Origin of the sequence: Comamonas testosteroni TK102 (assembly GCF_000739375.1) — a bacterium.
GTDB classification, from domain to species: domain Bacteria; phylum Pseudomonadota; class Gammaproteobacteria; order Burkholderiales; family Burkholderiaceae_C; genus Comamonas; species Comamonas brasiliensis.
On the sequence record NZ_CP006704.1, the window covers coordinates 3,422,992 to 3,479,123 of the forward strand.

At 63.1% G+C, this 56,132-nt stretch carries 53 protein-coding genes and 1 tRNA gene (2 of these 54 only partly in view); 24 read left to right on the forward strand and 30 right to left on the reverse strand.

Going from position 1 to position 56,132, the window contains the following annotated elements:
- The 5 genes from O987_RS15435 to O987_RS15455 all read left to right on the forward strand — a co-directional run.
- Positions 1 to 521, forward strand: partial view of a transcriptional regulator, PaaX family protein gene (locus O987_RS15435; protein WP_235214157.1) — the 3' portion only. Its footprint begins 280 nt before the window's first position; the window shows 521 of its 801 coding nt (coding positions 281-801); the start codon falls outside the window, past its left edge; it ends in the stop codon at positions 519 to 521.
- Between the two features lie 105 nt (positions 522 to 626).
- Complete coding sequence (locus tag O987_RS15440; RefSeq protein WP_043373291.1) at positions 627 to 1,583, forward strand: class I SAM-dependent methyltransferase; 957 nt, start codon at positions 627 to 629, stop codon at positions 1,581 to 1,583.
- Positions 1,580 to 2,581 carry an alpha/beta hydrolase fold domain-containing protein gene (locus O987_RS15445; protein ID WP_043373294.1) on the forward strand — a complete coding sequence of 334 codons (1,002 nt, stop codon included), beginning with the start codon at positions 1,580 to 1,582 and terminating at the stop codon, positions 2,579 to 2,581. The genes O987_RS15440 and O987_RS15445 overlap by 4 nt, the downstream gene beginning before the upstream one ends.
- A gap of 177 nt (positions 2,582 to 2,758) precedes the next feature.
- On the forward strand, positions 2,759 to 3,199 hold the full coding sequence (locus tag O987_RS15450; protein ID WP_003054253.1) for a nucleoside deaminase: 441 nt from the start codon (positions 2,759 to 2,761) through the stop codon (positions 3,197 to 3,199).
- Positions 3,200 to 3,290: 91 nt separating this feature from the next.
- Positions 3,291 to 4,529: a cyanate transporter gene (locus O987_RS15455; protein ID WP_003054252.1), complete on the forward strand. Its 1,239-nt coding sequence runs from the start codon at positions 3,291 to 3,293 to the stop codon at positions 4,527 to 4,529.
- A 57-nt stretch (positions 4,530 to 4,586) separates the two neighbouring features.
- Here the strand turns inward: O987_RS15455 and O987_RS15460 are convergent, their stop codons facing one another.
- Complete coding sequence (locus O987_RS15460; protein WP_003054251.1) at positions 4,587 to 5,747, reverse strand: AAA family ATPase; 1,161 nt, start codon at positions 5,745 to 5,747, stop codon at positions 4,587 to 4,589.
- Positions 5,748 to 5,819: 72 nt separating this feature from the next.
- On the reverse strand, positions 5,820 to 6,656 hold the full coding sequence (locus O987_RS15465; protein ID WP_003054250.1) for an RNA ligase family protein: 837 nt from the start codon (positions 6,654 to 6,656) through the stop codon (positions 5,820 to 5,822).
- Positions 6,657 to 7,694: 1,038 nt separating this feature from the next.
- Between O987_RS15465 and O987_RS15470 the strand changes: the two genes are divergently transcribed.
- The 3 genes from O987_RS15470 (at position 7,695) to phnE (ending at position 11,059) form a co-directional block, all read left to right on the forward strand.
- Positions 7,695 to 8,576: a putative selenate ABC transporter substrate-binding protein gene (locus O987_RS15470; protein WP_003054247.1), complete on the forward strand. Its 882-nt coding sequence runs from the start codon at positions 7,695 to 7,697 to the stop codon at positions 8,574 to 8,576.
- 75 nt (positions 8,577 to 8,651) lie between these two features.
- Positions 8,652 to 9,494 carry a phosphonate ABC transporter ATP-binding protein gene (locus tag O987_RS15475; protein ID WP_043373297.1) on the forward strand — a complete coding sequence of 281 codons (843 nt, stop codon included), beginning with the start codon at positions 8,652 to 8,654 and terminating at the stop codon, positions 9,492 to 9,494.
- Positions 9,485 to 11,059: a phosphonate ABC transporter, permease protein PhnE gene (gene phnE / locus O987_RS15480; protein ID WP_019043648.1), complete on the forward strand. Its 1,575-nt coding sequence runs from the start codon at positions 9,485 to 9,487 to the stop codon at positions 11,057 to 11,059. The genes O987_RS15475 and phnE overlap by 10 nt, the downstream gene beginning before the upstream one ends.
- Before the next feature lie 194 nt (positions 11,060 to 11,253).
- On the opposite strand, the gene O987_RS15485 is transcribed toward phnE, so the two are convergent.
- From O987_RS15485 to O987_RS15510, 6 genes are all read right to left on the reverse strand, one after another.
- A complete protein-coding gene (locus tag O987_RS15485; RefSeq protein WP_003054244.1) occupies positions 11,254 to 11,709 on the reverse strand; it encodes an Lrp/AsnC family transcriptional regulator in 456 nt (151 codons plus the stop codon).
- 369 nt (positions 11,710 to 12,078) lie between these two features.
- Positions 12,079 to 13,458: a cytochrome c gene (locus tag O987_RS15490; protein ID WP_019042876.1), complete on the reverse strand. Its 1,380-nt coding sequence runs from the start codon at positions 13,456 to 13,458 to the stop codon at positions 12,079 to 12,081.
- Between the two features lie 12 nt (positions 13,459 to 13,470).
- Positions 13,471 to 15,240, reverse strand: a complete 1,770-nt coding sequence (locus O987_RS15495) for a GMC family oxidoreductase (protein WP_003054242.1) — start codon at positions 15,238 to 15,240, stop codon at positions 13,471 to 13,473.
- A gap of 3 nt (positions 15,241 to 15,243) precedes the next feature.
- Positions 15,244 to 15,942, reverse strand: coding sequence for a gluconate 2-dehydrogenase subunit 3 family protein (locus tag O987_RS15500; RefSeq protein ID WP_003054241.1), 699 nt, complete (start codon positions 15,940 to 15,942; stop codon positions 15,244 to 15,246).
- A 458-nt stretch (positions 15,943 to 16,400) separates the two neighbouring features.
- Entirely contained in the window at positions 16,401 to 17,870 is a 1,470-nt protein-coding gene (locus O987_RS15505; RefSeq protein ID WP_043373299.1) for a sensor histidine kinase, read from the reverse strand.
- Complete coding sequence (locus tag O987_RS15510; RefSeq protein WP_003054239.1) at positions 17,867 to 18,583, reverse strand: response regulator transcription factor; 717 nt, start codon at positions 18,581 to 18,583, stop codon at positions 17,867 to 17,869. The genes O987_RS15505 and O987_RS15510 overlap by 4 nt, the downstream gene beginning before the upstream one ends.
- 173 nt (positions 18,584 to 18,756) lie before the next feature.
- Between O987_RS15510 and msrB the strand changes: the two genes are divergently transcribed.
- From msrB to O987_RS15535, 5 genes are all read left to right on the forward strand, one after another.
- Positions 18,757 to 19,248, forward strand: a complete 492-nt coding sequence (gene msrB / locus O987_RS15515; protein WP_003054237.1) for a peptide-methionine (R)-S-oxide reductase MsrB — start codon at positions 18,757 to 18,759, stop codon at positions 19,246 to 19,248.
- A gap of 13 nt (positions 19,249 to 19,261) precedes the next feature.
- A complete protein-coding gene (locus O987_RS15520) occupies positions 19,262 to 21,088 on the forward strand; it encodes a cytochrome c biogenesis protein DipZ (protein WP_043373301.1) in 1,827 nt (608 codons plus the stop codon).
- Positions 21,085 to 21,864 (forward strand): peptide-methionine (S)-S-oxide reductase MsrA, encoded by a 780-nt coding sequence (gene msrA, locus O987_RS15525; protein ID WP_235214158.1) that lies wholly within the window; start codon positions 21,085 to 21,087, stop codon positions 21,862 to 21,864. Before O987_RS15520 ends, msrA begins: the two co-directional genes overlap by 4 nt.
- A gap of 95 nt (positions 21,865 to 21,959) precedes the next feature.
- Positions 21,960 to 22,454, forward strand: a complete 495-nt coding sequence (locus O987_RS15530; protein ID WP_003054232.1) for a nuclear transport factor 2 family protein — start codon at positions 21,960 to 21,962, stop codon at positions 22,452 to 22,454.
- Complete coding sequence (locus tag O987_RS15535) at positions 22,432 to 23,121, forward strand: glutathione S-transferase family protein (RefSeq protein WP_043373303.1); 690 nt, start codon at positions 22,432 to 22,434, stop codon at positions 23,119 to 23,121. Before O987_RS15530 ends, O987_RS15535 begins: the two co-directional genes overlap by 23 nt.
- Positions 23,122 to 23,203: 82 nt before the next feature.
- Here O987_RS15535 and O987_RS15540 read toward each other — a convergent pair whose 3' ends face one another.
- Positions 23,204 to 23,842 carry a TetR/AcrR family transcriptional regulator gene (locus O987_RS15540; protein ID WP_200879558.1) on the reverse strand — a complete coding sequence of 213 codons (639 nt, stop codon included), beginning with the start codon at positions 23,840 to 23,842 and terminating at the stop codon, positions 23,204 to 23,206.
- A 140-nt stretch (positions 23,843 to 23,982) separates the two neighbouring features.
- Between O987_RS15540 and O987_RS15545 the strand changes: the two genes are divergently transcribed.
- The 7 genes from O987_RS15545 to O987_RS15575 are packed head-to-tail and all read left to right on the forward strand — an operon-like array spanning position 23,983 to position 30,589.
- Entirely contained in the window at positions 23,983 to 25,320 is a 1,338-nt protein-coding gene (locus tag O987_RS15545; RefSeq protein ID WP_003054227.1) for an NAD(P)/FAD-dependent oxidoreductase, read from the forward strand.
- Entirely contained in the window at positions 25,317 to 26,069 is a 753-nt protein-coding gene (locus O987_RS15550; RefSeq protein WP_043373310.1) for a DUF1365 domain-containing protein, read from the forward strand. Before O987_RS15545 ends, O987_RS15550 begins: the two co-directional genes overlap by 4 nt.
- Positions 26,066 to 27,340 carry an SAM-dependent methyltransferase gene (locus O987_RS15555; RefSeq protein WP_043373312.1) on the forward strand — a complete coding sequence of 425 codons (1,275 nt, stop codon included), beginning with the start codon at positions 26,066 to 26,068 and terminating at the stop codon, positions 27,338 to 27,340. The genes O987_RS15550 and O987_RS15555 overlap by 4 nt, the downstream gene beginning before the upstream one ends.
- A complete protein-coding gene (locus O987_RS15560) occupies positions 27,337 to 27,927 on the forward strand; it encodes a hypothetical protein (RefSeq protein ID WP_043373314.1) in 591 nt (196 codons plus the stop codon). Before O987_RS15555 ends, O987_RS15560 begins: the two co-directional genes overlap by 4 nt.
- 18 nt (positions 27,928 to 27,945) lie before the next feature.
- Complete coding sequence (locus O987_RS15565; RefSeq protein ID WP_003054222.1) at positions 27,946 to 29,235, forward strand: MFS transporter; 1,290 nt, start codon at positions 27,946 to 27,948, stop codon at positions 29,233 to 29,235.
- Positions 29,232 to 29,792: a DUF3833 domain-containing protein gene (locus O987_RS15570; RefSeq protein WP_043373316.1), complete on the forward strand. Its 561-nt coding sequence runs from the start codon at positions 29,232 to 29,234 to the stop codon at positions 29,790 to 29,792. The genes O987_RS15565 and O987_RS15570 overlap by 4 nt, the downstream gene beginning before the upstream one ends.
- Before the next feature lie 5 nt (positions 29,793 to 29,797).
- Positions 29,798 to 30,589 carry an SDR family NAD(P)-dependent oxidoreductase gene (locus O987_RS15575; RefSeq protein ID WP_043376535.1) on the forward strand — a complete coding sequence of 264 codons (792 nt, stop codon included), beginning with the start codon at positions 29,798 to 29,800 and terminating at the stop codon, positions 30,587 to 30,589.
- A 204-nt stretch (positions 30,590 to 30,793) separates the two neighbouring features.
- Here the strand turns inward: O987_RS15575 and O987_RS15580 are convergent.
- The 10 genes from O987_RS15580 to uvrB all read right to left on the reverse strand — a co-directional run bounded on the left by O987_RS15580 (position 30,794) and on the right by uvrB (position 39,737).
- Positions 30,794 to 30,868: transfer RNA gene (locus O987_RS15580), tRNA-Val, on the reverse strand.
- Between the two features lie 16 nt (positions 30,869 to 30,884).
- Positions 30,885 to 31,616, reverse strand: a complete 732-nt coding sequence (gene dnaQ / locus O987_RS15585; RefSeq protein ID WP_003054219.1) for a DNA polymerase III subunit epsilon — start codon at positions 31,614 to 31,616, stop codon at positions 30,885 to 30,887.
- Positions 31,617 to 31,770: 154 nt separating this feature from the next.
- Positions 31,771 to 32,109 (reverse strand): ISC system 2Fe-2S type ferredoxin, encoded by a 339-nt coding sequence (gene fdx / locus O987_RS15590; protein ID WP_003054218.1) that lies wholly within the window; start codon positions 32,107 to 32,109, stop codon positions 31,771 to 31,773.
- Between the two features lie 15 nt (positions 32,110 to 32,124).
- Positions 32,125 to 33,984 (reverse strand): Fe-S protein assembly chaperone HscA, encoded by a 1,860-nt coding sequence (hscA, locus tag O987_RS15595; RefSeq protein WP_043373318.1) that lies wholly within the window; start codon positions 33,982 to 33,984, stop codon positions 32,125 to 32,127.
- Between the two features lie 94 nt (positions 33,985 to 34,078).
- The gene (hscB, locus tag O987_RS15600; RefSeq protein ID WP_043373320.1) at positions 34,079 to 34,597 is read right to left on the reverse strand and encodes a Fe-S protein assembly co-chaperone HscB; all 519 of its coding nucleotides are present in this window, start codon (positions 34,595 to 34,597) and stop codon (positions 34,079 to 34,081) included.
- Positions 34,598 to 34,750: 153 nt separating this feature from the next.
- Positions 34,751 to 35,074, reverse strand: coding sequence for an iron-sulfur cluster assembly protein IscA (gene iscA, locus O987_RS15605; RefSeq protein WP_003054214.1), 324 nt, complete (start codon positions 35,072 to 35,074; stop codon positions 34,751 to 34,753).
- Between the two features lie 4 nt (positions 35,075 to 35,078).
- Positions 35,079 to 35,474 carry a Fe-S cluster assembly scaffold IscU gene (gene iscU / locus O987_RS15610; RefSeq protein WP_003054213.1) on the reverse strand — a complete coding sequence of 132 codons (396 nt, stop codon included), beginning with the start codon at positions 35,472 to 35,474 and terminating at the stop codon, positions 35,079 to 35,081.
- Positions 35,475 to 35,508: 34 nt separating this feature from the next.
- On the reverse strand, positions 35,509 to 36,729 hold the full coding sequence (locus O987_RS15615) for an IscS subfamily cysteine desulfurase (protein WP_029158470.1): 1,221 nt from the start codon (positions 36,727 to 36,729) through the stop codon (positions 35,509 to 35,511).
- A 176-nt stretch (positions 36,730 to 36,905) separates the two neighbouring features.
- Positions 36,906 to 37,442, reverse strand: coding sequence for a Fe-S cluster assembly transcriptional regulator IscR (gene iscR, locus O987_RS15620; protein ID WP_003054211.1), 537 nt, complete (start codon positions 37,440 to 37,442; stop codon positions 36,906 to 36,908).
- A 228-nt stretch (positions 37,443 to 37,670) separates the two neighbouring features.
- The gene (gene uvrB, locus O987_RS15625) at positions 37,671 to 39,737 is read right to left on the reverse strand and encodes an excinuclease ABC subunit UvrB (protein WP_043376538.1); all 2,067 of its coding nucleotides are present in this window, start codon (positions 39,735 to 39,737) and stop codon (positions 37,671 to 37,673) included.
- Positions 39,738 to 39,911: 174 nt separating this feature from the next.
- Here uvrB and O987_RS15630 point away from each other — a divergent pair, with 174 nt between their 5' ends.
- Complete coding sequence (locus tag O987_RS15630) at positions 39,912 to 41,108, forward strand: amino acid aminotransferase (RefSeq protein ID WP_003054209.1); 1,197 nt, start codon at positions 39,912 to 39,914, stop codon at positions 41,106 to 41,108.
- A gap of 201 nt (positions 41,109 to 41,309) precedes the next feature.
- On the opposite strand, the gene ygiD is transcribed toward O987_RS15630, so the two are convergent.
- Positions 41,310 to 42,236: a 4,5-DOPA dioxygenase extradiol gene (ygiD, locus tag O987_RS15635; protein WP_080731537.1), complete on the reverse strand. Its 927-nt coding sequence runs from the start codon at positions 42,234 to 42,236 to the stop codon at positions 41,310 to 41,312.
- A gap of 273 nt (positions 42,237 to 42,509) precedes the next feature.
- Here ygiD and O987_RS15640 point away from each other — a divergent pair, with 273 nt between their 5' ends.
- Positions 42,510 to 43,400, forward strand: coding sequence for a CoA transferase (locus O987_RS15640; protein ID WP_043373323.1), 891 nt, complete (start codon positions 42,510 to 42,512; stop codon positions 43,398 to 43,400).
- A gap of 36 nt (positions 43,401 to 43,436) precedes the next feature.
- On the opposite strand, the gene O987_RS15645 is transcribed toward O987_RS15640, so the two are convergent.
- From O987_RS15645 to O987_RS15655, 3 genes are all read right to left on the reverse strand, one after another.
- The gene (locus O987_RS15645) at positions 43,437 to 44,459 is read right to left on the reverse strand and encodes an aldo/keto reductase (RefSeq protein ID WP_043373326.1); all 1,023 of its coding nucleotides are present in this window, start codon (positions 44,457 to 44,459) and stop codon (positions 43,437 to 43,439) included.
- 1,454 nt (positions 44,460 to 45,913) lie between these two features.
- Positions 45,914 to 46,861, reverse strand: a complete 948-nt coding sequence (locus O987_RS15650; protein WP_043373329.1) for an alpha/beta hydrolase — start codon at positions 46,859 to 46,861, stop codon at positions 45,914 to 45,916.
- 53 nt (positions 46,862 to 46,914) lie between these two features.
- Positions 46,915 to 48,375 carry a flavin-containing monooxygenase gene (locus O987_RS15655; protein ID WP_043373332.1) on the reverse strand — a complete coding sequence of 487 codons (1,461 nt, stop codon included), beginning with the start codon at positions 48,373 to 48,375 and terminating at the stop codon, positions 46,915 to 46,917.
- A gap of 230 nt (positions 48,376 to 48,605) precedes the next feature.
- Here O987_RS15655 and O987_RS29780 point away from each other — a divergent pair, with 230 nt between their 5' ends.
- Entirely contained in the window at positions 48,606 to 49,181 is a 576-nt protein-coding gene (locus O987_RS29780; protein WP_326998623.1) for an AraC family transcriptional regulator ligand-binding domain-containing protein, read from the forward strand.
- Complete coding sequence (locus O987_RS29680) at positions 49,063 to 49,614, forward strand: helix-turn-helix transcriptional regulator (RefSeq protein ID WP_326998635.1); 552 nt, start codon at positions 49,063 to 49,065, stop codon at positions 49,612 to 49,614. Before O987_RS29780 ends, O987_RS29680 begins: the two co-directional genes overlap by 119 nt.
- A 151-nt stretch (positions 49,615 to 49,765) precedes the next feature.
- On the opposite strand, the gene O987_RS15665 is transcribed toward O987_RS29680, so the two are convergent.
- The 7 genes from O987_RS15665 to O987_RS15695 form a co-directional block, all read right to left on the reverse strand.
- A complete protein-coding gene (locus O987_RS15665; protein ID WP_003054201.1) occupies positions 49,766 to 50,725 on the reverse strand; it encodes a Gfo/Idh/MocA family oxidoreductase in 960 nt (319 codons plus the stop codon).
- 89 nt (positions 50,726 to 50,814) lie between these two features.
- Positions 50,815 to 51,684, reverse strand: a complete 870-nt coding sequence (locus O987_RS15670) for a class III extradiol dioxygenase subunit beta (RefSeq protein ID WP_003054198.1) — start codon at positions 51,682 to 51,684, stop codon at positions 50,815 to 50,817.
- A 3-nt stretch (positions 51,685 to 51,687) separates the two neighbouring features.
- Entirely contained in the window at positions 51,688 to 52,146 is a 459-nt protein-coding gene (ligA, locus tag O987_RS15675; protein ID WP_003054194.1) for a protocatechuate 4,5-dioxygenase subunit alpha, read from the reverse strand.
- A gap of 82 nt (positions 52,147 to 52,228) precedes the next feature.
- Entirely contained in the window at positions 52,229 to 53,146 is a 918-nt protein-coding gene (locus O987_RS15680; protein ID WP_019042089.1) for an amidohydrolase family protein, read from the reverse strand.
- Between the two features lie 180 nt (positions 53,147 to 53,326).
- Entirely contained in the window at positions 53,327 to 54,010 is a 684-nt protein-coding gene (ligK, locus tag O987_RS15685) for a 4-carboxy-4-hydroxy-2-oxoadipate aldolase/oxaloacetate decarboxylase (protein WP_019042088.1), read from the reverse strand.
- A gap of 133 nt (positions 54,011 to 54,143) precedes the next feature.
- Positions 54,144 to 55,172: an amidohydrolase family protein gene (locus O987_RS15690; RefSeq protein ID WP_003054189.1), complete on the reverse strand. Its 1,029-nt coding sequence runs from the start codon at positions 55,170 to 55,172 to the stop codon at positions 54,144 to 54,146.
- Between the two features lie 40 nt (positions 55,173 to 55,212).
- Positions 55,213 to 56,132: the 3' portion of an MFS transporter gene (locus O987_RS15695; RefSeq protein ID WP_019042087.1), read on the reverse strand. 478 nt of this gene lie beyond the right edge of the window; the window shows 920 of its 1,398 coding nt (coding positions 479-1,398); its start codon lies off the right edge, out of view; the stop codon is at positions 55,213 to 55,215.

Below are 56,132 nucleotides of genomic sequence, written 5' to 3' on the forward strand. Positions count from 1 at the left end.
GCCGTCATCAACGCGCGCTGGGCTTGCGCGGCTTTGCATCGCTTGGTCCTCAGCTGCATATACGCCCCGACAATCTGCGCATTACGTTCACCGAGTTCCAGGTCGAGCTGGAATCACTGGGCATCGCGTCAGGCAGTTGTCTGATGCAGATTCACCAGATTGACAAGCTGCACGAGGCCCAGGCACGCAAGCTCTGGAACACGCAGGCACTGGAGGCCGCCCACAAGCACTGGATCTGCGTGATTCTCAGCAGCCACCAAAGACTGGACGACATGCCGCTGCCAAGCGCAGTGCGTGAATCGCTGCTGCTAGGTCGCTCGGCCATAGCCCATCTGCTGCGGGACCCCTTGCTGCCGGAAGAGCTCATGCCATCACACTCCAGATTGAGCCTGGAACAAGAGCTGCGAAGCTATCAGCAACATGCCATTGAGCTCTGGTCCGCATGGCTCGATCAGAAAGGGGCACAGACCCTGTCCAGGGCCGACATTCACAATGCCATCCCTCAATCCAGCCAGAATTGATGCCAAGCCGCACAAAGACGCCCCTAACTGCATACACTGGCGCCCTTTTCATCACCAATTCGCAATGCCCTGGCTCCGGTTGCAGGGCTAGTTCTGCGCTCCCCCATGCAAGCCCTGCTCGATGCCATTGCCCAGATGCCCTTCCCCACCGATGCCCAGCGCATCTTTCATGGCCGTGGCGGCCGCTATCCGGGCTGCGAACAGATCTCGCTGGACGCTTTTGCGCCCGTCATCGTGCTGACCAGCTTTGCGCCCTTGGAAGAAGCACAGCTAAGCCGGATCGGTCAGGCGCTGGAGCAGCGCTGGCAGCAGATCGCCCCGGCAGGCCAGCCGCTGACCTGGGCCTTCCAGAGCCGCGAAAGCGGCGGCAAGGTCGAAACCCGCATCATGGCCGGCGAGCTGCCCGAGCCGCATGTGGTGACCGAGAACGGCGCCCGCTATCTGATCCATATCGCACGCGGGCAGAACCACGGCCTGTTCCTCGACATGGCCGCCGGCCGCGAGTGGGTGCGCCGGCAGGTGCTGGCCCATGAGCGGCCCGCGCGCATGAAGGTGCTCAACCTGTTTGCCTATACCTGCGCGTTCTCGGTCGTGGCCAAGCTGGCCGGCGCGGGCCAGGTGCTGAATATGGACATGAGCAAGGGTGCTCTGGCCACGGGTCAGCACAACCATCAGCTCAACGGCGTCAAGGCCGGCGCCAGCTTTGCTGCCCACGATATTTTCAGCAGCCGGGGCAAGATCAACCGCAGCGGACCGTACGATCTGATCGTCGTGGACCCGCCCAGCTACCAGAAAGGCAGCTTCATCGCCACCAAGGACTATGCGCGCCTGATGCGCCGCCTGCCCGATCTGCTGGTGCCGGGCGGCCAGGTCCTGCTGTGCCTGAACGCACCCGAACTCGGCACGGACTTCCTGCGCGGGCAGATGGCGGAAATCGCCCCCGAGTTGGAGTTCGTCGAGCGCCTGGCCAACCCGGCCGTATTTGCCGATGTGGACGAGGAGCGCAGCCTCAAGGTCATGGTCTATCGCGCACCGGCGCTGACTGAGGCCCCGCAGCCATGAACGACGGTACAGACAACCGCCAAGACCTGCCTCCGCAGCCCATAGATCCGGCACTGGGACGCATCTTGCAGCGCTTTGCCCAGCTCGATACAGACATGCCGACCCCGCAGCTCGACTATGTGGAACGCCGGCGCCTGCTCAGCGAACTGCAGGCCGGATTGATTCGCTCGGCACTGCCCGGCATCTCCAGGGCCGAGCATTTCCTGGCCGCCGAGGGCCGCGAGATCTGCATGCGCAGCTATCACCGGCAAGGCTGTGGCAGCGGTCGGACGCTGGTCTGGCTGCATGGCGGTGGCTGGATGGTCGGCGATCTCAACACCCATGACGACCTGTGCGAGCATCTGGCCCAGTTCACCGGCCATGTGGTGCTGTCCGTGCATTACCGCCGCACGCCGGAGAACCGCTTTCCCGCGCCGCTGGACGATGTGATGACCGTGCTGCAGTGGCTGAGCGACATGCGCGGGCTGCTGCCTTTTGCGGCCGACCAGGTCCTGCTCGGTGGCGATAGCGCTGGCGCCCATCTGGCACTGGCAGCGGCGGTGCGCCAGATTCAGCACCCCACCGATGCGGCCCGCATTGCTGGCCTGCTGCTGCTCTACCCGCCGCTGCAGCCCGATCAGGACAATGACAGCATGCGCCGCTTTGCCACAGGCTTCGGGCTCACGCCCGCCGCCATGCAGCGCTACTGGCAGGAACTGGGCCGGCCCGAGGGCCAGGCCGCACAATGGCTGACGCCGGGCTGCAGCAGCGCAGCCATCGTCCATTTGCCGCCCACGCTTTTGATGACGGCCAGCCACGATATTCTGCGCGACGAGGCCGAAGCCTTTGTCCATCAGGCCAAGGCACTGGGCGCACCGCTGCAGCTTTTGCGCGCCCCGGCCATGGTCCACGGCTTTGCACGCATGCTGGCTGCCAGCCCGGCGGCACGCCAGCAGGTGGAGCTCGCCTGCTCGGCCTGGGCGGAACTAATGGGCCGTCAACGCCCTCTGAGCAAATAAGCTTTGCTTTCCAGACGGGTAGCGGCATGGCCCTGCAGTTGTACGCTGCAAGGCGCCGGGCGCCGCACCGCCCTCTTTAAAACACAACAGTTGCGGCGCTGATGCATCAGGCATCCGGCGCCTGCCGCCACAGCTTTCATCGCCATGAGTCCAACTTCCGCCACCCCACAACAACTGATGCGCCTGGCCGTGAACCTGGCCCATGCCAACCGCCTTCAGGGCGGCCGCCCGTTCGGCGCCGTGCTCGCCCAGGGAAATGAAGTCGTTGCCACCGGCGTCAACGAGATCATTGCCAGCCACGACCCCAGCACCCATGCCGAAATGCAGGCAATACGCGCGGGCACGCAGCAGCGCGCCAACCCCAGCCTGGCGGGCCTGTCCATCTATGCCAGCGGCCACCCGTGCCCCATGTGCCTGGCGGCCCTGGTCATGAATGGCGCCGAACAGGTATTCTTCGCCTTCGACAACCAAGATGCCGCGCCCTATGGCCTGTCCAGCGAGGGTACCTACCAGCGCCTGCGCCTGTCGCTGACGCCACCGCCGCTGCCCATCACCCGCATCGACACCGGCATCCGCGCGGCGCAGCTCTACGGAGATGAGGCCTGGCCAACTGCCTGACCCTCCTCGCCGCCAAAAAACCACAACAACAAACCGGGCTGCCTAAGGCGACCGCACCGATGCACTGCACCGTCGGCAGCCTCAGCGCTTTATGACATCGACATCTTCCCGAACGCATCGCGTGCCGCCGCTGCTCTGGCTGCTGGTGGTGATACTGGTCACCATCAATCTGCGTCCATTTCTGACGGCACCCGGCCCCTTGGCACCGACCATACAGCAGGCCACGGGCATGGATTTGCGCAGCTTCTCCTGGCTCACGCTGCTGCCCATGGCGCTGATGGGCATTGGTGGCTGGCTTGCTCCCACGGCTTTGCAACGCTGGGGCGCGCGCGCCAGCATTTGCGCCTCGCTGCTGCTGATTGCCCTGGGCTGCGCACTGCGCCTGACGCCTGCGGGTGCCGCCACCGGTACGCTGCTGATCGCCACGGCCGGCCTGTGCGGCGCGGGCGTGGCGCTGGCACAAAGCATTCTGCCGGGACTCATCAAGCGCCAGTCTCCCCACAACGTGGCGCCCATGATGGGCCTGTATTCGGCGGCGCTCATGGGAGGCGGCGCACTCAGTGCCCAGCTCTCGCCCCTGGCCATGCAGCTGGGCCTGAGCTGGCAGGCTTCGCTGGCCATCTGGGCCATTCCCGTGCTGCCGGCATTGCCGCTGGCCTGGTATGCGCTGACCCTGATGCGCGAGTCCGCTACCCCTGTGCCCTCCGCGCCCCTGGTACAAGCCAGCAGGGACAGCGACACCGGCTGGCTGCTGCGCCGTGGCCGCACCTGGCTGCTGCTGATCAGCTTTGGCCTGATGAACGGCGGTTATGGCTCCACGGTTGCCTGGCTCGCTCCGTTCTATCAAACCCATGGCTGGACGGCCACGCAAAGCGGCTCGCTGCTGGCCATTTTGTCGATTGCACAAGCCGCATCGGCGCTGGCCATGCCTGCTCTCGCGCGCCGCAGCCTGGACCGTCGCTGCTGGCTCATGCTGGCCTTGCTGCTGCAGATCATCGGCTTTGCCGGCCTCGGGCTCTGGCCCGATGCCATGCCCACGCTCAATGCCATCGTGCTGGGGCTGGGTCTGGGCGGCTGCTTTTCGCTCTTCATGCTGGTGGCGCTGGACCATCTGCCCTCGCCCACACAAGCCGGCGCCCTCAACTCGCTGATGCAGGGCGGCGGCTTCATCCTTGCAGCGCTGGCCCCTCTGGTCATGGCGCAGTTGCACCAGATCAGCGGCAACTGGATGACGGGCTGGCTCTATCAGGCTGGTGTGGCAGCGCTGGTCTGCCTGCTGGTGACACGCTTCAATCCCAAGGGCTACCTGCAAGCCATGCAGCGGCCTTGAGCACGACATTGCCCCTGCACAAAAAGGGCCTGGAAACTTCCAGGCCCTTTTTCCTTTTCATGTTTGCGTGGATGACTCGTTGACCAGCAGTTGCAGCCCATGCGCCTCGGTCGGCAAGGGCACCTCCCATCGGTGCAACATGCCCAGCAGTGCGGCATTGCCGAGCGTGGTGTCGCGCTTGCTGTTGCGCGCCAGCAAGGTGGATCTGGCAGCCTCCAGATGCACCAGCTCCACCTGTGCACCATAGGCCAGGCACAGGTCCAGCGTCTTGCCACGCATCTGTCTGGACAGATGCGTGGCATTCCAGACGAAGGCAGCCTTGGCTCGCAACAGGCTCTTGGCCTTGTCCACGGCTCGGTGGGCAGCAGCGCCCTCGTTCTCGCCATGGCGCAGGCCCAGCTCGGCACGCGCATCGTCAAACGACACCACGGGCAGGCCCGCATGATGCTGGGTCACCCAGTGGTTCTTGCCCGATGCGGGCAGGCCGCACATGACAATGACGCGCGAGCCCGGATCTTCGTGCAAGGCGTAGTCCGGGTGCAGCTCGGCACCGCGGAAATAGCGCAGTGCGGTTTCGGCCGAAGCAAAGCTGCGCGGCTTGCGCAAACAGCCCTCTTCCAGGGCCAGCTCCCTGAACAGCTCGATATTCACCAGCACATTGCCCACATCGGGGCAGATGCGACCGCGAATATCGGCACGGGCCAGCAGCACCAGCAAATGCAGATCGACCTGCCAGGACAGCTCTCTGACCATGAACTCGGGCGAGACGCCTCGGCGCGAATCGGCAAAGGCAAAAAACGGCACCTGATGCACGGCAATCAGCCGACAGACCGCCTCGCGCCGGGCCACGGGCGCGCCCGCCTCCCAGAGCATGAGCCGCGCATCGAGCGCCCCACGGCGCGAATGGCCGGGCTGCGAGATGCGGCCGTCGTCGGCTATCTGCGTGGTCGAGCACTTGGCGACATCGTGCAGCAGCGCGGCCAGAAAGACCGTCTCGCGCTCCTCGTTGGTGAGCCCTGCATAGTCGCCGTCCTGCAGCAGTTCGGTCACCACCATCTGCGTATGCGTCCAGACATCGCCTTCGGCATGGTAGATCGGGTCTTGCGGCGTGGTCCTGGCCAGCTCAAGTTGCGGGAAGGCGTCCAGGCAGGCCGCCCAGTCCACCGAGTCGTGAGCGGAATGCGGCACCAGGGCCGCGATCTGTTTCCAGCTCCACATAAGTTCTCCTTTCACCGCAGCTTCATCACAAAACCACGGTTCTGATAGCTATCAGCGATTTCTGGTAGAGGCTTACCAGCTCTTTTGAATCGCATTGGCAAAGATATCGACGCCTGTGCGCAGACCGTTGGCGACAATGGGCCGCTCGCTGTGATGCGAGCCGGACTCCAGGATCACCTGCACAAAGTCGGAGCGCACGAACTTGTAGCGCTCCACGGTCTGACCGTTCTCCTCGACCTTGATATACAGACCTTCGGCCAGCTCGGATCTGTCGGTCTGGCGCCAGGCCAGCGGCAAATCCAGTTTCTGCTTTTGCACCTGATCCTCGAACACCGCCTTCCAGCGAGCGCTGCGCCCCAGGGACGGTGCCAGCAATGCCAACAAATCCTGCATGCGCCTCGGCGCGATACCGGCGTAGAGCACAGGCACGGACACCACGGGCACACCGGCCAGCAGCGCATGACGCTGCGGCGTGTCCAGAAACTGCTGCTCCGAGCGGTCCCAGACGTCGAACTCGCAAAACCAGTGCGGCAAGGCGTCGTAGTAAAGCGAGTGCTTGGCGTACAGCCACTCGCCATACATCACATAGCGCTCGTCCAGCAGTGCCATCAGCGCGCCTTCATGGGCTCTGGCCCATTGCTTGTAGGCATTGAACTGGCGCTCGCGCCCGCCCATCTGATCGGCTTGCAGATAGTGGCCACGCGACTGCAGCAACAAACTGCCGTCGGCGCCAAAGCTCAGCGCCGCATTGGCGCCATCGAGCTTTTCCTCGACCACGATATGCCGGCCGGCCAGGGCTTCATAGGACACGGCATCGGCCTGATCACCGACCTGCAGCCGCGAGCCACGCAGATGCGGCGTGCGCGGATATTTGAGTATCTCCAGATTGAATAAATGGGAAGTAGTCATGTTGTGCTTTCCAAAAAGGGAATAAGCCACGCGCCAAAAGACGTGGCAGACAAACCAAGGACAACGAAAGCGGCAATCGCCGCCACCATCGGGCGAAGACAAGAACACCTGGCCGCCGAGCAAAGGGCAGGCCGGGATTCAGAGAGTGCAAGAGCGCAGGACCGGGGCGCGAGCCAGGTCGGGAACGCCGGGCAAGGGCTTGCCCATCGTGAAGAAACTGCCCCTCCGGGGCGGCAGGCCACCTGGGCCAGGCGCCTCAGGGGACCGATATGTCCATACCGCAGCGCACACCTGAAAAATCAGCGTGTGGCGAAGTCGTTTAGCGCAAACGAATCTGGCAGGACATGGTGCACCTCGAAAATGAGAGCGTATAACGCAAGCGGGGTAAAGGCTGGCGAGTTTATTGGCTTGGCATAGCAACTGCCAAGCGGTTTGCCGTGACTGTGGTGCAAAGGCCACGAATCGGTTTCAAAACGATGAGATGCAGACTGGTGAGACATCGAAGTTTTCCTCCTGCATCTGCCAAGCTGTCAATGACATCTGCACAGGGCTTGCGCCAACCTCTTCTGATTTCCATGATTGCAGCCGCCGCCCTGGCCGCCTGCGGTGGTGAGGACAACAACGCGAAAAAAGCACCCCAGCGCCGGCTCCCGAGGTCCCGGCACCAGCACCCGAACCCGAGCAAACGCCTGTCTAGCGCCTGCTTGAGAGGATCGGTAGCTATCAATCGGGCATCATGGCAAGCCCCTGCTGATGCCAGACAACGAGGTCAGCGCAACCACGGTCTTCTACCTGCTGCATCTGCAATATTGGAACCTGCAGACAAGCAGTCGCTTTCATGCCAAGCCCCGTCCCCACGGGGCTTTTTGCTATCCAAATCAAGCAAAGACTGCGCCGAGGGTTTCTCAATTACGTAACAATAAGCGCCAGCGGTCGGTGTACCGCCCATGGGTTTCCATTCGCCGCAAGCCAAACGCTTGTGACCTACTAAACCGCCGTGTATCCGGACGGCGGTGGCTTTTTTGAACGGAGCACTTAATGAAGCACTCTTTCGCTCGCCGCCAGGCGCTGCGCGGCTTGGCCGTGGCAGCTCTGGCTTCCTCCTCCTTGCTGTCCGCCGCGCATGCAGACACCCCTGCGGTGCTGCGCGTCTCGGCCATTCCCGACGAGGCACCGACCGAGCTGCAGCGCAAGTTCAAGCCCCTGGGCGAATACCTCTCGCAGGCCACCGGCATGAAAGTGGTGTTCACCCCCGTATCCGACTACGCGGCAGTGGTCGAGTCCCTGGCCACCCGCAAGCTGGATCTGGCCTGGCTGGGCGGTTTCACCTATGTGCAAGCCAAGATCCGCACCAACGGCACGGCCATCCCCATCGTGCAGCGGGCCGAGGATGCGGTCTTCACCAGCAAGTTCATCACGGCCGACCCCGCCATCAAGACGCTGGCCGACCTCAAGGGCAAGACCTTTGCCTTCGGCGCCCCCTCCTCCACTTCGGGCAGCCTGATGCCGCGCTTTTTCCTGCAGCAGGACGGCTTGAATCCCGAAAAGGACTTCAAGACCGTGGCCTACTCGGGCGCACATGACGCCACCGTGGCCTTTGTGGCCGCAGGCAAGGCCGAGGCCGGCGTGCTCAACACTTCGGTGTGGGACAAGCTGGTCGAGTCCAAGAAGGTGGACACCAGCAAGGTGCGCGTGTTCGCCACGACGCCCACCTACTTTGACTACAACTGGACGGTGCGCGGCGACCTGGACCCGGCCATTGTCAAGAAGCTGACCGCCGCCTTCCTGGCACTGGACCCCAGCAAGCCAGAGCACAAGGCCATCATGGACCTGCAGCGCGCCTCCAAGTTCATCGCCACCGACACCAAGAACTACGACGGCATTGAAGCCGCCGCCAAGTCCGCCGGTCTGCTGAAGTAAGAAATTCAGCTTTTTTTGACTGCCAACGCTTATTTATCAAGCGTTGGCAGCTATTGTTTCCAGAGTATTCGTCTCATGAGCTTCATGCTGGACGATGTGGGCCTGACCCACAGCAACGGCTTTACCGCCCTGTCCCATATCTCCTTGTCCGCCATCCAGGGCGAGAGCATTGCGCTCATCGGCCCCTCGGGCGCCGGCAAGACTTCGCTGCTCAGCACCATAGGCACAGCCTACCTGCCCACGGCTGGTCGCATGCAGGTGCTGGGCCGGACTGCGGCCGCGCAATCCGCCGCCCGCGAACTCAAGGCTTTGCGCAGCCGCATCGGCACCGTGCACCAGGCCGCCCCCATTCCGCTGCGTCAACGGGTGGTCACGGCCGTGCTGGCCGGCAAGCTCGGCCAGTGGCCGCTGTGGAAGGCGCTGGCATCGCTGGCCTATCCGCAGGACATTGCGGGCGCGCGCGAGGCCCTGGCCCGCGTGCAGCTTGAGGACAAGCTGTTTGCACGCTGCGACCAGCTCTCAGGCGGCCAGTTGCAGCGCGTGGGCATTGCCCGCGTGCTCTACCAGCAGGCCGGCCTGATTCTGGCCGACGAACCCGTCTCCGCCCTGGACCCTGCGCTCTCGCAGGCCACGGTGCAATTGCTGGTGCAGGAAGCTGCCGCGCGCAAGGCCACGCTGGTGGCCAGCCTGCATGCCGTCGATCTGGCTCTGGCCAACTTTGCCCGCATCGTCGGCGTACGCAATGGCCGCCTGGCCTTTGACCTGCCCGCCGCGCAAGTCAGCGAAGCCCAGTTGCAAGCGCTCTACGCCCATGCCGATGGCAGCCCCGCCGATCTGCCCATGCTGCACAACCGCCTGGTTCAGCGCGATCCCGCCAGCACCGCGCCCGCTCCCATCCAGGTGAACGCATGCCGATAGAAAGGGCCGAGCCCGCCCGGCCATCGCGCCGCGACCCCTCCGCTCGCGGCCGCCTCAGCGGCCTGATCCTGACTCTGGTCGTGCTCTGGCCCATGCTGCAGACCTCTGGCTTTTCGCTCAAGCCGCTATTCGATGCCGACAATCTCAAAGTCATCGGCGGCTTTCTCGCGCAGTTTCTGCCGCCCGAAACCAGTGGGGAGTTCCTGGCCTACCTGGGTCAGGCCACGCTGGAGACCCTGGCCATCGCCACGGCAGGCATGGCGCTGGCCTTTGTGATTGCCGTGCCCATGGCCTATCTGTCCACGGGCGCGGCGCGTGAGAGGGTCACGCTCAACCCCATCGCCCGCAGCGTGCTCACCATCCTGCGCGGCATTCCCGAACTGGTCTGGGCTCTGGTGTTTGTGCGCGTCTTCGGCCTGGGTCCTGCAGCCGGAGTCCTGGCCCTGGGGCTAACCTATGGCGGCATGCTGGCCAAGGTCTATGCCGAAATTCTCGAATCCACAGTTCCCGCTCCGGCCCACGCCCTGCGTGCCAGCGGTGCCGGCCGTATCCAGGCCTTGCTCTATGGCCTGCTGCCGCAGGCGGCCAAGGAGCTGACCTCCTACACCGTCTACCGCTGGGAATGTGCGATCCGTGCCTCGGTGGTCATGGGCTTTGTCGGCGCAGGAGGCCTGGGCCAGCTCATGGACCAGGCCATGAAGATGCTCAACGGCGGCGAAGCCGCCAGCATTCTGCTGGCCTTCATGCTGCTGGTGGCGGCGGCCGACCTGCTTTCCTGGTGGCTGCGTCGCGCACTCGACGCCGCGCCTGCCGCACGCGCCCTGCCCTTCGGCTGGCGCACCGGCACATTTGTGCTGACTGCCTGTGCGGCGCTATGGGCCAGCATGCGGCTTCTGGATATTGATTTCTCGGCCCTGTTCACGGCAGATGCGGCCACCAGCATGGGCGACTTTGTACGCGGCTTTTTCCCGCCCGATCTGAGCCGGCCCTGGCTGCTCAGGGTGCTGCAAGGCATCTGGGAGACCCTGGCCATCTCCATCGTCGGCACCTTGCTGGCCGCGATCGCGGGCCTGCTGCTGGCCCTGCCGCGCTGGCGTGCACCATGGAACGTGGTGCTCAACGTGCTGCGCTCGGTGCCCGAACTGGTCTGGGCCACGATCACTGCGCTGGCCGTGGGTCTGGGCCCATTCGCCGGAGCCCTGGCCCTGGCCCTGCATACCACCGGCGTGCTGGGCCGCCTGTTTGCCGAGGCCTTGCAGAATGCTCCGGCCGCTCCCGCGAATGCGCTCAAGCTCAGCGGCAGCAATCGCCTGCTGGCATTTTGCTATGGAACCCTCCCTGGCGCTGCGCCGCAACTGCTGGCTTACACGCTGTACCGCTGGGAGATGAATATCCGCATGGCGGCGATTCTGGGCTTTGTGGGAGCTGGCGGATTGGGCCAACTGCTGTACTTCGAGCTTTCGCTGTTCCACTATGCCCAGGCCAGCACCGTGATCATGGCCATGCTCTTGCTGAGCATCGCCGTGGACTGGAGCAGCGCTGCCTTGCGCCGCGCCATGCGTTGAGACGGCTGCGCGGTGCCCCGGCTCCGCGTCAGCTTCATCAACTCCTCCATCAATCCGACGCGCAGCCGCCCCCGATGGGCCAGCGCCGCAGCGGCCCGGCCTGCATCCAGGTTCGATGAGCACCGGAGTCTGAATGACTTCAGCCACACCGGATCCGTGCCGCGACTGATCGCACCACGAAGAGCGATGCCGCTTCACACGCCCAAGGGCAGGTCTGCTTTTTTCAGCGTACGCAGCACAAAGCTGGACTGGCTGTGGCGTATGCCCTTGATCTTGTAGAGCTTCTCACGCAGCAGGCGCTCGTAGTCACGCGTGTCTTTGACGACGATGCGTAGCAGATAGTCGTACTCGCCAGAGACCAGATGCGCTTCCACAACTTCGGGAATGGTGGCCAGCACCTCGCCGAACTTTTCCAGCGTGTTGTCTGAGTGGCTGTCCAGCGTGACCATGACCAGAACCGAATCGGCCAGCCCCAGCGCCTGCGGGTTCAGACGCACGGTATAGCCCTCGATCACACCGGCCTCCTCCATCTTCTTGATGCGGGCCCAGCATGGCGATGCACTCAGGCCCACTGCAGCACCAATGTCCTGCAGGCTGGCGCGCGCATTAGCCTGCAAGGCAGCAAGAATCTTTTTATCCAAGGTATCCATATTCTTGAATTTACCGCTAAAAATACAAAGACAGAAAATTTTTCTGTAGCAACGCTGTATTCGCAGAATTTGAAGCAACATTTTCTGCGCTGCAACATGCACACTTGAGTCCATGGAAGCACGTCTACCGACGCCGCAAAACCATTCAACATGCCGCGCCGTTTACCGTCAGCATCCGGTTGGTTGATCCGCAACACGCCTACGCAACAGGCCGCATCACTTAAGCACAGTGGTGCGGCCTGTTGATTTTTGGAAGGCTCCATCGTCCGGGCCAGCAGCTGCTGCATAAAAAACCCAGCCGGATTTCCATCGGGCTGGGTTTCGGGAGCCTGCCTGGCGCGCAAAGCACCTGGCAGATACGCGTGCTATTTACTGGGCTCTCTGCGGAGCAGCATCGGCTTGCACATGCTGGCGCACCTTGCTGACCTGGCTTTCGCTCACATCCGAAGCCTGGTTGCCCCAGCCTTTGCGCACGAAGCTGGCCAGTGCGGCCACTTCACCGTCGGTAAGGCGGTCGGCGTAGCCCTGCATCACCAGATGCATGGGACGGCGATCCGTAGCAGGCGAGGAGGCGCCCTTCAGAATCACCGACACCAGCGGGCTGGCATCCTTGCCCAGCACCATGGCATTGCCTTGCAGTTCGGGGAAGATCTCGGGAGCACCCTTGCCGCTGACAAAGTGGCAGGCTGCGCAGTTGTCGAGATACAGGCGAGCACCCAAAGGCATGTCGGGAGACGCGGATTTCAGCAGTTTGGCCGTGGCCTCGCCGGCTCCATCCGCCTTGGCAACCGCAGTGCTGCGAGGGCCTGGCGTGGCCACTTTTTCAGGGGCTGCATCTGCGGCCTGGCCGTCCATGGTCTTGAGGAACTTGGCCATGGCGTTCAGATCGGCATCGGTCATGTACTGCATGGAGTGCTCGACCACCAGCGCCATTTCTCCGTTGGCCACCGCATGGGCATTGCGGCCGGTTGCCAGATAGGCGGCCACCTGCTCGGTCGTCCATTGCTGAACACGCGAGTCCTTGCCGCGCAGTGCAGGAGCAGACCAGTCGTCCACCATGCCGCCGGTCAGGAAGCTGGAGTCGGACAGGCGTGTGCCGTTCTGCGCCATGAAGGCAGTGCGAGGGCTATGGCAGGCTGCGCAGTGGCCGGCACCTTCGACCAGATACTGACCGCGAATCTGCTGGTCGTCACCGGCCATGGGCTTGAACTCGGCTTCACCCGACAGCGCCAGCCAGTTCCAGGCACGGATGCCGAAGCGCATATTGAACGGGAAGCTCAGGCTGGTGGCCTGCACCTCGTTCCTGACGGGCTTGACCTCGGTCTGGAGGTAGTCGAACAGCGCGCGGATATCGCTTTCCTTCATGAAGCGATAGTTCTCGTAGGGCATGGCCGGGTACAGTTGCTGGCCGTGACCACCGATACCGTCCACCATCGCGGCACGGAACTGGTCCAGAGTCCAGCTGCCTATGCCGGTTTCCTTGTCCGGCGTGATGTTGGAGGACCAGATGGTGCCCATGGGGCTTTCAATGCCACGACCGCCGGCCATGGGCTCGCCACCCTTGGCGGTGTGACAGGCCATACAGTCACTGGCGCGCATGACATATTCGCCACGACCGGCTTCTGCCTTCCAGTCGGCGGCCAGCGCCTCATTCGCCGGTGTCGGCTTGAATGGCAGGTAGATCAGCGCCAGCGCCGCCAGAACGCCCAGAACGATCAGCGCAATCAGAATGCTGAGGATTTTCTTCATGTCTTGCTCTCCTCAGACCAGCGGACGTGGGTTTTTCAGATACATGGTGCGAATCGCATGCAGCGTCCAGTACGCCAGGCCGCCGACCATGCCGGTGGGGTTGTACTGGGTGTTCTGCACGAAGTTGCCTGCGCCGAAGACGAACACGTTGTGCTTGTCCCAGGCCTGGCAGTAGCGATTCACCACGCCTTCCGTGGGCTTGTCGGACATGATGTGACCGCCAGTGGTGTGTGTGGTCTGGTAGGGTCGCACGTCGAACTGCGCACCGATGTCCTTGAAACCCAGCTGGATCTGATCAGGCTTCATGTTGTTGCCAACTTCTGCCGCCTTGAGCTTCTGGTACTGGTTCATCTTCAGGTCGTTGTCCTGCCAGTTGAAGGTCATGCGCATCAGCGGACGGCCGTGTGGATCCTTGTAAGTGGGGTCCAGATCCAGGTGATTGGCGCGGTAGGACATATGCGAGCCGTGCGTGCCGATGGACATGGAGTGCCCATACCACTCGCCGATACCCTTCTTCCAACCGGCACCCCAGCCCGGCGTACCCTTGGGCAGCGGCATGGAGCGGATGGGCTGACCATTGAAGGTCCCCGAACGCCAGTAAGCACCGCCGATGAAGCCCAGCTTGCCGAAATCGTTCTGGTTGACGCTGAAGTCATCGATGCAGATACCGTTGGAGCCGTGACCGATGAAGGGGTTGAAGTTCGCCTCCTTGTAGAACATCGTCACGCCACCGTTCATCTGATAGGCGTAGTTCTTGCCGGTCACCCCTTCGTTGGTCTTGGGGTCATAGGGCTTGCCGATGCCGGAAACCAGCAGCAGGTGCACGTTGTTGAGCTGGAAGGAAGAAAGGATCACTAGATCTGCTGGCTGGAACACTTCTTCGTTGGTGTTGGAGTCGAAGTAGGTCACTCCGGTGGCGGTCTTGCCGTCTTGCGAGCTTTCCACGCGCAGCACTTCGCAGTGCGTGCGGTAGCTGAAATTCTTTTTGCGCTTGAGCGCGTCCAGAACGGCCGTCTGCGGCGACGACTTGGAATACTGGTAGCAGCCGTAGCGCTCGCAGAAACCGCAGAAATTGCAAGGCCCCATCTGCATGCCATAAGGGTTCACATAGGCGGTGGAGGCAATACCTGCGGGCGCCGGGAAGGTGTGATAGCCCATTTGCTTGGCCGTCGCTTCGAACAAGGTTGCGTCGTAGGTCGCAGGCAGCGGGGGCATGGGGTAGTCCTTGGAACGCCAGCCTTCGAAAGGGTTGCCGCCGGGCTGAATCTTGCCGTTGAGATTGCCGGCCTTGCCGGAGATACCCGCCACTTCGTCAAACTGCGTGAAGAACGGCTCCAGCTCGTCGTAAGTGACGGGGTAGTCCATCAGATTCATGCCTTCCGGAATGATGGACTCGCCCCAGTGCTGCTTCACATAGCTGCGCAGCTGAATTTCTTCAGCTTGCGGGCGCCACAGCAGCCCGTTCCAGTGGGTGCCCGCGCCACCAACGCCGTTGGCAGGCAGGAACGAGCCCATCGCACGGTATGGCAGCGCGATTTCGCCGTCATTGCGACGGATGGTCACGGTCTGCTGGCGCGGATGCTGCATGTTTTTCAGGCGCACGCCCCAGGTCAACTCGTCGATCTGGTTGGGGTACTTGAACTCGGGCACCGTGTTCTGGTCGCCACCACGCTCCAGCGCCACGATTTCCAGGCCTTCGGCCGCCAGCTCCATGCCGGCGATGGAGCCGGTCCAGCCCAGGCCAACGATGACCACGTCTTTCTTTTTTTCAATGCGTGCCATGGTTTATGCCCTTTCGCCCTTGATGGAAACCGGACCCAGCGGGTACTTCTTGTTGTGTTGGTCGACCCATTCGGCATAGCTGGCACGAGCGCCAGGAAAGCCAATGTATTTCCAGGACTGCATGCCGTGGTTGCCGCCATGCATGGGGTCGGCGAAATAGCCTTCCTTGGTGTTGGCCAGCAAGGTGGTGAAGAAGATGCTCAGCTCGGGGTCCAGCTTGATCTCACCTTTTTGCAAAGCCGTCAGCGCTTCATCCTGCTGCTCATGTGAGAGGTCCTTGAATTCCTTGCCGTAGCGTGTCTTGCACTCGGCGTTGAAGGCAGGAATCGCCTTGCGATAGAGCTGTGCAGGCGTCAAAGGCGTTTGCCAGCCGCGATCGGGCTTGGCCGTGGGATCGTGCGGCCCCTCCATGTACCAGATATCCGCAGTGCCGTAGTAGCCCTTGAGCTGACGGTCGATGAACACCGGCACATGGGCTTCAATCGCTCCGGGACCGTCGCCTTCGGACGGGATCAGGCGCGCTGTCGCTGCCAGAACGAAAGCCCACTCATCCGCATTGAAATACTCGGGCTTGTATGCATCCAGTTTGAGCGCTGGCTCCTTGGAGTTGGCATGCATGGTCACGGCCGTTCCGGCCAGTGCGACGCCAGCACCGGAGGCGAACAGAAAGGATCTGCGGCTGGGTGGGGAAAAGTTGGACATTTTGCGATTCCTACATCGTGTGAACCCGCTCATGCACAGCCAGTTGTGCGTTGGGCAAGTGTTCAAGTTTTTTGAATCAGCGGTGGTTCCGACCGAAAGCTGCACGCCCCAAAGAAAATGCCCGCAAAGCGGGCACTCGCACACAGAGCCAAAGCATTTTTCAAGCCGGCCCAAACCGCCTTAACAATTTAATAATAGTTGCGCTGGCAACTATTTGTGTCAGACGACCGCCTTGACTGCTAGTAGGCAGTGGTCTTTTATTGGAGCGAACAACTGGGGTTTTCACTTAGATATAAGACATAAGACTGCTATCAATCTGCAGGCGACTGCCACTTAGCAAAACGCCGCCTTCCGCAGGGCCGGACTCATGGCGATACCGACGACCGGTGATGGTCCAGATCTTCCGGCAGGCAGGGCTCTATTGCCCGTGAAACGCCAGCGTGCAGCCCTGTTGCAGATCAGGCCTCCGGAGCCCGTGGCAGGCGAAACCGGAACGCAGCGCCCCCGCCGCTGCTCTCGACCAGATGGATGCTGACCCCGTGCAGCTCCAGCATCTGGTGCACGATTCTCAAGCCAAGCCCCCCGTCGCGGCGGGCGCCGCCGACCGTGAACGGACGCCTGAACAAACCTTCGCGCAGCTCTGGCGAAATGCCAGGGCCAGTGTCGCTGACCGTCAGCTCCAGCTCCGGGCCCACGCTTCTGATGCCTATGCTGATCGACCCGCCTTCGGGGGTATAGCGCAAGGCGTTGTCGAGCAGGTTGCTCAGGACTCGCTCCATCATTCCCAGATCTGCACGAACCGCCGGCAACTGCGGCGGCAGATCCGCCTGCAGGGCGATATGGCGCGACTCTGCAGCAAGCTCGAACTTCTGAAACACGTCCTGCACCAGGTCCCGCAGCGAGAATGACTCGGGCTCGGGCTGCACAAAGCCATACTCCAGCCTCGCCAGCTCGAACAGACTTTGGGACAGCGCTCCCACCCTCTGGCTTTGGTCGAGCGCAATGCCCAGATAGCGCCTGCGCTCTGCGGGCTCCAGGCTTGCATCCTTGAGCAGCAGGGTCTCCAGATACCCATGCAAGGACGACAGCGGCGTGCGCAGATCGTGGGAGACATTCGCGATCAATTCCCGGCGCTCCTGATCCTGTCGCCTCAGCGCCTGCCATTGCTCGCTGATGCGCAGCACCATCTGCCTGTAGGCCGAGTCCAGCACGGCGATCTCGTCATGGCTGTGATCTGCCGCCTCCGAAGCACGCGCCGGCATCTCAGGCGGAACGCCATGCATATCGAACTGCCGCACCGACTCGGTCAGGCGCCGCAAGGGGCGTGTGATCAAGGTGAAGGCGACAAGCCCGGCGGCCAGGCATAGCAGCCCCACCATGCCGATCGACAGCAATGCAGTCTTCAGCACCGCATCTGCGGAACCTCTGGCGGCAAGCAGATCATGGGCCTCGCCGAGCAACACCACATAGATGAAGCCGACCTCCCTCCCGTTCACGCTCAGGGGAGCCGCACTGAAGACCTTGCGGCCATCGCGGCTGCGCGGATCGTCACCCAGGATGGGCAGCATATGACCATCGATAAATCGATGGACCGGTTCCAGATCGACCCGGTCGCGGCGCAAGCGCCCTTCGGGAGCCGCATGACCCGCAATGCGTCCATCGGGCTCCAGCAGATAGACCTCGACACTCGGGTTCACCATCATCAGCTGGTTGAACAGATTGCGCACCGCGCTCGGCATCAGGCCGTTCGCATCCGTCAACTGGGCGTCGCGGGCAATGCTCTCGGCAACGTCGCGGGACAAGGCCTGCACCACCTCCAGTTCATGCATGCGGTTGGAGCGAAGCTGCAGCCAGGCGGAAGTGCCGCTGCAGACCAGCAGCAGCAGCGCAAACACGATCGCCAGCCGCTGAGTCAGGGTCAGATTCATTCGCGCTCCCCGGCTTCGGCAAACTTGTAGCCGCGTCCCCAGACCGTGAGGATTCGTGTGGGCTGTGCAGGGTTGCGCTCCACCTTGGCGCGCAGCCGGTTGATATGGGTGTTGACGGTGTGCTCATAGCCCTCGTGCTGATAGCCCCAGACCGCGTTGAGCAGGTCCATGCGCGAAAACACCTTGCCCGACTGGCGGGCAAAAAAATACAGAAGATCGAACTCCCGGGGTGTGAGGTCGAGATGTCGTCCGTTCAGGCTGGCATCCCTGGCGACCGGGTCCATGACCAGCCCATTGACCGACAGGCTGCCCGATTCCAGGCGCGCGCTCTGAGCCAGCGCGTCGACCCGGCGCAGCAGGGCCTTCACCCTGGCCACCAGTTCCAGCACCGAAAACGGCTTGGCCAGATAGTCGTCAGCGCCGATCTCCAGTCCCAGAATGCGATGCACCTCGCTGGAGCGGGCACTGATGATGATGATCGGCGTGTAGCGCGTCATGGCGCGCGCACGTCTGCAGATCTCCAGGCCGTCCACCCCAGGCAGCATCAGATCCAGTACCAGCGCATCCCAGCCGCCACGCTCCAGATGCGCCAGCCCGTCGTCGCCGCGGGCGCAATGCACGACCTCCAACCCCTCGTCCCGAAGGTGAAGCGAAAGCAGATCGGCGATATGGGCGTCGTCCTCGACCAGCAGAATGCGACGGGCAATGGTCATGGGTATTCAGGTCTCCGGGGCAGTTGGTGCAGCTCGGCGGCGCAGTACCGCCTGATTTCACATTGTGCTCAAACTGCTCGCGGGGAGATATCACGTTTTTTTTAACTTTGCGTGAGGACTTCGGGATCCGCACTTCCTAAGCTGGATGCCATCGAACCCTGAAAGCCGATGCCATGACCACCCGACGCCACATGCTGCTTGGCACCGCAGCCTCCGCCGCCGCGCTCTGCGCCGCAACACTCCACCGCCGGGCCACTGCCGCGACCGAGTCCTTCGAAATCAGCTACACCGACGCCCAGTGGCGTGCCCGGCTAAGCCCCCAGCAATATGCCGTGCTTCGTCAGGAGGCCACGGAGCCTCCGGGCAGCAGTCCGCTCAACAAGGAGCATCGCCCCGGCATCTTCTCCTGCGCTGGCTGCTCATTGCCCTTGTTTGCCTCCACCACCAAGTTCGAGAGCGGCACCGGCTGGCCGAGCTTCTGGAAGCCACTGGACAATGCCGTCGCCACGCGCAAGGATCGAAGCTACGGCATGGTGCGCATCGAGGCCCACTGCCGGCGCTGCGGCGGTCACCTTGGCCACGTCTTCGAGGACGGGCCGCCTCCGACAGGTCTGCGCTACTGCATGAACGGTCTTGCACTGACTTTCGCGCCCAAGCCCGCTTGAGGAGAAACAGGCCATGTTGCTGATCGTCCTTGCCTATCTGGGCGGCGTGCTGACCATCGTCAGTCCCTGCATCCTGCCCGTACTGCCCTTCGTGTTCTCTCGCGCGAATCAGCCCTTTGTGCGCAGCGGCCTGCCATTGCTGGCAGGCATGGCACTGACCTTTGCGGTCGTTGCCTCTCTCGCAGCCGTAGGCGGCGGCTGGGTGGTGGCTGCCAATCAATATGGCCGCTGGCTGGCTCTGGCGCTGGTGGCCGTTTTCGGGCTGACCCTGTTGCTGCCGCATCTGTCGCAGCGGCTGACCCGTCCATTGGTAACTGCCGGATCGCGCCTGTCCGAGTCGGTACAGCAAGACGGTACGCCAAAGACGGCCTCCTCCGTGTTGCTGGGAGTCGCGACGGGGCTGCTGTGGGCTCCATGCGCCGGGCCCATCCTGGGACTGATACTGACCGGCGCCGCCCTGCAGGGTGCCAACACGACCTCAAGCTTGCTGCTGCTGGCCTATGCCGCCGGGGCAGCGACCTCCATGGCTGCGGCTTTGCTGCTGGGCGGCCGGGTATTTGCAGCGCTCAAGCGTTCGCTGGGTGCCGGTGAATGGGTGCGACGCGGCCTCGGGGCAGCCATGCTCGCAGGCGTTGCAGCCATCGCACTGGGAATAGACACCGGCGTGCTGGCCCGACTGTCAACGGCATCCACCGGCAGCCTGGAGCAGAAACTGGTCGAGCACCTGAACCAGCCGCAGAGCGACGACCAGTTGGCCATGCGTGGCAACCCGGGCAAGATGATGCAATCCCTTGCACCTGCTGACGGGGCTGCCATGATGGCCGCGGGAGCTGCAATGCGCATGAGCGGCCCGTCCAGCACAGCCCGGGCCCTACCCGATGAGGGCATCGCGCCGCCCCTGGACGGTGCAACCCAATGGCTCAACTCCAAGCCACTGGATGGGCAGGACCTGAGAGGCAAGGTGGTGTTGGTGGATTTCTGGACCTACTCCTGCATCAACTGCCTGCGCACTCTCCCCTATGTGAAGGCCTGGGCCGAGAAATACCGAGACCAGGGCCTGGTCGTGATCGGCGTGCACGCACCCGAGTTCGCCTTCGAACGCGACATCGGCAACGTGAGCAAGGCCATGAAAGATCTGGGCATCAGCTATCCGGTGGCCGTGGATAACCAATATGCGATCTGGCGCGCCTTCCGCAACCAATACTGGCCTGCCCATTACTTCATCGATGCCACGGGACGCATACGCCACCACCACTTTGGCGAAGGCGGCTATGCAGAGTCTGAACGGGTGATACAGCAGCTTCTCAAAGAAGCGGGCAGCACCCGTTCGGCCATGGACCTGACGCAGGTGGATGCAGGAGGCGTGCAGCTGGCCGCCAGCATGGATGAGGTCGCCTCGCCCGAAACCTATCTGGGCTACGAGCGCGCCGAGAACTTCGCCTCCACCCCCAAAGCCGTGCACGACAAAACGACCACGTATCTGGAGCCGCATGAGACCCGGCTGAACGCCTGGGGCCTGGGCGGTCAATGGATGGTGGGGCCGCAAAGCGCTTCGCTGGCCGGTCCTTCGGGGCGCATCGTCTACCAGTTCAAGGCGCGTGATCTGCACCTGGTGCTGAGCCCCGGCCCCGATGGCAAGCCAGTGCGCTTCAAGGTCAGCGTCGACGGCAAGCCACCCGGCGATGCCCACGGTGTGGACGTGGCAACCGACGGCAGCGGCACCGTCACCGCGCAACGTCTCTATCAGCTGGTGCGCCAGTCCGGTGCCGTTGCCGAGCGGACCTTCAGCATCGAGTTTCTTGACAGCGGCGTTTCTGCCTACGCCTTCACTTTCGGATGAGCCCCATGAAAACCAACCTCACCTCCTCGGCCACCTCGAATCGGCGCGGCCCGCATAGGCGCGGCCTGCATAGGCGCGGCCTGCTCCAGACCTTGACTGGCGGCATCGTTTTGCTAGGCAGCGGACTGCTGTGGCAATCAACGGCCTTCTCGGCCGACGAGGCAGTCCGCATCCCGCCCCCTGTCATGGACATGCCGGCCACCGGGCCCGCGCCGCAGCGCGCCATCTTTGCCGGCGGCTGCTTCTGGGGAGTGCAGGGCGTATTCCAGCATGTCAAAGGCGTGCAGCGGGCCGTCTCGGGCTATAGCGGAGGCACTGCAGCCACCGCCTCCTATGAGCTGGTCAGCCGCGGCAATACCGGACATGCCGAATCGGTAGAAGTTACCTTCGATCCGTCCCTGGTGAGCTATGGACAGCTGCTGCAGATATTTTTCTCTGTGGTTCATGATCCCACCCAGCTCAACCGGCAGGGCCCGGACACCGGCACGCAATACCGCTCAGCCATTTTCGCGACCAGCCCCGCCCAGCTCAAGACAGCACAGGCCTATGTCGCGCAGCTTGACGCGGCACACCCGTATCCGAATCCCATCGTCACCCGCCTCGAGGACAGGGCAAGCTTCTATCCGGCCGAGCTCTACCACCAGGATTTCATGACCGAAAACCCGCGTCACCCCTATATCGTCTTCAATGATCTGCCCAAGGTGAACAACCTCAAGCGCCTCTTCCCAGACCGCTACCGGAGCGAACCGGTGCTAACCAAGAAAACGCATCCGTAGCAGTCCGACACTGGAAGCCTGACAAGCCTGGTCTGAAGGACAGCCGTGGCGCAGCCGCCACGGAGATGCGCAGCAGTTTGCCTACAATTTGATGCATGCAGCAAAGCCCCTCTACCTCAACCGCTACGGGTGCCGCAGTGGAGCGGCTTGTCCAGCTGTACGAACAACTGGCCCCTGACCATCTACAGCGACTCGACAGCTATTACGCGAGCGATGCGCACTTCAAGGATCCGTTCAATGAAGTGCGCGGCGTGACCGCAATCGCCGGCATCTTCGCCCATATGTTCGACACGCTGCAAGAGCCGCGCTTTGTCGTCACCGAGCGGCTGGTACAGGACAGTCAGGCCTTTCTGGCCTGGGAATTTCGCTTTCGCTTGCGACGCTGGCGGCCCGGTTCCGAGCAATGCATTCGGGGTGCCAGCCTGCTGCGCTTTGATGCACAAGGTCTTGTCTGCCAGCATCGCGATTACTGGGATGCAGCTGAAGAGCTTTACGAGAAACTGCCATTGCTTGGAATCTTGATGCGCTGGCTGCGCAACGCAGGTTCCGCTTCCAGGAAAACGCCCCATGATCACCGTTCATCACCTTGAAACTTCGCGCTCGCAGCGCATACTCTGGCTGCTTGAGGAGCTCGGTGTTCCTTACGAACTGCGTCGCTACCAGCGCGATCCCGGGACCCGCCTGGCGCCACCGGAGCTCAAGCGCGTGCATCCTCTGGGCAAATCGCCGGTAATTACCGATGCGGACATTGTTGTCGCCGAATCAGGCGCGATCATCGAGTATCTGGTGGAGCGCTATGGCCATCAGGCGCCTTCGGAGCTTTCCCACCTTGAACCCCTGCGCGGCACCCAAGAACACCGTGAGTGCCGCTTCTGGATGCACTATGCCGAGGGTTCGCTGATGAACTGGCTGGTGATGAAACTGGTTTTCGACACCATCCCGCGCCAGCCCATGCCTTTTTTCGTGCGTCCCGTCGCGCGCGCCCTGTGCAAGCGGGCGCAGCAAAGACTCGTTGCGCCCAATGTGCAGACTGCATTGGCCTTTATGGAGGCGCATTTGGCAGAACATCGCTGGTTTGCCGGCGAGCATCTGAGCATGGCCGACTTCCAGATGAGCTTTGCCGTTGAAGCGGCTCTGGTGCGCAGCGAAAACGAGAACGCCTGGCCTCATCTGATCGCCTATCGCCAGCGCATGCACGAGCGTGCTGCATACCAGCGAGCCTTGAGCAAGGGCGGGCCGGTCATCATGCAATCCTGAGAGTACGGCAGACTTCCACAAACCGGATCGAACCCTTGTCAGGACAGCGCCAGGTGCTGGTGCATCTGCTGGTACCGGCTTCTCAGCGCGCCACCGCAAGCCCGTCAAACGTGGTGCTCGTCACCCAGTCGATGATCTGCGCATGCGTGTACTGCCCCGATTCCTTGAGCAGGGCCACGACAGGATCGCAAGCCCGTGCGAACAGGGTATACAGCACCAGTTCGGGGGGTAGCGCGGCATGCAGCTGGCCGCTGGTCTGGGCTTCGGTGATCCAGATGCTGAGCCGGTTGCTAAGGGCAATCAGCCGGTCCATATAGGCGTCGTTGGATTGCAAAGAGGCGCTGAGATTCGAGTTCTGCGCCGGCAGCGAAGGCATTTCACCCTCCAGCTGCGTCTGCATGGCCCAGCGCGTCACGGCCTTGAGCTGATCCAGCGGGCGCATGGGAGCACCTGCCTCGACCGCCTGGCTTGCTTCGTCGCGCAGGGCGTCCACGAAGGCCAGGGCACGATCCAGCACCCCGACCATGGCAGCTCCCGCCAGTTCCTCCTTGGAGGTGAACAGCTTGTAGAGGCTGGCCTTGGCCATGCCGGCTTCGGCAGCGACCTCGTCCACCGTCATGGCGTCATAGCCCTTGGTGGCCAGCAGCCGGTTGACGGCCACCACGATGGCCTGCTCACGCACGCGCTGTATCTGCTGTTTGATGGAGGAGCGGCTTGTCATGGGCATATTTTAGACCTGATAGGCCACACCTAATACTAGATAGTGCAAAGTGGAAATGTTTGGTTTATAGTTTGAACTCATCAGTTCACGATTTGACCTTCCTGGTGCAAACGAACTGATAAACCAGGAAAGGCATTCCCATGCATCGCATTGCAGTCATAGGGTCTGGGGTTGCGGGGCTGGCCGCTGCCCGGCGTATGGCAGGCGCGCCTGGCCAGCATCGCGTGACATTGCTGGAAGCGGGCCACCATTTCGGCGGGCATGCCAACACCGTCGATATGACGCTGAATGGCGTGAGCCAGGGTGTAGACACCGGCTTTCTGGTATTCAACCACCGCACCTATCCGCTTCTGACGCAATTGTTCGAAGAGCTGCAAGTACCTACGGCGGCCGCCGAGATGTCGTTTTCGGTACAGGTTCCCCTGGCCGACGGGCGTGCCGGCCTCGAGTGGAGCGGCAGCTCACTGGGAGCAGTCTTCGCGCAGCGCAGCAATCTGCTGCGCCCCCGTTTTCTGAAGATGCTGGCCGAGATCCTGCGCTTCAATCGTCTGGCCACAGGCATCGCCCGGGAAGGCGACGAGGCCGGCCTGCGCAGCTCCATCGAAGCTTTTCTGGATGAGCACGGCTTCGGCACCGCCTTCCGGCAGGACTACCTGCTGCCCATGATGGGTTGCATCTGGTCCTGCCCGACGGATCAGATGCTGCGCTTTCCCGTGGCCACGCTGATCCGCTTTTGTCACAACCATGGCCTGATCCAGGTCTCCGACCGGCCCCAGTGGTACACCGTGCGGGGCGGCTCGCGCCAGTACGTGCGGCGCATGGTGGCCGCGCTGCAGCACGATGGCCGCCACGAGGCCCGTCTGAACGCGCCCGTGCTGGGCCTGCACCGCGTGGAACATGGCGTGTTGCTGCAGATGGCGCATGGCACGGAGCACTTCGATGCCGTGGTACTGGCCTGCCACAGCGATCAGGCCCTGCGCCTGCTCGGTCTCGACGCCACGCCGCAGGAGCGCAGCGTGCTGGGTGCCATACGCTACCAACCCAATCAGGCCGTGCTGCACACCGATGCCAGCGTGCTGCCCAGCCGCGAGGCAGCCTGGGCGGCCTGGAACTACGAACGCGCGGCCGATGCGGGGCGCAACCGGACAGGCGTCTGCCTGCACTACCTGATCAACCGCCTGCAGCCTCTGCCGTGGCAGCAGCCCGTGATGGTCTCCTTGAATCCGGTGCGTCCCATCGACGACAGCAAGGTTCACGCGCGCATTGCATACAGCCATCCAGTCTTCGACCTGGCGGCCATCGAGGCCCAGGGCCAGGTCGCGGCTCTGCAAGGCCAGCGCCGGACCTGGTTCTGCGGAGCATGGTGTGGCTACGGCTTTCACGAGGATGGCCTGCGTTCAGGGCTCGATGCGGCCGATGGCCTGCTGGACGTCTTGCCCAGGCTGACCGCCAGCCCTGCCATCAGGGGGGCGGCATGAACGCCCGGCCGCTCATCGGCTTCGGCCATGTCTGGCATCGCCGTCTGCGGCCCGTCGAGCATGCCTTCCGATATTCGGGCTACTTCCTCATGCTGCCGATGCGCAGCCTGCGCATGCACACCGATACCGCGCTGCGGCGCAACCGGCTCGGGTGGATCAGCTTTCACGACAGTGACCACGGCGATGGCGGAGCCGATGCCCTGGACTGGCTCGAGCAACTGCTGCACAGCGAAGGCATTGACGATGCCGACGGCGAAATCTGGCTGCACACCTTCCCGCGCGTGCTGGGTTATGTCTTCAAGCCCGTGAGCTTCTGGTATGCCCACCGCCGCGATGGCTCCCTGGCCGCCGTGCTGGCGGAAGTCAACAACACCTTTGGCGAGCGCCATGCCTATCTGCTGGCCGGCCCTGACCTGGCCTGGGGCCGCGAGCAGGTGGCACGCAAGCAATTCCATGTCTCGCCGTTCTGCGAAGTGCGGGGCGAGTACCGCTTCCGCTTCGAGCGCAGCGAGAAACGCACCCTGGCTCGCGTGGATCTGCATGACGAAAACGGCCCGCTGCTGCAGACCAGCGTGGGTGGCACGCTGCATCCGCTGGACGCGGCCACCGTGCGCCGCGCCTTCTTCGGCACTCCTTTGATGACGCTGGGCGTCATCGCCCGCATCCACTGGCAGGCGCTGCGCCTCTGGGCCAAGCGCCTGCCCTTCCATGGCAAACCCACCGAGCCCGAGCGCTTCGTCACACGATGAACACCACCGCCGCCCCCTTGCTGAGCCCCGCCGCCGCAGCACCGCGCCGCACGCCTGCGCGGGCACGCCGTGTGCTGAACTTGCTCGAATGCCTGCCCCGCGGGCAGCTGGACCTGGAGCAGCCCGACGGTCGCCTGCTGCACCTGCCTCAGATGCGCTCAGCATCCGGCATCGCCGACGCACATTGCGTGCTACGCGACTGGCAGGCGCTGGAGCGCCCCCTGAAATCGGGCGACATCGGCCTGGCCGAGGGCTATATCGCCGGCGAATGGGACAGCCCCGACCTGGCGGCACTGCTGCGGCTGTGCATGTCCAACCGCGACCATGTACAAAGCCTGATCTACGGCAGCTGGTGGGGCCGCTTGGGCTACCGCCTGCGTCACCTGCTGCAGCGCAATACGCGGGCCGGCAGCGCCAGAAACATTCACGCCCACTACGACCTGGGCAATGACTTCTACCAGCTGTGGCTGGACCCCGGCATGAGCTATAGCGCAGCCTGGTTTGAGGGGCGCACGGGCGAATCGCTGCAACAAGCCGACCTGCAGGCAGCCCAGCAGGCCAAGCTCAGGCGCACGCTGGACGAGGTACGGCTGAAGCCCGGCCAGCGCTTGCTGGAGATCGGCTGCGGCTGGGGCGGCCTGGCCGAGGCGGCAGCGCACGAATTCGGCGCCCGGGTCACGGGCGTGACGCTGTCGCGCGAGCAGCTGAACTGGGGGCAGCAGCGCATGCGGCAGTCCGGTCTGACCGATGCCGTGGAGCTGCGCTACCAGGACTACCGCGACCTGCCTGCCCTGCATGCCCGCCAGCCCTTCGATGCCATCGTATCCATCGAGATGTTCGAGGCCGTGGGCCGCGAATACTGGCGCGGCTACTTCCAGACACTGCGCGACTGTCTCAAGCCCGGAGGCCTGGCCTGCATACAGACCATCACGCTGCGCGAAGACCTGTTCGCTCGCTATCTTCGCTCCACCGACTTCATACAGCAGTACATCTTCCCGGGCGGGCTGCTGCCCAGCGTTTCAGCCTTCGAGCAGGAAGCACGGCGTGCCGGCCTGGTGGTCGAGCATCACCTGGCCTTCGGCGGCGACTATGCGGAAACGCTGCGCCGCTGGCGCCAGTCCTTCGAGCACCAGCTCGACGCCGTTCGCTCCCAGGGCTTTGACGAGCGCTTTGTACGCATCTGGCGCTTCTACCTTGCCTATTGCGAAGCGGCCTTCGACACCGGCAACACCGATGTCGTCCAGTTCACCCTGCGCAGGCCTCTGTCATGACAGCCCCTCAACCCCGCGCGCACCGCCGCCAGGCCTTGGCCTGGGGCGCTGCCTGCGCTCTTGCCCCTTCACTGACCGCCATGTCCAAGCTGACCCACGCCATGACCACGACAGCAGATCTCCCCATTGAACTGCGCAGCACCCTGCCTGCCGGTCGCCTAGTCGGCAAAGGCGTGCTGCGCTTCTTCGGTCTGCGTGTCTACGAGGCACGGCTGTGGGCCGCTCCCGGCTTCCCTCCCGGAGACTACGCCCGACACCCGTTTGCGCTGGAGCTGGTCTATGACCGCAAGCTCGAGGGCATGGCCATTGCCGAACGCTCCATCGCCGAAATGCGCAGGGTGGGCAGCTTCACCGAGGAGCAGGCCCGGCAATGGCTGGAGCTGATGAAACAGGCCTTCCCCGACGTGCAGGCCCAGGACAGGCTGCTGGGCCTGAACGACGGCCAGGGCGAAGTGCGCTTCTTCCACAACGGCCGCCAGACCGCGCAGCTGCGCGATGCAGAGTATGCACGCCTGTTCTTCGGCATCTGGCTGTCGCCGCAGACTTCGGCCCCTGCCATGCGCAGTTCGCTGCTGGGCCTTGGCTGAGCGCCAGCGGAGCATCTCATGGCTTCACATACGGCCACCGCCCCCCTCCTGCCTTGGCGCACAGGCCTGGCCTATGGCGCTCTGGCCGCGCCGCTGGCCTTCGCCTCCCTGCCGCTGTATGTGAACCTGCCCTACCACTACGCCAGCGTGGCAGGCGCTCCGCTGGCGGGACTGGGCGCCGTGCTGCTGGCCACACGGGCCTTCGACGCCCTGCTCGACCCGGCCGTCGGCCGCTGGGTCGACCGCCTTCTGCGCCAAGGCGTGGTTTGCACCGCCATTGCGGCGATCCTGGCCAGTCTGCTGATGGCGCTGGGCTTCGGTGCCCTCTGGCATCCGCCTTTCGATGCGCAGGACACGACGGGCATGCTGGGCTGGCTTGCCTGCAGCCTGCTGGTGTGCACGCTGGCCTATAGCGTGCTCGTCATCCTCCACCAGGCCTGGGGCACGCGCTGGGGCGGTGAGCCCACCTGGCGTGCGCGTGTCACGGCCTGGCGCGAAGGAGCCAGCCTGACGGGCGTGCTGCTGGCCAGCATGCTGCCGGCCTGGCTGGGACTGGATGCGACCACAGGCTTTCTCGCCCTGGGTCTGGTGCTGGGCCTGACCGGCCTGTTGCGGCTCAAGACCCCGGTTCCACCACAGCAACAGCCGCAGTCCGCGACCGGGCCTGCCAACTCCCCATGGGCCAATGCAGGCTTCAGGCGGCTGCTGGCTATCTTCATGGTCAATGGGGTGGCTGCCGCCATTCCCGCCACCCTGTTGCCTTTCTTCGTGGCAGACCGGCTGCAGGCCTCGGAACTGCAGCCGCTGCTGCTGCTTTGCTTCTTCGGCGCTGCAGCCCTGGGCCTGCCGCTATGGGTGAAAGCCGTCGCACGCTGGGGTCTGGCACCCTGCTGGCGGGCCGGCATGCTGGCCAGCGTGCTGGCCTTCGGCTTCACGCCCTGGCTGGGCGAAGGCGACGGCATGGCCTTTGCCGTGATCTGCCTGGCCAGCGGTCTGGCCCTGGGCGCGGATCTGGCCCTGCCAGGTGCGTTGCTCACAGGCGTGATTCACGAGTCCGGCGAAGGCGGCCGCAGCGAAGGCCGCTACCTGGGCTGGTGGACCTGCGCCACCAAGCTCAACCTGGCCCTGGCGGCGGGCCTGGCCCTGCCCCTGCTGTCGGCAGCCGGCTATCGCAGCGGTGCCAGCGAGCCCGCAGGCCTGCAGGCGCTGGCCTGGGCCTATGGCGGCCTGCCCTGCCTGCTCAAGCTCGCAGCAGCGGCCCTGCTCTGGCGCGCCGAGCGTCTGCATTCTTCCTGGAGGCACATATGAGCCACATCATCCGCTCCACCTCGTTTTCGCCGCTGCGGCGTGCCTGCCTGGGCGCGGCATTGGCGCTGAGCCTTGCTGGCTGTGCCGGCCCTTCCGTGCAGGACTATGCCAAGGAGCAGCCGCAACTGGACCTGCGCCAGTACTTCAACGGGCCGCTGACGGCGCACGGCATGTTCACGGACCGCTCGGGCAAGGTGGTCAAGCGCTTCACCGTGCGCATGACAGGGACCTGGAAGGGCGACGAGGGCACGCTGGACGAGCACTTTGTCTACAGCGACGGCAGCACGCAGCAACGCGTCTGGCATATCCGTCATCTGGGCGACGGGCGCTACAGCGGCCGCGCCGACGACGTGGTGGGACAAGCCCAGGGCCAGAGCGCTGGCAATGCCATCCGCTGGAGCTATGTGCTGGCCCTGCCCGTGAATGGAAGAGTCTGGAATGTCAGCATGGATGACTGGATGTACCTGATCGACGGACGCACCCTGCTCAACCGCACCGCCATGAGCAAGCTGGGCCTGCATCTGGGCGATGTGACGCTTGCCATCGTCAAGGAGTGAAGATCATGTCACTGCTCTGTGCACGGCTGAACCCGCCACTGCGCGACTGGCAGGGTCGCTCGGCCTGGATTCTGGGAGCCTCCTCGGGCATAGGTCGCGCCACGGCCGACGCGCTGCACAGGCAGGGAGCCACAGTGATCGTTTCTGCGCGCCAAGACGACGCGCTGCAGGATTTCGTGCGCAGCCACGACGGCTGTCTGGCCCTGCCGCTGGACGTGACCGATGCCGATGCCCTGTCTACAGCAGCCCGGGCGGTGCAGGTTCATTGCGGCAAGGCTCCGGACCTGATTCTCTATTGCGCAGGCCGCTACAAGCCCCAACGCGCCACGGAGTTCGACCTGTCCGAGATGCAGCGCCACCTGGCCGTGAACTATGGCGGCGCCCTGCATTTGCTCGATGCCGTGCTTCCTATGCTGCTGGCCGCTGGGCAAGGCCATCTGGCACTGGTCGGCTCGGTGGCCGGCTATCGCGGGCTGCCGATGTCCCTGGCCTACGGCCCGACCAAGGCGGCACTCAACAACCTCGCCGAGAACCTCTATCTGGACCTGCACGACCGGGGCCTGGGTGTATCCATCATCAACCCCGGCTTTGTCGATACCCCGCTGACGGCGCAGAACCGCTTCAGCATGCCGGCCCTGATAGACGCCGACGAGGCTGCCCGGCATATGCTGCAAGGCTGGGCCCAGGGACGCTTCGAGATGAATTTCCCGCGCCGCTTCACACGCTGGATGCGTCTGCTGCGCTGCCTGCCCGATGCCTGGTATTTCTCGGCCGTGCGCCGCATCACCGGCAACTGACTGCCTGCCACTGCCCAAGCTGCTGAGGCCGAGCAGACGCTCTGCCACGGAGCCATGCTCTTGAGCACATGGCGCCCGCCAGGCCCCAACGGCTCGCGTGCGAGCCCGAACACCGCAGCTCGGCATATATCAACGGGATGAATGCAACCCGCATCCCGAAACAAAAAACCCTCTTGAATCATTGATTCAAGAGGGTTTGATATCTGGTGGGTGATACATGGATCGAACATGTGACCCCTGCCGTGTGAAGGCAGTGCTCTACCGCTGAGCTAATCACCCGATGAACGTTATTGTATCAGGGATTGGCGCTCACATTTTCAAAGTTGCGCCAAGCGGTCTTGCCGCCGCTGGATTTATCCATCTGCTTGAGAACATCGTCGTGGGCCGCCTGCTCCTGCTCGTTGGCACGCAGCACCGGCAGCCTGAAGCTGCTCAGGTCCACCGAGGCAACGATCATCGTCCCGGCCGCGGGGGCATCTGCAGGCTCCTCTGACATGAGCAAGGCATCTTGCCCGCGCGTCAGATTGATGTAGACATCCGCCAGCAGCTCCGCATCGAGCAAGGCTCCGTGCAGCGTGCGGTTGGAATTGTCGACACCCAGACGATCGCACAGCGAGTCCAGCGAGTTGCGCTTGCCCGGGTACATCTCCTTGGCCATGACCAGAGTGTCAATGACGCCCCCCACGCACTGCTTGAGCGGCGGACGCTTGGCCAGCTTGAGCTCGTTGTTCAGAAAGCCCAGGTCGAACGGCGCATTGTGGATGATGAGTTCTGCGCCTTGCAGATACTCCCAGATCTCGTCGATCTTTTCCTCGAAGCGCGGCTTGTCCTTGAGGAACTCGGTCGTGATGCCGTGCACGCGCAGGGCATCGGGGTGGCTGTCGCGACCCGCATTGAAGTACAGATGCAGATTGTTGCCGGTGAGCTTTCGGTTCACCAGCTCCACGCAGCCCAGCTCGATCAGGCGATCGCCATCGATGGCCGACAGACCGGTGGTTTCCGTATCCAGAACAATTTGGCGCGACATTCAATTTCTCTCCGTTAACTGTGGCGCTCACATCGCCCTATTTTCAAAAACTGGCGTCGACCACACCAGAGACAGCAAGCAAGCGCCGCCGCGCAGCGAGGCTGTCGTCCCCCTCCCGAAGAGAGAGGGGGAAGCGGCAAAGCCGCTCAGGGGGTCAGTGATTTTCCTTGGCGTGATTGATGGAGTATTTGGGGATCTCCACCGTCACATTCTCGCGCGCCAGAATGGCCTGGCAGGACAGGCGCGACTGAGGCTGCAGGCCCCAGGCCTTGTCAAGCAGATCTTCTTCCTCTTCCTCGGCCTCGTTCAGGGAGTTGAAGCCTTCCTTGACGATGACATGACAGGTCGTGCAGGCGCAGCTCATGTCGCAGGCATGCTCGATATTGATGCCGTTGTCCAGCATGGCTTCGCAGATCGAAGTGCCGACGGGAGCTTCGATTTCTGTTCCGTTGGGGCAGTACTCGGCGTGAGGAAGGATTTTGATGATGGGCATTGTTCTGTTTATGGATTAAATGGTGTTGACACTCTTGCCGGCCAGCGCCTGCTGGATGCTGCGATTCATGCGTTCGGCCGCAAATGACTCGGTTCCCTTGGCCAGGGCCTGCGTCGCGCCTTCCACGACGGCCGGATCATCGCTGGAGACGGCCGCGCGCAGCGCCGTCATCAGGCCGTCGATGCTGTCGCGCTGCTCGGCGCCGAGCACATCGCCATCCGCGTCCAGCGCGCTCTGCGTGGCCAGCAGCATGCGATCGGCATCCACGCGGGCCTCGACCAGGGCGCGGGCCTTCATGTCTTCCTGTGCCGTGGCAAAGCCGTCCTGCAGCATCTGGGCGATCTGGTCGTCGGAGAGGCCGTACGAAGGCTTGACGTTGATATGCGCTTCGACGCCGCTGGTCTGCTCCTTGGCGCTGACGGACAGCAGGCCATCGGCATCGACCGTGAAGGTCACGCGGATGCGCGCCGCACCGGCGGCCATGGGCGGAATGCCGCGCAGCTCGAAACGCGCCAGGCTGCGGCAGTCGGCCACCAGGTCGCGCTCGCCTTGCACCACGTGAACGGCCAGAGCAGTCTGGCCATCCTTGTAGGTCGTGAAGTCCTGTGCGCGGGCCGTGGGAATGGTCTCGTTGCGCGTGATGATGCGCTCGGACAAGCCGCCCATGGTTTCCACGCCCAGCGACAGCGGGATCACGTCCAGCAGCAGCAAATCGCCGGCAGTATTGTTGCCGGCCAGCTGATTGGCCTGAATGGCAGCGCCCAGCGCCACGACTTCGTCGGGATTGAGATTGGTCAGCGGCTCGCTGCCGAAGAAATCGGCCACGGCCTGGCGAATCTGGGGCATGCGGGTGGAGCCGCCAACCATGACCACGCCCTGCACCTCATCGCGGCCCAGGTCTGCATCCTTGAGCGCGCGGCGCACGGCCGCAAGGCTCTTACTGGTTAAGTGAGCAGTCAGCGCAATGAATTCCTCACGCTTGACATCAAATGACACTGAACCCGAGGAAATATCAGCGGTAAACGCTACAGTTTCAGAATCAGTCAAAGCCTGCTTGCAATGGCGCGCGGCAATACGCCAGGCGGTCTTGTCTGCTGCCGACTCCAGTTGCGTGCCCGTCTTTTCCGCGACCCAGGTTGCCAGCGCGTCATCGTAGTCGTCGCCACCCAGTGCCGAGTCGCCGCCGGTGGCGATCACTTCGAACACGCCATGTGCAAGGCGCAGCACCGAGATATCGAAGGTACCGCCACCCAGATCGTAGACGGCGTAGACCCCCTCTGCTGCGTTATCCAGACCGTAGGCAATGGCTGCCGCCGTGGGTTCGTTGATCAGGCGCAGCAGATTGATGCCGGCCAGCTTGGCCGCATCCTTGGTGGCCTGACGCTGGGCATCGTCAAAGTACGCGGGCACGGTGATGACGGCGCCATAGAGCTCGTCATCAAACGTGTCTTCGGCGCGGAAACGCAGGGTCGCCAGGATTTCGGCGCTGATTTCCACGGGCGTCTTGGCGCCGTCCGCAGTCTCGATGGAGATAACGCCTCCGTCCTCGGCCTTGAAGCGATAAGGCAGCTTCTCGGGCGACTCGATATCGGCCAGGCTGCGCCCCATGAAGCGCTTGGCCGAACTGATGGTGTTGGTGGCATCCTGCGCCTGAGCGGCCTTGGCATCGAAGCCGATCTGGCGGCGGCCCATTTCCATGTAGCGCACCACCGACGGCAGCAGCACACGCCCCTGATCGTCAGGCAGGCATTCAGCCACGCCATTGCGCACGGCGGCGACCAGAGAGTGCGTGGTGCCCAGGTCGATACCCACGGCAATGCGACGCTGATGGGGGTCGGGGGATTGGCCGGGCTCGGAAATCTGCAAAAGCGCCATGAAATTCTTCTTTTGAAACGTCTGAGGCCAGCGTGGCTGGCCCGCTCAAGATGGATACGCCATGCGCCATGGGCACAAAGCGTTGCTCTGGGTCTTATTGTCCCAGTTGATCGCGACGGCGATCCACATCTTGCGCAAATCGCGCAACAAACATGAGGGCTCTCACCTGCTCCACGGCAGCGACCGCATCGCCAGCCTCGTCCAGCAAACGGCCGCATTCGGCAAGCATCTGCTTTTTGGCGGCGAGCATCTCGGCCTCCAGCGCATCGAGCTCCTGCTCGCCGACAGCATCCTCCAGCGCTTCGCGCCACTCCATCTGCTGCATCAGGAATGCCGCAGGCATGGCCGTGTTGTCTTCCGCACGCACCGGAGCGCCGGCCAGCTCGCACAGATAGGCCGCGCGCTTGAGCGGGTCCTTGAGGCGCTGATAGGCCTCGTTGATGCGCACCGACCACTGCATGGCCACACGCTGCGCGGCCGCACCCTGCGCCGCAAAACGGTCAGGATGCGCCTCGCGCTGCAGCTCTTTCCAGCGTGCGTCGATCTGGCTGCGCTCCTGCGCAAACTTGCGCGGCAGGCCAAACAATTCAAAGTCGTCAGATTGTAGATTCATGGCATTAAAAAACCGCCTGCAGCAAAGCTGAGGCGGCTTCCTTTACTCAAAACCAGGGAGCTGACCAAGAGGCCAGAGACACCAAGCAAAAGCCGCCTTGCGGCGAAGGTGTCGTCCCCCTCTGGGGGAAGCCGCAAAGCGGCTCAGGGGGAGTCAGATTCTAAAGCTCTCACCACAACCGCAGCGATCACGCTCGTTGGGGTTGTGGAACTTGAAGCCCTCGTTCAGGCCCTCGCGCACGAAATCCAGTTCCGTGCCGTCAATATAGGCCAGGCTCTTGGGGTCGATCAGCACCTTGATTCCATGGTCTTCGAACACCACGTCATCGGGCTGAACCTCGTCCACATACTCCAGCTTGTAAGCCAGACCGGAGCAACCCGTGGTCTTCACGCCGAGGCGCACGCCAATCCCCTTGCCGCGACGTGAAAGATAGCGGTTCACATGACGGGCAGCCGCCTCGGTCATTGAGATGGCCATGGCCTCAGGCTTCCGTTGCAGTGCGCTTTGCGCGGTAGTCGTTCACGGCAGCCTTGATGGCGTCTTCGGCCAGGATGGAGCAGTGAACCTTGACCGGGGGCAACGCCAGCTCTTCGGCGATCTGGCTGTTCTTCAGGGCCGCAGCCTCGTCCAGCGTCTTGCCCTTGACCCATTCGGTCACCAGCGAAGACGAGGCGATGGCAGAGCCGCAGCCATAGGTCTTGAAACGTGCGTCCTCGATCACGCCAGTGGCGGGATTGACCTTGATCTGCAGCTTCATCACGTCGCCACAGGCGGGCGCGCCCACCATACCCGTGCCCACGGAGTCATCGCTCTTGTCGAACGAGCCAACGTTGCGGGGGTTTTCGTAGTGGTCAACAACTTTTTCGGAGTAAGCCATGGTGTCTACCTCTTGAACTCTTTGTAATCTGTGCTTAGTGTGCAGCCCATTGAATAGTGCTGAGGTCGATGCCGTCTTTGTACATCTCCCACAGCGGGCTCAGCTCGCGCAGCTTCAGCACGTTTTCGCGGATCGACTTGATCGCGTAGTCGATCTCCTCTTCCGTCGTGAAGCGACCAAAGGTCATGCGCAAAGAGCTGTGTGCCAACTCGTCGCTGCGGCCCAGGGCACGCAGCACATAGCTGGGCTCCAGGCTGGCGGATGTACAGGCGGAACCCGAGGACACGGCCAAGCCCTTGATACCCATGATCAGCGACTCGCCTTCGACGAAGTTGAAGCTCATGTTCAGGTAATGGGGAACACCGTTGTCCATATCACCGTTCACGAACACCTGCTCCAGATCCTTGAGACCGTCGAGCAGACGCTGGCGCAGTGCACGGGCGTGTGCCATATCCTTGGCCATCTCTTCCTTGGCGATGCGGAAGGCCTCGCCCATGCCCACGATCTGGTGGGTTGCCAGCGTGCCCGAACGCATGCCGCGCTCATGACCGCCGCCGTGCATCTGCGCTTCCAGGCGCACGCGCGGCTTGCGGCGCACATACAGCGCACCGATGCCCTTGGGACCGTAGGTCTTGTGCGAAGCCAGGCTCATCAGGTCGATGGGCATGGTCTGCATGTCCAGATCCATCTTGCCCGAAGCCTGAGCGGCGTCGACGTGGAAGATGATGCCCTTTTCACGGCACAGAGCGCCGATGGTGTTCAGGTCCTGAACCACACCGATCTCGTTGTTCACGGCCATCACGCTGGCGAGGATGGTGTCGGGGCGGATCGCCGCCTTGAACACCTCGATGTCCAGCAGACCGTTTTCCTGCACGTCCAGATAGCTGACTTCAAAGCCCTGGCGCTCCAGTTCACGCATGGTGTCCAGCACAGCCTTGTGCTCGGTCTTCACGGTGATCAGGTGCTTGCCCTTGCCTTGGTAGAAATGCGCTGCACCCTTGATGGCCAGGTTGTCGGACTCAGTCGCACCGCTGGTCCAGACGATTTCGCGCGGGTCGGCGCCAATCAGATCGGCGACCTGCTTGCGGGCCTTCTCGACAGCTTCTTCGGCTTCCCAGCCCCAGGCATGGCTGCGCGATGCGGCATTGCCAAAATGTTCACGCAGCCAGGGAATCATGGCGTCCGCCACGCGGGGGTCCACCGGAGTGGTTGCACCGTAGTCGAGATAAATGGGAAAGTGCGGGGTCATGTCCATGACTGGCTCGTCTTGTTTTTGGCTGACAAATCGTGAGGAATCGATGCACCTTGTGGTGCCATCAGGGCGAGAAAACATGCCGCACAGCCATGCATGTATCCAGGCCCTGACTATCGGAGTCGGGCTTCAGAGTGATCCTGTTGTCGCCGCACGAGCACTGCTCGAGCGGCTGCGGATCAGGATTTCGCGAAGGCGTTACCCAGGGCGAACACCGAGTTCGGTGCGTTCACACGGATGGGCTTGACCACGGGCGCAGTGGAGATGGCGCGGCGCACCACGGGCTTGTCCTCGATCTGGATGCCCTTGGCCAGTTGTTCGTCCACCAGCTTTTGCAGCGTGACGGAGTCCAGGAATTCCACCATGCGCTGGTTCAGTGCGGCCCACAGTTCATGGGTCATGCAGCGACCAGCTTCGCCCAGACAGTTTTCCTTGCCACCGCACTGGGTCGCATCAATGGGTTCATCCACCGAGACGATGATGTCGGCCACGGTGATGTCTGTTGCCTTGCGGGCCAGCGTGTAGCCGCCGCCGGGGCCACGGGTGGATTCCACCAGTTCGTGGCGACGCAGCTTGCCAAACAGCTGTTCCAGATAAGACAGCGAAATTTGTTGACGCTGGCTGATGGCAGCCAGGGTCACGGGGCCATTGTTCTGGCGCAGTGCCAGGTCGATCATCGCGGTGACCGCAAAGCGGCCTTTGGTCGTAAGACGCATACGAGCTCCTTCAGTCAGGATTGTTCGTTACAGAAACGCACGCCTGGTCACAGTACCTAGACGAGCACAGTCTCCGCCCTTACTCCGTCCTGTGATTAGGTTCAGAGCCCTTCTGTGAGGGAAGTTTGTTGTTGAGTGTTTGATGCGAGTATATCACATTCCCCATCAATTTTGTCGGGTAACAGCGTGCACTCACGTAATAACCCTGAGGGTTGCGAAGGAATATTCCTACGGCGCCGCGCCGAACAATTGCTGCTTGAGAAGCGAGAGCTGGTCTCGCACACGCGCTGCCTGCTCGAATTCCAGGTTCCTGGCGTGCTCGAGCATTTGCTTCTCCAGACGCTTGATCTCCCTGGCGATGTCTTTCTCTGTCATGTCCTCGACACGTGCCTGCTGTAGGGCCTGCTCCTGCAGGCGTTCAGCCTCTTTGCCGCTCTTTTCGCTGTAGACACCATCAATCAGGTCTTTCACCCTCTTGACAATCTGCTTGGGCACGATCCCGTTGGCTTCATTGAAAGCCATCTGTTTTTCGCGGCGTCTTTCGGTTTCGCCGATGGCTTTCTTCATGGACTCGGTGATGCGGTCCGCATAGAGAATCGCCTTGCCGTTGACGTTGCGCGCCGCGCGACCGATGGTCTGGATCAGGCTGCGCTCGGCACGCAGAAAACCTTCCTTGTCGGCATCCAGGATCGCCACCAGCGAGACCTCGGGAATATCCAGGCCTTCGCGCAGCAGGTTGATGCCGACCAGCACATCAAAGGCCCCCAGGCGCAGGTCGCGGATGATTTCCACGCGCTCCACCGTGTCCACATCGGAGTGCAGATAGCGCACCTTCACGCCGTTGTCGGTCAGGTATTCGGTCAGTTGCTCGGCCATGCGCTTGGTCAGCGTGGTGATGAGCACGCGCTCCTCCAGCTCCACGCGCTGGCGGATCTCCTGCAACACGTCATCGACCTGGTGGATGGCCGGCCGCACTTCGATCTCGGGATCGACCAGGCCCGTGGGACGCACCACCTGCTCCACCACCTGCCCGGCATGGGTCTTTTCGTATTCGGCGGGCGTGGCCGAGACGAAAACCACCTGGCGCATGCGCTGCTCGAACTCCTCGAACTTGAGCGGGCGATTGTCCAGCGCCGACGGCAGGCGAAAGCCATATTCCACCAGCGTGGTCTTGCGCGCCCGGTCGCCGTTGTACATGGCGTTGAGCTGGCCGATCATCTGATGGCTCTCATCGAGGAACATGATGGAGTCGCGCGGCAGATAGTCGGTCAGCGTGCTGGGCGGATCGCCGGGCCGGGAGGCCGAGAGATGGCGCGTGTAGTTCTCGATCCCCTTGCAGTGTCCCACTTCGCTGAGCATTTCCAGATCGAAGCGCGTGCGCTGCTCCAGGCGCTGCGCCTCCACCAGCTTGCCCATGCCCACGAGCTGCTTGAGGCGCTCGGCCAGCTCTTCCTTGATGGTCTCCACGGCCGCCAGCACCTTGTCGCGCGGCGTCACATAGTGGCTACTGGGATAGATGGTGAAGCGCGGAATGCTCTGGCGCACCCGGCCCGTGAGCGGATCGAACAGCTGCAGGCTTTCGACCTCGTCGTCGAACAGCTCGATGCGCACGGCCAGCTCCGAATGCTCGGCCGGAAACACGTCGATGGTGTCGCCGCGCACGCGGAAGGTGCCGCGCGAGAAATCCTGGTCGTTGCGCTGGTACTGCATGCGGATCAACTGCGCGATCGCGTCGCGCTGGTTGAGCGTGTCGCCCGCGCGCAGCGTCATGATCATGCGGTGGTAGCTCTCGGGCTCGCCGATGCCGTAGATGGCCGAGACAGTGGCCACGATCACCACGTCGCGCCGCTCCATGATGCTCTTGGTACAGGACAGGCGCATCTGCTCGATGTGCTCGTTGATGGCGCTGTCCTTTTCGATGAACAGGTCGCGCTGGGGCACATAGGCTTCGGGCTGGTAGTAGTCGTAGTAGCTGACGAAGTACTCGACCGCATTTTTCGGGAAAAACTCCCTGAACTCCGAGTACAGCTGTGCCGCCAGCGTCTTGTTGGGCGCAAAAACGATGGCCGGCTTGCCCAGACGCGCGATCACATTGGCCATGGTGAAGGTCTTGCCCGAGCCCGTCACGCCCAGCAGCGTCTGGAAGGACTCGCCGTCATTGACGCCTTCGACCAGTTTTTCGATGGCCGTAGGCTGATCTCCAGCGGGCGGATAGGGCTGGAACAGCTCGAACGGCGAGTCCGGATATTGCACGAAACGGCCTTGCGGCTCGGCAGTCATATTTTGTTCTTGCATGATCTCATGTCCATGACGCATAGGGTAAGCGCGAGTAGAATGGCAGCCCAACCCTCAAGCCTAACCTAGGCTGATGCGTTTTTTCGAGCACCGGGCAATGCCCTGTCCGTCAAACGCTCTCGGAGCAATAGCTGGGGGTGACCTGACTTATTTCCATCCCTCAAGGATTTTTTCATGTCTCTGTTTACCGCCGTCGAAATGGCCCCCCGCGACCCCATCCTGGGTCTGAACGAGCAATTTGCTGCTGACGCAAACCCCAACAAAGTGAATCTGGGCGTGGGCGTGTACTTCGACGACAACGGCAAGCTGCCCTTGCTGGAGTGCGTGCAGGCCGCCGAGAAGGCCATGATGGAAAAGCCCACCGCCCGTGGCTACCTGCCTATCGACGGTATCGCCGCCTATGACAACGGCGTCAAGGCCCTGGTGTTCGGTGCCGAGTCCGACGTGGTCAAGTCCGGCCGCGTGGCCACCGTGCAAGCCATCGGCGGTACCGGCGGTCTGAAGATCGGCGCCGACTTCCTGAAGAAGCTCAACCCCAACGCCAAGGTCCTGATCTCCAACCCCAGCTGGGAAAACCACAAGGCCATCTTCACCAACGCAGGTTTTGAAGTCGGCTCCTACGCTTACTACGATGCAGCGACCCGCTCCATCGACTTCGCCGGCATGCTGGCCGACCTGAACGCTGCCGCCGCCGGCACCGTGGTCGTGCTGCACGCCTGCTGCCACAACCCCACCGGCTACGACATCACTGCCGCTCAGTGGGATGAAGTGATTGCCGTCGTCAAGGCCAAGGGCCTGATCCCCTTCCTGGACATGGCCTACCAGGGCTTTGGCCACGGCATCGCCGAAGACGGCGCCGTGATCGGCAAGTTTGTGGCCGCCGGCCTGGACATCTTTGTCTCGACTTCCTTCTCCAAGAGCTTCAGCCTGTACGGCGAGCGCGTGGGCGCCCTGTCCGTGGTGGCCTCCGACAAGGACGAGGCCGCTCGCGTGCTGTCGCAGCTGAAGATCGTCATCCGCACCAACTACTCCAACCCTCCCACCCATGGCGGCGCCGTCGTGGCTGCGGTGCTGAACAACCCCGAGCTGCACGCTCTGTGGGAAAAGGAACTGGGCGAGATGCGCGTGCGCATCAAGGCCATGCGCCAGAAGCTGGTTGACGGTCTGAAGGCTGCCGGCGTGCAGCAAGACATGTCCTTCATCACCACCCAGATCGGCATGTTCTCGTACTCCGGCCTGTCCAAGGACCAGATGGTGCGCCTGCGCTCCGAATTCGGCGTCTACGGCACCGATACCGGCCGCATGTGCGTGGCTGCGCTGAACAGCAAGAACATCGACTATGTCTGCAAGGCCATCGCCGCCGTGATCTAAGCGCGCGATGCAGGGCCTGGTCCCTGAAAGCAAAAGAGCAACGGACTTTTAGTCCCTTGCTCTTTTTTTATGGCCGCTTCGGTGCCAGCTTCAGTGCCCGATCAATATTTGATAGCTGCTAGTGATTTATCCATATAGTTTTCAGATATAAAAGTATCTAAAACCATTTTAAAAAAAGCGCATCAAGCTATCAAAATCATATCAGGCGCTCAATCCCCAGATGGCCGAGCGCATGGACAGCGCCGCATACTGGTAGGCCGTGTTGAACACGCGCGGCGCTTCGCCCTCCTGCACCGCCCCTGCCGCATACAGCAGGGGCAGATAGTGGTCGTGTGTGGGATGGGCCAGACGGGCCTGCGGGCCCCAGTCCAGGAAGGTGCTCAGATCGGCCAGATTGCCGCTGTCCAGGCGCTGCTGCACTTCGGTGTCGAACTGAATCGTCCAGTCATAGGCCTGGTTGTCGCTGGCACCGCGCTGCATGGCGCGCAGGTTGTGCACGACATTGCCGCTGCCCACGATCAGCACGCCGCGGTCGCGCAGCGCGCGCAGCTGGCGGCCCATCTCGAAATGCTTTTCGGGCGCCAGTCCATAGGGCATGCTCAGCTGCATGACGGGAATGCTGGCCTCGGGAAACATGGGCAGCAGCACCGACCAGGTGCCGTGGTCGAAGCCCCATTTCTGGTCCACCAGCAGCGCCGATCCGTCCAGCGGCGAATGCAGCTCGGCCGCCAGCTGCATGGCCACCTCGGGCGCGCCGGGGGCCGGATATTGCTGATCGAACAGCTCTTGCGGAAAGCCGCCGAAATCATGAATCGTGCGCGGCTGGGCCATGCCGGTCAGCGCCCAGTCGGACTCGGTCAGCCAGTGGGCCGAGACGCAGAGAATCAGCTGCGGCGCAATGCCCTTGGCCGTCAGCTCCTGGCCCAGCGCCTTCCAGCTCTGGCGCCAGTGCGTGTCCTCGATCACATTCATGGGGCTGCCATGGCCGAGAAACATCACCGGCATGCGCGGCGAGGGCTTGAGCTTCTGCAGCAGCTGCTCGGGCAACAGGGAAGAAGAAGTGGAGTTCATGGAAAAAGCCTTCCAGCCCCCGCCGGCGGCCAGCACGGAGGCTGCGCCCAGGGACAAAAGCGTACGTCTACGCATCTCGGTCAATCGAACACGCCCCTAGGGGCGTTTTTTTACAGATAGGGCAAGCTTGCCACAGCGCAACAGCGCCTGAAAGCATCGCCAGCGCAACAGACTGTCCTGAAAGTGCCAGCACCAGGGCCCCGCTTGCACTACAACTGCAGTTGCACAAGCACGACTGGTGCCAATCGGCTCAGGCAAGGGCTTCGCTTCTAGCAAGCCATCCTGATGCACCCTGGTTTGCGCAAGTCCAGACAAGGAATACTCCCACTCATGCCCAGCACCGACATTCAGCCCCTGCAAGGAATTCGCATACTCAGCCTGGCTCTGAACCTGCCCGGCCCCGCCGCCCTGTGGCGCTGCGCCGGCATGGGAGCCGATTGCCGCAAGCTCGAGCCCCTGGCCCCCGGCGCAGGCCGCAGCGCCGACCCCATGGGCCTCTACTGTCCCGATGCCTACGCGCAGATGCATGACAAGGTGCAAACCCTGCAGGCCGATCTCAAGACCGCCGAAGGTCAGGCCAGCCTGCATGCGCAACTGGCGCAAACCGATGTGCTGCTGACCTCGTTCCGTCCTTCTGCCCTGAGCAAGCTGGGCCTGGGCTGGGAAGCCCTGCAGCAGCGCTACCCGCGACTGTCGCTGGTGCGCGTGGTCGGCAGCGCGGGCGAGCTGGCCGATGTTCCCGGCCACGACCTCACCTATCAGGCCGAAGCAGGCCTCGTGCACAGCACCGCACTGCCCCCCAGCCTGTTTGCCGATATGGCGGGGGCGCTGATGGCCAGCGAGGCCGTGCTCCAGGCCGTGCTGGTCAGCAGCCGCAGCGGACGCGGCATCCTGCGCGAAGTCGGACTGGCCCAGGCCGCGCAATGGCTGGCCCTGCCCTGGCACTGGGGCCTGACCCAGCCCGCGGGCGATGTCGGCGGCGCCCATGCGGGCTACCGCATCTACCCCTGCGCCGACGGCATCGTGGCCGTGGCCGCGCTGGAGCCTCACTTTGCCCAGCGCCTGAGCGAAGCGGCGGACCTGCTGCTCAGCCACCCAACCGATATGCGCAAGCCCGAGATCCATCAGGGCGTGGCCCGGTTTCTGGCCGCGCGCAGCTGTGCTGAGCTGATGCAGCTGGCCCAGGACAGGGATATTCCCCTGCACGCCCTGCCCGCCTAGGCCGCCCGAGCCCGCCAGCGCAATCTGCAACCGGCCTCAGGCCGGGCGTTTTTCAAACGCGTATTTCTCGGTATCCACCTCGCCCTGGCCTTGCAGTGCATAGCGATCACCGGCAATGGCTTCGGGCTTGAAGATGTCATCGAGCTCGGCCAGCAGCTCGGCACCAAGCTTGACGCTGCCGCCGCGAATGTCTTCGTGCAGATGCTCCACGCTGGTGGTGCCGGGCAAGGCAATCACATGCTCACCCTGGTGCAGCACCCAGGCGATGGCCAGCTCGGCCAGCGTGCAGCCGGCCTTTTCCGCCACGGCCTGCATGGGCGCCAGCAGGCGCAGATTCTGCGCATAGGCCTCGCCGGCAAAGCGCGGCATGGAGGCGCGGATATCGCCCTTGACCAGGTTGTCCACCTGCTGCAGCTTGCCGCTGAAGAAGGCGCGGCCCATGGGGCTGAAGGCCACATAGGCAATGCCCAGTTCCTTGCAGGCGGCGAGCGTGCCCAGCTCCGCGTTGCGCGACCACAGCGAATATTCGCTTTGCAGCGCGGCAATCGGGTGCTCCTTGTGCGCGCGGCGCAGCGCATCGGTCCCCACTTCCGACAGGCCCAGAGCGCGAACCTTGCCCTCTTCCTTCAGGCGTGCCATCTCGCCCACCGACTCCTCGATGGGCACGTTCCTGTCCCAGCGATGCAGATAGTAGAGATCGATCACATCGGTGCCCAGACGCTTGAGACTGTCTTCGCAGTTCTGGCGCAGGGTTTTGGGACGACCGTCGATGACGCGGCGCATCACGCCGTCTTCGCCGCGCACGCCGGCCATGCCGCATTTGCTGGCCAGGGTGATGTGGTTGCGGTGAGGCTTGAGCACAGGGCCGATCAGCGATTCGCTGGCGCCAAAGCCATAGAGAGCAGCGGTGTCGAACAGCGTCACGCCCGCATCCAGCGCCGCATGCAGCACGGCGTGCGACTGCTCGGTGGAGACGGGGTTGCCGTAGGCATGGCAGAAATTCATGCAACCCAGTGCGACACTGGCCACGCTGAATGGGCCGATTTTGCGGTTTTCCATTAACTTTCCTTAAGCATCCAAAGGCCTCCAACCGAACCAAGCGCGGGCGCAGGCCGCTATACAAGCTGGAGCAATATTATTCCAGCTCTGCCTTGTCGCCAGCGACAGGGCCCGGGTTTCGCCCCGGCAGGCGACTTGCTTTCTGACACGCCGATATGCCGGACCACCGGGAAGTCAGCAAAGAACGCTTTCAGACTAGGCGTCCCCGACCGTCCGCGTCCCTGCGCTTCGCTACGGGCAAACCTGCGTCACGGGGGGTGCGGGTGGCCTGCAAGAGTTATGACGAAATCGACCTCAAACGCCTATCCAGAAAGCGATAGCAGCTATCAAAAAGAAGCTATCCCGTATCCGGTATCGCCCCTTGTGCCCGCGCCTGCGGCGGCAATCTCTTGCGGTACGCGGCTGCACCGCAGAGTGCAGACGCATCGTGCTCTGACTTGCGGCCGCTTGTCTGAGCGAAGCGTGCACAGCACGCGCAGCGAGTTGGGCCGCACAGCCACAAGAGTTTGACGACGCAGGTTGCCCCGTAGCTCAGCGAAGGGGTCGAGGGCAGCAGGGCCGGCTCTTTGCCTACTTTCTGGTGGTCCGGCACACCGGCAGCAGAAAGTAGGTCGACAAGGCGGGCCGAAACCCGCCCTCTGTCAGTGAATCAAGCAGGTCATGTGCCTCGCTCACCAGTTCCTGCTATCGGAGATAGCAATAGAAGTTTCAAACCTAATCAGGCTCTAGCCCAATTGCAGAAAGCGCAAGCAGCTATCAAAAAAAATTGCCTTGCCGCTAGCGACAGAGGCCTTGCTGGCCGCGCCGGGTCTCGCCCCGGCTGGCGACTCACTTTCTGACGCGTCAGAAAGTAAGCAAAGAGCGCTTCCCGACCGTCTGCGTCCCTGCGCTTCGCTACGGGCAAACCTGCACCACGCCATTCAGGCTGCGTGCCGCCCAACTCGCTGCGCGGCATAGCCGCTACGCTCAAACAGACGGCGGCAAGTCAGAGCACGAGGCAACGCTGTCCTGCGGCAGCGTTGCGCGCAGCCCGAACCGCGTGCCGCAGGCGCTGACACACGGGTGAACTCATGCTGCCAGCAAGAGTTATGGCGAAATCAATCTCAAATGCCCATCCAGAAAGCGATAACAGCCATCAAAAAGACAAAGAAGCTCTGGTATTGCCCCTTGTGCCCACGCCTGCGACGGCAAGCTCTTGGGGCTTAGGTTACCCCGTAGCGCAGCGAAGGAGTCGTGGCAGTAGGGACCGGCTCTTTGCCTGCTTTCTGGTGGTCCGGCACACCGGCGCAAGAGAGTAGGTCGGCTGGCGGGCCTAGACCCGCCGGGGCCGCCCAGCCCTCTGCAAATCAATAAAGCAGTTCGTTTGCCCAGCGCACCTTCTACTGCCATCAGGCCGACGGAGACTCGTTGCTCATCAAGCAAGTCTTCATGCCCACGAGGTCCCGTTGGTTGACTCAGCGGGCTCTCGTTGTGAGCAGCGCGGCAAAGCGCTCGATGCTGTGCGTGATGACAGCCTGCGCGCCGGGCGACCAGCGACCCATGTCGAAGAAACCGTGGATCATGCCCGCACCTTCAATCAGCTCGGCCTGCCCGCCCGCAGCACGCAGCGCCTCGGCATAGGCCGCGCCCTGATCACGCAGCGGATCGAACTCGGCATTCACGATCACGGCGGACGGCAGGTTTGCCAGGCTCTTGGCCTGCAGCGGTGCCAGGCGCGGATCCAGCGCATCGGGGGAGGTGCCGGCGTAATGGTTGTAGAACCAGGCCATGGTCTCGGCCTCCAGGAAATAGCCCTTGGCGTTCTGCTCGGCGCTGGCGTACTCGGCGGCGGCGTGGTCTACCGCGGGGTAGATGAGGAATTGCGCAGCCAGGGCAATGCCCGCATCGCGCAGCTGCTGCGTCACCACGGCGCAAAAGTTGCCGCCGGCGCTATCGCCGGCCACGGCCACGGTGGCGCTGCCCCCCAGCGCATGCGCATTGGCGACCACCCATCGGGCGGCAGCTACGGCATCCTCTATGCCTGCGGGGAAGGGATGCTCGGGGGCAAGCCGGTAGTCCACCGACACCACCACGGCCTGCGCGCCACGGCAGATCTCGCGGCAGATATTGTCATGCGTGTCCAGGTTGCCGATGACATAGCCTCCGCCGTGGAAATAGGCCACGGTGGGAAAAGGCCCTGCGCCTTCGGGCCTGTAGATGCGCGCGGCCACTGGGCCTGCACCGCCGGGCACGGTCGTGTCCTGCACGCTGGCCACGGGCACGATCTGCTCGGGCGTGAGCGAGCCACGGGTCAGCGCCAGATAGCCGGCACGGCCCTCTTCGGGCGTGCCTTCGGCGGTGGATTTCCTGTTGGCAGCGGCCAGTTGCTGCAGGACGCCGGCCAGATGGGGATCGAGAGCCATGCTTGTAGTCTCCTGTCGTTACAAAGAGTGAGGGAACGGATACGGGGGCGGACCTAGCGATAGGCCAAGGCATCGTCCTGCAGCGATGCGGCAGGCAGAACCACGCGCTCTTCGGCGTACTCCAGGTCATGCCTCCAGGGCTGGCGGTCGCCCTGGCCGAACATGGCATCCTGCGCACGCAGCACATAGCCGGCGTTGAAGTTGTCGGCCTCTATCCATGACAGGCGCTGCATGCCGGCATCGGCTGCCGCCACGGTGGGCCGTACCTCGGCATGGCCTTGCTCGCTCATATGGGCAAGCAGGCGGCACACCCAGTCGCACACCAGGTCGCAGCGCAGCGTCCAGCTGGAGCGGAAGTAGCCCTGGGTGTAGGCCATATTGGGCAAGCCCTCGATCATCACGCCGCGGTAGGAGATGCGCTCGCGAAAATCCACCGGCGCGTCATCCACGCTGAACGCGATGCCGCCGAACAGCTTGAGATTGAAGCCCGTGGCAGTAACGATGATGTCGGCGTCCAGATGCCCGCCGCCGGTCAGCTGTATGCCGCTGCCATCGAAGCGCTCTATGGTGTCCGTCACCACCGAGGCCTTGCCTTCTCGCATGCTCTGGAAGAAGTCGCCGTTGGGCACCACGGCAATGCGCTGCTGCCAGGGGCGGTAGCCGGGGTTGAAGTGCCTATCGATGTCGAAGCCCTCTGGCAGATGGGAGCGGATCTCGCCAAGCAGGAAGGCGCGCATCGCTTCGGGGTGCTGCCTGGAGGTCTGCACGATCTCGTCAGTGCGCGCGATAAAGGCGCGGCGCATGATCTCGTGGTACCAGTCCTCGGGCAGATTCAGAGGCTTGAGCAGCGGCACCAGCGGATGCTCGGACGCGGGCAGGAAAAAGGTGGGCGAGCGCTGCAGCATGGTCACATGGCCCGCATCCGGTGCCAGGCTGGGGATCAGCGTGGCCGCCGTGGCACCCGAGCCTATGACCACGATGCGCTTGCCCTCGTAATCCAGCTCCTGCGGCCAGTGCTGCGGGTGAATGACCTGGCCCTTGAAGTCCTTGAGCGTCGGCCACTCGGGCACATAGCCCCGGCCGTGGTCGTAATAGCCGGCGCAGACCCAGAGAAAACCGGTGGTGAAGGTCTGCACCTCGTCCGAGCCGCTGTGAGTGACTTCCAGCGTCCAGCGCCTGTCCTCGGACGACCAGCGGGCCGACTGTACCTTGTGGCCGTAGCGGATCAGCGGGGCCAGACCGTTCTCCTCAATGGTCTCGGCCAAGTAGTGGCGAATCTCGTCCGCCGTGGCAATGGCATTGCCCGTCCAGGGCTTGAAGCCATAGCCATAGGTGAACAGGTCGCTGTCCGAGCGCGCCCCCGGGTAGCGGTGCGTCCACCAGGTGCCGCCGAAGCCGTCCATGGCTTCGAGGATGGCGAGGCTGCGGTCCGCGAACTGCTCACGCAGATGACGCGCCGCACCAATGCCGGAAATACCGGCGCCGATGATGAGAAAGTCGAAATGCTGTGCCATACCGGGTGTCTCCTGCTTGTCTGCTGGTGCGTGAGCCGACAGGAATGTGCAGGGATCGCGGCCTTGAGGTGAAGCTCCTGCCTAGACCTGATTTGCGTCAACCGTGTCTGTCACGCAGACATGCTAGGTCTAGCCCTCTGGCAAAACTTGTGTTTGCGCGACAGGATTTTGATGTTGAACGACATGCAGTACATACCCCGATGCCTGCCAAGCCCGCTGATTCCGCCGTCATGACCAGTGTCCGCGCCGCCTCGCTCGCGGGCTTTGAAGACCTGGTGCGCACACAGGGCGGCGACCCCGCCGCCATCCTGGGCGCCTGCGGCCTGGTGCCTGACGATCTGGCCGACCCCGAGCGCTACCTGCCCAGCCACGCTGTGGCCCTGGCCATAGAGGAAGCGGCCTGCGTGCTGGGCGTGCAGGATTTCGGGCTGCGCCTGTGCGCCCGGCAAGGTGTCGAAACCCTGGGCCTGCTGGGGCTGGTCATACAGTCCGCGCCCACCGTGCGCGAGGGCATGATGCAGGGCGGCAAGTACGTCCACTTCCACAACCCCACCCTGAGCTACAGAACCTTCATGGCGCCTGACGAGGGGCTGGAATGCGTGGAAGTGCTTTCGCGCCTGCCCCCCCCACGCCCACATGCCCCAGGGCACGGAAATCTGCGTGGCCTATATGTGCCGCCTGATCCATGTGCTGTCCGAAGGTGCGCTGCGCCCCTCCTCCATCCATCTGCGCCATGCCCCCGTGGGCAGCAGCGCGCAATACCGGCGGCACCTGGGCCAGTTGCCGCGCTTCGGCTCCAGCTTTGACGGCATTGCCATCGACCCGCTGGCCTGGCGTCAGCCCATGCCTCGGCACAACCGGCTGCTGCAGCAGTTTGTCGAACGTTTCCTGCTGGGAGCCGCGCCAGGCAGGAATACCAGTGTGACGGACCAGGTGCGCAGCGCGCTGGCCAATCTGGTTCGCATGGGCATGGCCGACCTGCCCTCGGCGGCACGCGCCCTGAGCCAGCACCCGCGCACCCTGCAGCGACGCCTGCAAGCGGAAGGCGCGGCCTTCGAGGAACTGCGCGATAGCGCACGCAGGACCTGGGTGGCCCAATTGCTCGCACAGCCCGAGCTGAGCCTGGGCCATATCGCGCAATTGCTGGGGTATTCAGACCAGGCCGTGCTCACCCGAGCGTGCCAGCGCTGGTTTGGCCAATCCCCCCGTCAGCTGCGCCATGGTTCCCGGGAGGGATAGCCTCGGTACAGGCTCTGGATTCGGCCACACGAGAATGCGACTACGATCTCCTCGCGCAGCGACAGAGACTTTGCGCGATGAAACAAGCCCCCGCAGCCACAGGCTGGGGGGCTTGCGTGCGCAGATGCGCCAGGCAATCAGTCCGCGCTGATCAGTCCGCGTTCAGTTGCTGCTCCAGGTCATGCAGGACCTTATAGCAGTTGAAGACCTGCTGCACGCTGGAGTTGGGCTCGCGGCCTTCGCGGATGGCGGCGAAGAATTCGCGGTCCTGCAGCTCGATGCCGTTCATGGAGACATCGACCTGGGACACGTCGATCTTCTCGTCCTTGCCGGTATACAGATCGTCGTAGCGGGCCAGATAGGTGCCGGTGTCGCCGATGTAGCGGAAGAAGGTGCCCAGAGGGCCGTCGTTGTTGAACGACAGGCTCAGTGTGCAGATCGCGCCATTGGCCGCCTTGAGCTGGATGCTCATGTCCATGGCGATGCCCAGATCCTTGTGGATGGGGCCTTGCACGGCATTGGCCTTGACGATGGGGCTGCCGGCCTGGTAGGCGAACAGGTCCACGGTGTGGGCGGCATGGTGCCACAGCAGGTGGTCGGTCCAGCTGCGGGCCTGGCCCAGCGCATTCATATTGGTGCGGCGGAAGAAGTAGGTTTGCACATCCATCTGCTGGATGTTGAACTCGCCGGCCTCGATCTTCTTGTGCACCCACTGATGGCTGGGGTTGAAGCGGCGGGTGTGGCCCACCATGGCCACCAGTCCGGTCTGCTTTTGCAGCTCGGCCACTTCCTGGGCGTCCTTCAGGGCATCGGCCAGGGGAATCTCGACCTGCACATGCTTGCCGGCCTTCATGCAGGCAATGGCCTGCTCGGCGTGCATCTGCGTGGGCGTGCACAGGATCACGGCATCGACTTCGGGCAGCGCCAGGCTTTCGGCCAGATCGGTTGCCACATGTGCGATACCGTATTTGTCGGCCACTTCCTTGGTCTGGTCAAAGCGGCGACCGACCAGGGAGACGACTTCCACGCCGTCGATGTTCTTGATGCCGTCCAGGTGCTTGATGCCGAAGGCACCCGCGCCAGCCAGCGCTACTTTGATGGTCTTGCTCATGATTGGGATCTCCGTAGAGCCGCCTCAGGGAGGCGAAGCCCCCCACAGGGGGGCGATGGATACGTGAAGCAGCGAACGTGGTGAAACGTTCACTGATTCTCGAGGATCAGATGGCCCACTGCGGTGTTCGATGCGGGCACATGGTAGAAGCGGTGCGCCACCTTGGGCAGCGGTGCGGGGCCGTCCACATCGGACATGGCACCACGCGCAATCAGCCACATCACCAGCTCGATGCCTTCAGAGCCGGCCTCGCGCACATAGTCGATATGCGGCATCTGGGCCAGTCCATGCGGGTTCTCGACCAGCAGGTCCAGGAACTGGTTGTCCCATTCCTTGTTGATCAGGCCCGCACGCGCGCCCTGCAACTGGTGGCTCATGCCGCCCGTGCCCCAGATATGCACATTGATGTCCTGGTCGTAGCTCTCCACGGCCTTGCGGATGGCGCGGCCCAGGTTGAAGCAGCGCTGGCCCGTGGGCACGGGATACTGCACCACGTTCACGGCGAAGGGAATCACTGGGCAGGGCCAGGAGCCGGTCTTGGGGTCCTGCTCGCCGCACATCAGCGACAGCGGCACGGTCAGGCCATGGTCCACGTCCATCTTGTTGACGATGGTCAGGTCGAAGTCCTGCTGGATCACGGACTGGGCAATGTGGCTGGCCAGATCGGGATGACCGACCACCTTGGGCACGGGACGCGGGCCCCAGCCTTCGTCGGCGGGCTGGAATTCCGCAGCCGTGCCGATGGCGAAGGTCGGAATGCAGTCCAGGCTGAAGGCCGTGGCGTGGTCGTTGTAGACCAGGAAGATCACGTCGGGCTTGTTGTCCTTCATCCACTGGCGGGAGAAGTCATAACCCTTGAACAGGGGCGCCCAGTAGGCTTCCTGGGTCTTGCCCATGTCCATGGCGGCGCCGATGGCAGGCACGTGCGAGGTGAAAACGGATGCGGTGATGCGTGCCATGTCTTAGTTGCCTTCCTGGTTCTGGTTGCCTGCGCTGCGAGCACTTCCCTGTGGCTGATGGTGTGCCTGCGCATCGCCATCCTCGCCCACATAGCGGTTGCCTTCGGCAGAGCGGCCTCCGCCCATCATCATGGCGCGGTACTCTTCTTCGGTCATGCCGGTCATGGAGCCAGCCATCTGCTGGAAGCTCTTGCCGTCGGTGGCGCCGATCTTGGCCAGGAAATAGATATTGCCGCCGGTGCGCATGCACCAGTTCAGATCGCGCGCCAGCACGGCCTGCTTCTGCTCTTCGGTCATCGCCCACTCGTCGAGATAGGCACGCTCGTTGGCGCGGAAGCGCTCACGGTTCTCTGCCTTCATCAGGCTCATGCAGAACTGGTTGAGCCAGTAGCCCTTGCGGGACTGCTCGGCATCGAAAATGATGGTGCCGGGCACGTCCAGATACGGTTTTTCCAAAGCCATAAATTCTCCTCGTTAACGGATGGCGCAGCCCATGCGACAAGGCTGCAGCCTGTTTCCGGGTGTATGTGTCGCCGGAACTCCGTCAGACCTCTTCGGGCCAGTACAGACGCATGGGGTTGTCCACCAGCAGCTTTTGCTGCAGCTGCGCGGTGGGAGCGATATGGGGAATGAAGTCCACCAGCAGGCCGTCGTCGGGCATGTGGTCCTTCAGGTTGGGGTGCGGCCAGTCCGTTCCCCAGAGCACGCGATCGGGGAACTCCTCGACCACGCGGCGCGCGAAAGGCACCACGTCCTGGTAGGCATTCTGCTCACCATGAAGCGCCTTGGGGCCGGTGACGGACAGACGCTCGGGGCAGGACACCTTGCTCCAGACGTTCTGGTGCTCGCGCATGAACTTCAGGAACAGGGCGAACTCTTCGCTGTCCACGCCCTTGGTGACGTCGGGGCGGCCCATGTGGTCGACCACCACGGTGGTGGGCAGCGCGGTGAAGAAGTCCCAGAGCTCGGGCAGGTCCACAGCTTCGAAATAGATCACCACATGCCAGCCCAGCTTGGCGATGCGGCCCGCGATCTCCATCAGCTCGTCCTTGGGCGTGAAGTCCACCAGACGCTTGACGAAGTTGAAGCGCACGCCGCGCACGCCGGCGTCATGCAGGGCCGAGAGTTCGGCATCGCTGATGGAGCGCTTTACCGTGGCCACGCCACGGGCCTTGCCGCCCGAGGACTTGCAGGCATCGACCATGGCGCGGTTGTCCGCACCGTGGCAGGTGGCCTGCACCACCACATTGCGTGCAAAACCCAGATGGTCGCGCAGCGCATACAGCTGGGCCTTGCTGGCGTCACAGGGGGTGTACTTGCGCTCGGGGGCGAAGGGGAACTCGTTGCCGGGGCCGAACACATGGCAGTGCGCATCCACAGCGCCGGCAGGCAGCTTGAACTGGGGCTTGCTGGGGTTGGCATACCAATCCATCCAGCCGGGGGTCTTTTCAAATTCGCTCATTTGTCTTTTCCTCGATGGTCTGTGAGTGGGCCATAGCCGCCAATACTGGCGCCGCACAACTCAGAGATGCCAAGCAAGAGCCGCCTCGCAGCGAGGGCATCGCCCCCCTTCGCATTGCCAAGCAAAGCGAGAGAGGGGGAAGGCGCGGGGCCGCCTAGGCGAAGCGACTCAGGGGGGGGGTTAATCAATATATTTCAGGCCGGCCTTTTCCAGGGGCTCGCGCATCTTGTACATATCCAGGCCGAGGATGCCCGAGGCGAGCTTGGCGCGCTTCTCGCCTTCGAAGCTTTCACGCTTCTGGGCGGCGGCCAGCACTTCCACGGCACGCGCGGCGGGCACGCAGACCACGCCGTCGTCGTCGGCCACGATCACGTCACCGGGCGTGACCAGCATGCCGGCGCAGACGATGGGGATGTTGACCGAGCCCAGGGTGGCCTTGATCGTGCCCTTGGAAGAGATGGCCTTGCTCCAGACCGGAAAGTCCATCTCCTGCAGCGTCTTCACGTCGCGCACGCCGGCATCGATGATCAGCGCGCGTGCGCCGCGCGCCTGGAAGCTGGTGGCCAGCAGGTCGCCGAAGTAGCCGTCGGTGCACTCTGCGGTGACGGCTGCGACCACGATGTCGCCGGGCTGAATCTGCTCGGCAGCCACATGCATCATCCAGTTGTCGCCGGGCTGCAGCAGCACCGTGACGGCGGTGCCCGAGACCTGCTTGCCGGCATAGATGGGGCGCATATAGGGCTTGAGCAGACCGACGCGGCCCATGGCCTCGTGCACGGTGGCGGAGCCCAGGGCGGCCAGGCCGTCAGCAGCAGCGCGGTCGGCGCGCTGGATATTGCGGTAGACAACTCCCAGTTCGTACATGGAAATACCTCTTTGCTAAGACGTTATTGAATCAAAAAAGTGAGCTGCTATCGCATGCCACAAATCAAATTTGAATAGTTTTCATATTGAAAACGTTTCATTACCTAAGGTAGCAGCTCTCTTTTTTGAGAAGTTACAGACCCTTGGCCTTCAGCGCCTTGTCCAGGCGCGTGAACACGCGGCGGGCATTGCCTTCGTAGACGGCGTGCTTTTCATCGGCCGTCAGGTTCTGCGTGGCTTCGATGTAGCGCTTGGTGTCGTCGTAGTAGTGACCGGTCTGCGGATCGATGCCGCGCACGGCGCCGATCATTTCGCTGGCGAACAGGATGTTCTTGGTCGGAATCACTTCCGTCAGCAGATTGATGCCGGGCTGGTGGTAGACGCAGGTGTCGAAGTAGATGTTGTTGAGCAGATGCTCTTCCAGCAGCGGCTTCTTCATCTCCTGCGCCAGACCGCGGAAACGGCCCCAGTGGTAAGGCACGGCGCCACCGCCATGGGGGATCAGGAACTTCAGGGTCGGGAAGTCCTTGAACAGATCCGAAGTCAGGCACTGCATGAAGGCCGTGGTGTCGGCATTCAGATAGTGGCTGCCCGTGGTGTGGAAGCAGCTGTTGCAGCTGGTGGAGACATGGATCATCGCGGGGATGTCGTACTCCACCATTTTTTCGTAGATGGGGTACCAGCTCTTGTCGGACAGCGGAGGAGAAGTCCAGTGGCCGCCCGAGGGATCGGGGTTCAGGTTCAGACCCACGTTGCCATATTGCTCCACGCACTTGACCAGCTCGGGAATGCAGGTCGCGGGATCCACGCCGGGCGACTGGGGCAGCATGGCGGCGGGAATGAAGTGATCGGGGAACAGCTCGCTGACGCGGAAGCACAGCTCGTTGCAGATGGCGGCCCAGGTGCTGGAGGTCTGGAAGTCACCGATGTGGTGCGCCATGAACGAGGCACGGGGGCTGAAGATGGTCAGATCGGAACCACGCTCCTTCATCAGGCGCAACTGGTTGGTTTCGATGGTCTCGCGGATTTCATCGTCGCTGATCTTCAGATCGGCCACCGACGGGGTCTTGCTCGGGTCCTTGAGGCCGGCGATCTGCAGATCGCGCCATGCGCCCAGGGCCGCTGGCGCCGTGGTGTAGTGACCGTGTACGTCAATGATCATCTTCAAGCTCCGTTCAAAATAATTCGTCTATCTAAAAAGTTCAGTGCGCGCCGCCCAGGCCCAGCATGGAGGTGCGCGGTGCGCCGCCGGCGTAGCGGTTCTTGACCAGCAGCGCCAGCGCAGCGATGACGCCGGGAATGGCGACCACCATGAAGACCTGCGGCAGCTCCAGGTGACGGCGCGACAGCTCGGCCACCAGGAAAGAGCCTGCAATGCCGCCAAAGCGGCCGATGCCCAGCATCCAGGACACGCCGCTGGCACGGCATTCCGTGGGGTAGTACTCGGCAGCCAGCGCCTGCATGGACGACTGTGCCGCATTCATCAGCAAACCGGCAATGAAGACCGAAGCCACCAGCATGCCCACGCCGCCGCCGAGCACCTGGCCGATGAAGGCCACGCCCAGGCTGGTCAGGAAGTAGCCGGCCGCAATGATCAGATTGGCATTCCAGCGGTCCATCAGCAGACCGACAAAGATCGCGCCCACGCCGCCGAGCTGGAACAGCGCGGCAATCACGGCCGCCTGGCTGGCGGGCACGCCCGCCTCCTTGAACAGCACGGGCATCCAGTTGACCAGGCCATAGACGATCACCAGGCCCATGAAATACGTCACCCACAGGGCCAGCGTGCCGACCAGATATTTCTGCGAGAACACCAGACGCAGGCCCTGGGGACCCTGCTGTGCCTGGGCGGCAGCCTCGCCGCCGTCGTTCAGAACGAAGCGCGCGGCATTGCGCGTGCCTGCGGCGATGCGCACCATCACCTTGCGTACGCGGTCGGCCGAGTAGTTCTTGAGCACCATGAAGCGCACCGACTCGGGCAGCATCACGATCATCAGCACGGCCAGGATCAGGGGCACCACGCCGCCCACGATCAGCAGGCTGCGCCAGCCGAAATGCGGAATCATCCAGGCCGCGATAAAGCCGCCGAAGGCCGAGCCGATGGGGAAACCGCAGAACATGC

Excerpts from the sequence above, each read along its gene's own strand:
- O987_RS15440 (WP_043373291.1), top strand. The coding sequence starts at position 627 with ATGCAAGCCCTGCTCGATGCCATTGCCCAGATGCCCTTCCCCACCGAT.
- O987_RS15445 (WP_043373294.1), top strand. The coding sequence starts at position 1,580 with ATGAACGACGGTACAGACAACCGCCAAGACCTGCCTCCGCAGCCCATA.
- O987_RS15450 (WP_003054253.1), top strand. The coding sequence starts at position 2,759 with ATGCGCCTGGCCGTGAACCTGGCCCATGCCAACCGCCTTCAGGGCGGC.
- O987_RS15455 (WP_003054252.1), top strand. The coding sequence starts at position 3,291 with ATGACATCGACATCTTCCCGAACGCATCGCGTGCCGCCGCTGCTCTGG.
- O987_RS15460 (WP_003054251.1), bottom strand. The coding sequence starts at position 5,747 with ATGTGGAGCTGGAAACAGATCGCGGCCCTGGTGCCGCATTCCGCTCAC.
- O987_RS15465 (WP_003054250.1), bottom strand. The coding sequence starts at position 6,656 with ATGACTACTTCCCATTTATTCAATCTGGAGATACTCAAATATCCGCGC.
- O987_RS15470 (WP_003054247.1), top strand. The coding sequence starts at position 7,695 with ATGAAGCACTCTTTCGCTCGCCGCCAGGCGCTGCGCGGCTTGGCCGTG.
- O987_RS15475 (WP_043373297.1), top strand. The coding sequence starts at position 8,652 with ATGAGCTTCATGCTGGACGATGTGGGCCTGACCCACAGCAACGGCTTT.
- phnE (WP_019043648.1), top strand. The coding sequence starts at position 9,485 with ATGCCGATAGAAAGGGCCGAGCCCGCCCGGCCATCGCGCCGCGACCCC.
- O987_RS15485 (WP_003054244.1), bottom strand. The coding sequence starts at position 11,709 with ATGGATACCTTGGATAAAAAGATTCTTGCTGCCTTGCAGGCTAATGCG.
- O987_RS15490 (WP_019042876.1), bottom strand. The coding sequence starts at position 13,458 with ATGAAGAAAATCCTCAGCATTCTGATTGCGCTGATCGTTCTGGGCGTT.
- O987_RS15495 (WP_003054242.1), bottom strand. The coding sequence starts at position 15,240 with ATGGCACGCATTGAAAAAAAGAAAGACGTGGTCATCGTTGGCCTGGGC.
- O987_RS15500 (WP_003054241.1), bottom strand. The coding sequence starts at position 15,942 with ATGTCCAACTTTTCCCCACCCAGCCGCAGATCCTTTCTGTTCGCCTCC.
- O987_RS15505 (WP_043373299.1), bottom strand. The coding sequence starts at position 17,870 with ATGAATCTGACCCTGACTCAGCGGCTGGCGATCGTGTTTGCGCTGCTG.
- O987_RS15510 (WP_003054239.1), bottom strand. The coding sequence starts at position 18,583 with ATGACCATTGCCCGTCGCATTCTGCTGGTCGAGGACGACGCCCATATC.
- msrB (WP_003054237.1), top strand. The coding sequence starts at position 18,757 with ATGACCACCCGACGCCACATGCTGCTTGGCACCGCAGCCTCCGCCGCC.
- O987_RS15520 (WP_043373301.1), top strand. The coding sequence starts at position 19,262 with ATGTTGCTGATCGTCCTTGCCTATCTGGGCGGCGTGCTGACCATCGTC.
- msrA (WP_235214158.1), top strand. The coding sequence starts at position 21,085 with ATGAGCCCCATGAAAACCAACCTCACCTCCTCGGCCACCTCGAATCGG.
- O987_RS15530 (WP_003054232.1), top strand. The coding sequence starts at position 21,960 with ATGCAGCAAAGCCCCTCTACCTCAACCGCTACGGGTGCCGCAGTGGAG.
- O987_RS15535 (WP_043373303.1), top strand. The coding sequence starts at position 22,432 with ATGATCACCGTTCATCACCTTGAAACTTCGCGCTCGCAGCGCATACTC.
- O987_RS15540 (WP_200879558.1), bottom strand. The coding sequence starts at position 23,842 with ATGACAAGCCGCTCCTCCATCAAACAGCAGATACAGCGCGTGCGTGAG.
- O987_RS15545 (WP_003054227.1), top strand. The coding sequence starts at position 23,983 with ATGCATCGCATTGCAGTCATAGGGTCTGGGGTTGCGGGGCTGGCCGCT.
- O987_RS15550 (WP_043373310.1), top strand. The coding sequence starts at position 25,317 with ATGAACGCCCGGCCGCTCATCGGCTTCGGCCATGTCTGGCATCGCCGT.
- O987_RS15555 (WP_043373312.1), top strand. The coding sequence starts at position 26,066 with ATGAACACCACCGCCGCCCCCTTGCTGAGCCCCGCCGCCGCAGCACCG.
- O987_RS15560 (WP_043373314.1), top strand. The coding sequence starts at position 27,337 with ATGACAGCCCCTCAACCCCGCGCGCACCGCCGCCAGGCCTTGGCCTGG.
- O987_RS15565 (WP_003054222.1), top strand. The coding sequence starts at position 27,946 with ATGGCTTCACATACGGCCACCGCCCCCCTCCTGCCTTGGCGCACAGGC.
- O987_RS15570 (WP_043373316.1), top strand. The coding sequence starts at position 29,232 with ATGAGCCACATCATCCGCTCCACCTCGTTTTCGCCGCTGCGGCGTGCC.
- O987_RS15575 (WP_043376535.1), top strand. The coding sequence starts at position 29,798 with ATGTCACTGCTCTGTGCACGGCTGAACCCGCCACTGCGCGACTGGCAG.
- dnaQ (WP_003054219.1), bottom strand. The coding sequence starts at position 31,616 with ATGTCGCGCCAAATTGTTCTGGATACGGAAACCACCGGTCTGTCGGCC.
- fdx (WP_003054218.1), bottom strand. The coding sequence starts at position 32,109 with ATGCCCATCATCAAAATCCTTCCTCACGCCGAGTACTGCCCCAACGGA.
- hscA (WP_043373318.1), bottom strand. The coding sequence starts at position 33,984 with ATGGCGCTTTTGCAGATTTCCGAGCCCGGCCAATCCCCCGACCCCCAT.
- hscB (WP_043373320.1), bottom strand. The coding sequence starts at position 34,597 with ATGAATCTACAATCTGACGACTTTGAATTGTTTGGCCTGCCGCGCAAG.
- iscA (WP_003054214.1), bottom strand. The coding sequence starts at position 35,074 with ATGGCCATCTCAATGACCGAGGCGGCTGCCCGTCATGTGAACCGCTAT.
- iscU (WP_003054213.1), bottom strand. The coding sequence starts at position 35,474 with ATGGCTTACTCCGAAAAAGTTGTTGACCACTACGAAAACCCCCGCAAC.
- O987_RS15615 (WP_029158470.1), bottom strand. The coding sequence starts at position 36,729 with ATGGACATGACCCCGCACTTTCCCATTTATCTCGACTACGGTGCAACC.
- iscR (WP_003054211.1), bottom strand. The coding sequence starts at position 37,442 with ATGCGTCTTACGACCAAAGGCCGCTTTGCGGTCACCGCGATGATCGAC.
- uvrB (WP_043376538.1), bottom strand. The coding sequence starts at position 39,737 with ATGCAAGAACAAAATATGACTGCCGAGCCGCAAGGCCGTTTCGTGCAA.
- O987_RS15630 (WP_003054209.1), top strand. The coding sequence starts at position 39,912 with ATGTCTCTGTTTACCGCCGTCGAAATGGCCCCCCGCGACCCCATCCTG.
- O987_RS15640 (WP_043373323.1), top strand. The coding sequence starts at position 42,510 with ATGCCCAGCACCGACATTCAGCCCCTGCAAGGAATTCGCATACTCAGC.
- O987_RS15645 (WP_043373326.1), bottom strand. The coding sequence starts at position 44,459 with ATGGAAAACCGCAAAATCGGCCCATTCAGCGTGGCCAGTGTCGCACTG.
- O987_RS15650 (WP_043373329.1), bottom strand. The coding sequence starts at position 46,861 with ATGGCTCTCGATCCCCATCTGGCCGGCGTCCTGCAGCAACTGGCCGCT.
- O987_RS15655 (WP_043373332.1), bottom strand. The coding sequence starts at position 48,375 with ATGGCACAGCATTTCGACTTTCTCATCATCGGCGCCGGTATTTCCGGC.
- O987_RS29780 (WP_326998623.1), top strand. The coding sequence starts at position 48,606 with ATGACCAGTGTCCGCGCCGCCTCGCTCGCGGGCTTTGAAGACCTGGTG.
- O987_RS15665 (WP_003054201.1), bottom strand. The coding sequence starts at position 50,725 with ATGAGCAAGACCATCAAAGTAGCGCTGGCTGGCGCGGGTGCCTTCGGC.
- O987_RS15670 (WP_003054198.1), bottom strand. The coding sequence starts at position 51,684 with ATGGCACGCATCACCGCATCCGTTTTCACCTCGCACGTGCCTGCCATC.
- ligA (WP_003054194.1), bottom strand. The coding sequence starts at position 52,146 with ATGGCTTTGGAAAAACCGTATCTGGACGTGCCCGGCACCATCATTTTC.
- O987_RS15680 (WP_019042089.1), bottom strand. The coding sequence starts at position 53,146 with ATGAGCGAATTTGAAAAGACCCCCGGCTGGATGGATTGGTATGCCAAC.
- ligK (WP_019042088.1), bottom strand. The coding sequence starts at position 54,010 with ATGTACGAACTGGGAGTTGTCTACCGCAATATCCAGCGCGCCGACCGC.
- O987_RS15690 (WP_003054189.1), bottom strand. The coding sequence starts at position 55,172 with ATGATCATTGACGTACACGGTCACTACACCACGGCGCCAGCGGCCCTG.